The sequence below is a fragment of the Brevibacterium sp. CFH 10365 genome, assembly GCF_009299785.1.
Taxonomy (GTDB): Bacteria; Actinomycetota; Actinomycetes; order Actinomycetales; family Brevibacteriaceae; genus Brevibacterium; species Brevibacterium limosum.
Map to the genome: position 1 here is coordinate 57,672 of NZ_VIGO01000011.1, position 43,048 is coordinate 100,719.

The 43,048-nt window shown below is 61.2% G+C and carries 40 protein-coding genes and 1 pseudogene (1 of these 41 running past the window's edge); 13 read left to right on the forward strand and 28 right to left on the reverse strand.

Annotation, left to right across the window (positions count from 1 at the left end; all coding sequences use genetic code 11):
• The 3 genes from FHG09_RS18155 to FHG09_RS18165 all read right to left on the reverse strand — a co-directional run.
• Positions 1-3, reverse strand: partial view of an acyl-CoA dehydrogenase family protein gene (locus FHG09_RS18155; RefSeq protein ID WP_227492863.1) — the start only. It extends 1,020 nt beyond the left edge of the window; 3 of the gene's 1,023 nt are visible here — the first part of the coding sequence; it begins with the start codon at positions 1-3; the stop codon falls past the left edge of the window.
• A gap of 195 nt (positions 4-198) precedes the next feature.
• The gene (locus FHG09_RS18160) at positions 199-1,287 is read right to left on the reverse strand and encodes a hypothetical protein (protein ID WP_193627437.1); all 1,089 of its coding nucleotides are present in this window, start codon (positions 1,285-1,287) and stop codon (positions 199-201) included.
• 40 nt (positions 1,288-1,327) lie between these two features.
• Positions 1,328-1,990, reverse strand: a complete 663-nt coding sequence (locus FHG09_RS18165; protein WP_152349047.1) for a TetR/AcrR family transcriptional regulator — start codon at positions 1,988-1,990, stop codon at positions 1,328-1,330.
• Between the two features lie 242 nt (positions 1,991-2,232).
• Here FHG09_RS18165 and FHG09_RS18170 point away from each other — a divergent pair, with 242 nt between their 5' ends.
• From FHG09_RS18170 to FHG09_RS18190, 5 genes and pseudogenes are all read left to right on the forward strand, one after another.
• Positions 2,233-2,544, forward strand: coding sequence for a general stress protein (locus FHG09_RS18170; protein ID WP_193627438.1), 312 nt, complete (start codon positions 2,233-2,235; stop codon positions 2,542-2,544).
• A 267-nt stretch (positions 2,545-2,811) separates the two neighbouring features.
• Entirely contained in the window at positions 2,812-4,245 is a 1,434-nt protein-coding gene (locus FHG09_RS18175) for an alpha,alpha-trehalose-phosphate synthase (UDP-forming) (protein WP_152349049.1), read from the forward strand.
• A gap of 202 nt (positions 4,246-4,447) precedes the next feature.
• The gene (locus FHG09_RS18180) at positions 4,448-4,756 is read left to right on the forward strand and encodes a hypothetical protein (RefSeq protein WP_152349050.1); all 309 of its coding nucleotides are present in this window, start codon (positions 4,448-4,450) and stop codon (positions 4,754-4,756) included.
• 186 nt (positions 4,757-4,942) lie between these two features.
• Entirely contained in the window at positions 4,943-5,176 is a 234-nt protein-coding gene (locus FHG09_RS20405; protein ID WP_413773157.1) for a CinA family protein, read from the forward strand.
• Positions 5,177-5,524: 348 nt separating this feature from the next.
• Positions 5,525-6,009 (forward strand): annotated as a pseudogene (locus tag FHG09_RS18190) (recombinase family protein); the annotation flags it as partial.
• A 100-nt stretch (positions 6,010-6,109) separates the two neighbouring features.
• On the opposite strand, the gene FHG09_RS19885 reads toward FHG09_RS18190, so the two are convergent.
• Positions 6,110-6,442, reverse strand: a complete 333-nt coding sequence (locus FHG09_RS19885) for a hypothetical protein (protein ID WP_193627445.1) — start codon at positions 6,440-6,442, stop codon at positions 6,110-6,112.
• A 189-nt stretch (positions 6,443-6,631) separates the two neighbouring features.
• On the opposite strand from FHG09_RS19885, the gene FHG09_RS18195 reads away from it, so the two are divergent.
• The 4 genes from FHG09_RS18195 (at position 6,632) to FHG09_RS18210 (ending at position 12,108) form a co-directional block, all read left to right on the forward strand.
• Positions 6,632-7,927 (forward strand): flavin monoamine oxidase family protein, encoded by a 1,296-nt coding sequence (locus FHG09_RS18195; RefSeq protein ID WP_264674078.1) that lies wholly within the window; start codon positions 6,632-6,634, stop codon positions 7,925-7,927.
• Between the two features lie 91 nt (positions 7,928-8,018).
• The gene (locus tag FHG09_RS18200) at positions 8,019-8,669 is read left to right on the forward strand and encodes a BPL-N domain-containing protein (protein WP_152349051.1); all 651 of its coding nucleotides are present in this window, start codon (positions 8,019-8,021) and stop codon (positions 8,667-8,669) included.
• Between the two features lie 642 nt (positions 8,670-9,311).
• On the forward strand, positions 9,312-10,229 hold the full coding sequence (locus FHG09_RS20290; protein WP_152349052.1) for a YceI family protein: 918 nt from the start codon (positions 9,312-9,314) through the stop codon (positions 10,227-10,229).
• Between the two features lie 190 nt (positions 10,230-10,419).
• On the forward strand, positions 10,420-12,108 hold the full coding sequence (locus tag FHG09_RS18210) for a DUF885 domain-containing protein (RefSeq protein ID WP_152349053.1): 1,689 nt from the start codon (positions 10,420-10,422) through the stop codon (positions 12,106-12,108).
• A gap of 69 nt (positions 12,109-12,177) precedes the next feature.
• Here the strand turns inward: FHG09_RS18210 and FHG09_RS18215 are convergent, their stop codons facing one another.
• From FHG09_RS18215 to FHG09_RS18260, 10 genes are all read right to left on the reverse strand, one after another.
• On the reverse strand, positions 12,178-13,983 hold the full coding sequence (locus FHG09_RS18215; protein ID WP_152349054.1) for an ABC transporter family substrate-binding protein: 1,806 nt from the start codon (positions 13,981-13,983) through the stop codon (positions 12,178-12,180).
• Positions 13,984-14,055: 72 nt separating this feature from the next.
• A complete protein-coding gene (locus FHG09_RS18220; protein ID WP_152349055.1) occupies positions 14,056-14,721 on the reverse strand; it encodes an ABC transporter permease in 666 nt (221 codons plus the stop codon).
• A complete protein-coding gene (locus tag FHG09_RS18225) occupies positions 14,721-15,440 on the reverse strand; it encodes an ABC transporter permease (RefSeq protein WP_152349056.1) in 720 nt (239 codons plus the stop codon). Before FHG09_RS18225 ends, FHG09_RS18220 begins: the two co-directional genes overlap by 1 nt.
• A complete protein-coding gene (locus tag FHG09_RS18230; RefSeq protein WP_152349057.1) occupies positions 15,437-16,447 on the reverse strand; it encodes an ABC transporter ATP-binding protein in 1,011 nt (336 codons plus the stop codon). The genes FHG09_RS18225 and FHG09_RS18230 overlap by 4 nt, the downstream gene beginning before the upstream one ends.
• A gap of 1 nt (position 16,448) precedes the next feature.
• Entirely contained in the window at positions 16,449-17,417 is a 969-nt protein-coding gene (locus FHG09_RS18235; RefSeq protein WP_152349058.1) for a glycine betaine ABC transporter substrate-binding protein, read from the reverse strand.
• Positions 17,418-17,423: 6 nt separating this feature from the next.
• Entirely contained in the window at positions 17,424-19,580 is a 2,157-nt protein-coding gene (locus FHG09_RS18240; protein WP_152349059.1) for a CocE/NonD family hydrolase, read from the reverse strand.
• A 716-nt stretch (positions 19,581-20,296) separates the two neighbouring features.
• Complete coding sequence (locus FHG09_RS18245) at positions 20,297-21,787, reverse strand: tripartite tricarboxylate transporter permease (protein ID WP_227492864.1); 1,491 nt, start codon at positions 21,785-21,787, stop codon at positions 20,297-20,299.
• 20 nt (positions 21,788-21,807) lie between these two features.
• A complete protein-coding gene (locus FHG09_RS18250) occupies positions 21,808-22,425 on the reverse strand; it encodes a tripartite tricarboxylate transporter TctB family protein (RefSeq protein WP_152349061.1) in 618 nt (205 codons plus the stop codon).
• Positions 22,422-23,444, reverse strand: coding sequence for a Bug family tripartite tricarboxylate transporter substrate binding protein (locus FHG09_RS18255; protein ID WP_152349062.1), 1,023 nt, complete (start codon positions 23,442-23,444; stop codon positions 22,422-22,424). The genes FHG09_RS18250 and FHG09_RS18255 overlap by 4 nt, the downstream gene beginning before the upstream one ends.
• Positions 23,441-24,292: a hypothetical protein gene (locus tag FHG09_RS18260; protein ID WP_227492865.1), complete on the reverse strand. Its 852-nt coding sequence runs from the start codon at positions 24,290-24,292 to the stop codon at positions 23,441-23,443. The genes FHG09_RS18255 and FHG09_RS18260 overlap by 4 nt, the downstream gene beginning before the upstream one ends.
• A gap of 156 nt (positions 24,293-24,448) precedes the next feature.
• Between FHG09_RS18260 and FHG09_RS18265 the strand changes: the two genes are divergently transcribed.
• Positions 24,449-25,531, forward strand: coding sequence for an ArsR/SmtB family transcription factor (locus FHG09_RS18265; RefSeq protein ID WP_152349063.1), 1,083 nt, complete (start codon positions 24,449-24,451; stop codon positions 25,529-25,531).
• Positions 25,532-25,541: 10 nt separating this feature from the next.
• On the opposite strand, the gene FHG09_RS18270 is transcribed toward FHG09_RS18265, so the two are convergent.
• The 7 genes from FHG09_RS18270 to FHG09_RS18300 are packed head-to-tail and all read right to left on the reverse strand — an operon-like array spanning position 25,542 to position 32,576.
• Complete coding sequence (locus FHG09_RS18270; RefSeq protein WP_152349064.1) at positions 25,542-26,417, reverse strand: serine hydrolase; 876 nt, start codon at positions 26,415-26,417, stop codon at positions 25,542-25,544.
• Complete coding sequence (locus tag FHG09_RS18275; protein ID WP_193627439.1) at positions 26,414-27,334, reverse strand: serine hydrolase; 921 nt, start codon at positions 27,332-27,334, stop codon at positions 26,414-26,416. Before FHG09_RS18275 ends, FHG09_RS18270 begins: the two co-directional genes overlap by 4 nt.
• A gap of 20 nt (positions 27,335-27,354) precedes the next feature.
• On the reverse strand, positions 27,355-28,188 hold the full coding sequence (locus FHG09_RS18280; protein WP_152349066.1) for an ABC transporter ATP-binding protein: 834 nt from the start codon (positions 28,186-28,188) through the stop codon (positions 27,355-27,357).
• The gene (locus FHG09_RS18285) at positions 28,185-29,150 is read right to left on the reverse strand and encodes an ABC transporter ATP-binding protein (RefSeq protein ID WP_152349067.1); all 966 of its coding nucleotides are present in this window, start codon (positions 29,148-29,150) and stop codon (positions 28,185-28,187) included. Before FHG09_RS18285 ends, FHG09_RS18280 begins: the two co-directional genes overlap by 4 nt.
• The gene (locus FHG09_RS18290) at positions 29,147-30,022 is read right to left on the reverse strand and encodes an ABC transporter permease (RefSeq protein WP_152349068.1); all 876 of its coding nucleotides are present in this window, start codon (positions 30,020-30,022) and stop codon (positions 29,147-29,149) included. Before FHG09_RS18290 ends, FHG09_RS18285 begins: the two co-directional genes overlap by 4 nt.
• Positions 30,023-30,031: 9 nt before the next feature.
• Entirely contained in the window at positions 30,032-30,988 is a 957-nt protein-coding gene (locus FHG09_RS18295) for an ABC transporter permease (protein ID WP_152349069.1), read from the reverse strand.
• A 28-nt stretch (positions 30,989-31,016) separates the two neighbouring features.
• Positions 31,017-32,576 carry an ABC transporter substrate-binding protein gene (locus tag FHG09_RS18300; protein ID WP_193627440.1) on the reverse strand — a complete coding sequence of 520 codons (1,560 nt, stop codon included), beginning with the start codon at positions 32,574-32,576 and terminating at the stop codon, positions 31,017-31,019.
• A 289-nt stretch (positions 32,577-32,865) separates the two neighbouring features.
• Here FHG09_RS18300 and FHG09_RS18305 point away from each other — a divergent pair, with 289 nt between their 5' ends.
• Positions 32,866-33,951, forward strand: coding sequence for an ArsR/SmtB family transcription factor (locus FHG09_RS18305; RefSeq protein ID WP_193627441.1), 1,086 nt, complete (start codon positions 32,866-32,868; stop codon positions 33,949-33,951).
• 27 nt (positions 33,952-33,978) lie between these two features.
• Here FHG09_RS18305 and FHG09_RS18310 read toward each other — a convergent pair whose 3' ends face one another.
• From FHG09_RS18310 to FHG09_RS18340, 7 genes are read right to left on the reverse strand one after another with little or no spacing between them, the layout of a single operon-like run.
• On the reverse strand, positions 33,979-34,983 hold the full coding sequence (locus FHG09_RS18310; protein WP_152349072.1) for a serine hydrolase: 1,005 nt from the start codon (positions 34,981-34,983) through the stop codon (positions 33,979-33,981).
• A gap of 44 nt (positions 34,984-35,027) precedes the next feature.
• A complete protein-coding gene (locus tag FHG09_RS18315; RefSeq protein WP_152349073.1) occupies positions 35,028-36,539 on the reverse strand; it encodes a class I adenylate-forming enzyme family protein in 1,512 nt (503 codons plus the stop codon).
• On the reverse strand, positions 36,536-37,297 hold the full coding sequence (locus FHG09_RS18320) for a CoA-transferase subunit beta (RefSeq protein WP_227492866.1): 762 nt from the start codon (positions 37,295-37,297) through the stop codon (positions 36,536-36,538). The genes FHG09_RS18315 and FHG09_RS18320 overlap by 4 nt, the downstream gene beginning before the upstream one ends.
• A complete protein-coding gene (locus FHG09_RS18325; protein WP_152349074.1) occupies positions 37,290-38,126 on the reverse strand; it encodes a CoA transferase subunit A in 837 nt (278 codons plus the stop codon). The genes FHG09_RS18320 and FHG09_RS18325 overlap by 8 nt, the downstream gene beginning before the upstream one ends.
• Positions 38,123-38,863 (reverse strand): enoyl-CoA hydratase/isomerase family protein, encoded by a 741-nt coding sequence (locus tag FHG09_RS18330; protein ID WP_152349075.1) that lies wholly within the window; start codon positions 38,861-38,863, stop codon positions 38,123-38,125. The genes FHG09_RS18325 and FHG09_RS18330 overlap by 4 nt, the downstream gene beginning before the upstream one ends.
• Complete coding sequence (locus FHG09_RS18335) at positions 38,860-40,035, reverse strand: CaiB/BaiF CoA transferase family protein (protein WP_152349076.1); 1,176 nt, start codon at positions 40,033-40,035, stop codon at positions 38,860-38,862. Before FHG09_RS18335 ends, FHG09_RS18330 begins: the two co-directional genes overlap by 4 nt.
• Positions 40,032-40,808: an IclR family transcriptional regulator gene (locus tag FHG09_RS18340; RefSeq protein WP_193627443.1), complete on the reverse strand. Its 777-nt coding sequence runs from the start codon at positions 40,806-40,808 to the stop codon at positions 40,032-40,034. The genes FHG09_RS18335 and FHG09_RS18340 overlap by 4 nt, the downstream gene beginning before the upstream one ends.
• Positions 40,809-40,995: 187 nt before the next feature.
• Here FHG09_RS18340 and FHG09_RS18345 point away from each other — a divergent pair, with 187 nt between their 5' ends.
• Both FHG09_RS18345 and FHG09_RS18350 read left to right on the forward strand, forming a co-directional pair.
• Positions 40,996-42,333: an MFS transporter gene (locus FHG09_RS18345; RefSeq protein ID WP_152349078.1), complete on the forward strand. Its 1,338-nt coding sequence runs from the start codon at positions 40,996-40,998 to the stop codon at positions 42,331-42,333.
• Positions 42,334-42,524: 191 nt separating this feature from the next.
• The coding region (locus tag FHG09_RS18350; protein WP_193627444.1) for a transposase at positions 42,525-43,048 on the forward strand (524 nt) is incomplete at its 3' end.

Below are 43,048 nucleotides of genomic sequence, written 5' to 3' on the forward strand. Positions count from 1 at the left end.
CATCCCAGTGACCTGTAAGCGATGCTGTATGTTCATGTCATATCTTCCTGAAATTGCTGGACGAAGCTCTTGTGAACCTCCGAGAACATCCGGGTGACTCGGAGTGAGGCTGTGCGAGCGGTCACGACTTCCGGTATTCTCCGAATGAAGTCACTCCGCGGGCCGATGGGCGCCTCTGGGGCAGGTCCTCATCAGCCGTCAAGAGCTCTGGCCTACATCATCGGTTTCCGGCTCGTTGTCGGTGTAGACCCGTTGACGCATGCGCTGTCCGTGAGTCAGGCGCTTCACATCTAGGTCGGAATCGAAGCTTGCGCCGATACCGCCGGCGACGACGCCCATCGCTGCGCTGAGCCACGCAATATCGAGGTAATTGGCCACTGTCGCTTTCTGCTGGATCTGGGCACCCATGAATTCGGGGTCGATGACGATGAGTCCGCCCAGCAGAATGAGGCCGACCAGCCCCGCATAGAGCGCGAGCACGGTGATCAGCAGGGTCAGGACGGTCGAAAGGTTGTAGTACATCACCACCGTTGCCAGGCTGTCTCTCCGCGGTTCGTCCCAGAGTTTGTGATTGACGATCAGCCAGGTGACCATGACCAGGATGGCAGCCGCGCCGATTGAAAGCAGCCGCGCGGTGGACAGATAGGTCGACATCTGCCAGATGGAACTGTAGAAGATGCCGAAAGCGCCCGTGGCCGACGCCGCGGCGAGGGCTCCAGAGAGCTTCGGGACAGTGCGCCACGGGTCGTTGGCCATCGTCATTCCCATCACCAACCGTGGGCCTCCCGTGATGGTGTGGGCATGCAGCGACTGGTGCTGTGCGTCTTCGTTGTCTGACCAGTCAGACCAGCGCAGCAGAAATCGTCGGGTCGTATCTTCGGGATCCCACGGCACCAACTTGTTGACCGAACTCATCAGCACTTTGATGATGCGGCGCTTGGTTGACCACGCACCCAGAGTGGGGCAGGACACGATCGCCAGATTGCTGTCGGAATGCACCTCGGCGATCAATGGATCGCCCTGAGTGTGGCGCGGGATCTCGGTGAGGATCAGAACGATGTTGACATCCGGATAGTCGGACCGAAGGTCTTCGACGGCAGCGAGGTCGAGTTCGCTTTCCGGTGTCAATCGAATGGTGTCAGTGAGCGTGTGCAAGGTCGTCGTGACCCCATAAGCGTCTTGCAGAAGCCTTTCGAGTCGTTGATGGATAGCGGCCGCTCGGCGGCTGGGCAGGCCCGGATCGGCCACGAGAAGGACCTGGAGGGCCTCTGAAGAGGTATCGAGCATATTGATCCTTCTCAGCTCAGTGAGCTGTTTGAGGGTGTGTCTAATTGGTCGGTGAGAGGCGGATGCGTTCGATGAGCTCGTCGAGGGCATCGTCGAACTGGCGTCGGCGATGATCTTCGCTGAGCAGGTCACTCAGTGCGTTCACGGTGGGATACTCCGATAAGTCGGAGCCGTCGTCGGACCTCTCGTGATCGTCTTCGTCGGTGATGTCGAAACTAGTGGAATGGACTTGCAGGAGCAGATCCCCGATGAGGAAGCTGGTGAACGATTTGTAGGCGCCGACAGCCCCCGCATCGGAGAATCCGAACTGGTGCAGCGTGGAGAGGAACTCCTCGACCCAGCGCAGGCTGCGCAATGGAGGGCGCAGCCATGGGGCTTGGGCTGGTTGCGTGGCGATCAGCGGAAAGATTCCGGGATGATCGTAGGCAAGATCTCTGGTCGTGTTGGCCACCCGTTGGAGATAGTCCTCCCACGAGGACGGAGTCTGCCTCATCAGCTCATTTTCGAACAGGCTGTCGATGAGAGCTTCGACCATCGCTTCGAGAAGGTCTTCGCGTCCCGAGACATGCCGATACAACGCCATGGCTTCCACCCCGAGGTAGTGCCCGAGGCGTCGCATTGTCAGCGCATCGAGTCCGTGGGCATCGACGAAGGTGATCGCCGCTCGTACGATGTCGTTTCTGGTCAGACGGTTCTGGGCCATGGGATCCTCCCTGCCCGAATTGACAAACGTTGAACCTGCTCGCTCATCTTGCGTGTCACACAGGCGAACACATCCTCTTAATTCCCCGAAGCGATTAGCGTGTAAACATCTTTGCATTGCAACTTCCAGGCTACATCGACTCCGCGACACCGAGAACCCCCTCGAAAATTCAGCTCCGTCCCCTCGCTCAGACGCGCGGCATCTGTTAGCGTGATTACGTCGTAAACATGAAAGGAGTCGACATGAGACCCGCAGTCAAAGAATTCCAAGACGATACCGAGCTGATGGATGAAGTGAAACGCCAGGCGGCAGCGGGCATCGCCAAGGATGACCTCTTCGTCATCTCACATGACGATGACCGCACCGACCGCGTCGCAGGCAGCGTCAACGCCAACGAGCCCGACGATCTCAGCAATCTCGTGGGTACGCGGTATGACAAGAAGGGCGATGAGTTGCGCGCGACCTTCGAAGAGTTCGGGTTCACGTCGGACGAGTCCGACGACCTCGAAGAGAAGCTTGACCACGGCAAGATCCTGTTGCTGATCAACAGCTGACGTCCAGGCAGCCGAACACTCCTCACAGGGAAGCCACTGCAGACAAGGCTTGGAAGCCCGCCCGGGTCCAGGCCGAGAGCAAGAAGGCCACTGAAGAGATCCAGGACTCGGCTCGTGGAGTCGCGGAGTCTCTCAGAAACGGGTCCCAAAACTGACACTGCCCAATGGCAGAGGTGAGGGCTACGTCTTCATCCCTGCCCGGCCCGAGTGCAGGAAAAGAGTTAGACGAGGGGCCAGCGGCAGACGAGTCAGAAGAGCGAGAAGAACATGGCAGAAACCAAAACTGAGCACTCGTTCATCGTGATGGCCAACCGCTTACCCGTCGACTGGTGCGAAGGCGCCTGGCAGGCCGCGCCTGGAGGCCTCGTCTCGGCACTGGCGCCAATGGTCAAAGCCGAACGCGGGGCGTGGCTCGGGTGGGCTGGAGGCTTTGACGAAACGGTCGCACCATTCGAATTCGACCAGATGTCACTTGTGCCGGTCCCATTGACTCAAGCAGAACATCGGGCATACTACGAGGGCTTCTCCAATGGCGTACTGTGGCCACTCTACCACGACCTCATCGTCGCTCCTCAGTACCATCGCACGTGGTGGCGCGCATACGAGGCGATCAATTCCCGGTTCGCGCAGGCAACCCTCCGATCGGCCGCCTACGGAGCCACGATCTGGGTACATGACTATCATCTTCAACTGGTTCCGCATATGGTCAGGCTGCTCCGTCCCGACGTGCGGATCGGTTTCTTCAACCACATTCCCTTTCCCCCCGTCGAGCTGTTCGGGCAGATGCCATGGCGCAGGGAGGTCGTCACCGGTCTGCTCGGAGCCGACGTCATCGGCTTCCAGCGCAGCACGGATGCCGAGAACTTCCGTGAGGCGGTGCGGACGTTTGCCGCCGATGCTGACTCCCCGCCTCCCCTGATCGATGCTTTTCCCATCTCCGTCGATACCGATGCGATCCGCAAGGCCGCTGAGTCGGAGACGGTCGCTCGAAAGGCGTCCCAGATTCGCTGCGATCTCGGCGATCCGGACATTCTGATGCTGGGCATCGATCGTCTCGACTACACCAAGGGCATCCCCCACCGCCTCCGGGCGTTCGATGAACTCCTCGCCGACGACCTGCTCTCACCGAAGACAACGAGCTTTCTGCAGGTGGCTGTGCCCTCTCGCGAGGGCATAGCGGCTTATCAGGACCTGCGCGACGAGGTGGAGCGACTGGTAGGACGGATCAATGGTCGTTTCGCGACGCTGGGTCGAGGCATCGTCCAGTACTCACACCATTCGTACTCGTTCGAAGACACTGTTGCCCTGTACCTCGCCGCCGATGTGCTCGTGGTGTCGTCCCTTCGCGATGGAATGAATCTCGTTGCCAAGGAATTCGTCACCGCCCGCAAGAATCAGGGCGGAGCACTTGTGCTGTCGGAGTTCGCAGACGCAGCCGATGAACTCGAGCAAGCCATCATCGTCAACCCGCACGACATCTCAGGCCTGAAGAACGGCATGCACCAGGCTGCAAGCCTCGATGTTGCCCGGGCACGAGAGCGAATCGCGTCGATGGCGACAACGGTCGAAGACCGTGATGTGCACCATTGGGCCCAAAAATTCCTCGCAGCTTTGCAACCGGCTTCGCCGCTCGGCCCCGCATCGGGAACGACAGCGACCGAACATCGTGACCGAACTCCACAGAAAGTGACATCTTTTTGAGTGACGACACAATCGACTCACCCTGCGGCGTCCCGATCACGAACTCATCCGGAGCGTCTTCGCTCTCATCGGCTATGACGAGAACCGGACCCGGGCTTGAATGACAATCGCCCGAGATCCTCTCACGGCGAGGGCCTCATTCTGCCAGAGAGCATCCGACAACTGGCACACCTCATATCGGCATACTTCACGAAGAGAGAAAATGAATACCTACGTCCTACTCAACAACCGCGAAGCCTCCAAATACGACCTCTACCTGCCAGGCCAGCTTGTTGCGGCACTCCACTACAATCTTGACCCCACCAACCACACGATGATGTTCGTCTACTGCGAAGCCATCGAGAAGACAGACGCGAACAGACACTGCCGAGAGCTGATGAAACAAGCGACTGAGCAGATCAGGAACCGCCGTCTGGAACTGACCATCACCTGTCCCATCGCGCGCAAAGCACTTCACGAAGCTTTAGCCGAGGCCACGAGCACCGATGGTCTCGTCCCCGCCGAACGGTGAAACGCCTTTCGGCGAAAGACGAAACTGTGCAGAGGACGATGAGGTTCACCGTGTCTCCGACGAACCGGATCCCGTGTACTGGGAAGGGCCCCGGAGAACATTCCGCAGCCATTTCACTGCCCGAACGAACAAGAGGGTGACATCGCCATCAGCAACGCCGATGAAACCGAAGATCGCACCGCCCATATCGCTTCCGAGCTGGGCGAACTGTGCGAGACTCACCAGATAGTCGTTGGTGTCGCGGAGTCACTGACATGTAGCAAGAACGCCAGCCAGCTCGCCGCTGCCCCGGGTTCTGGCAATTGGTTGGGCGGTGCTGTCGTCGCCTATTTCAGCGATGTCAAACATCAGCTGCTGAAAGTCCCACGGGGACCAGTGATCTCGCAGACGGCTGCCGAAAGTATGGCGAGTTCTGCGTGAACCCTTCTGGGCTCCGATGCCGCCTCTGGCGCCGGGGCCCTTCGGGTCAGGAGGGGCAGGAGCCAGGCACGACATGGCTTGCTGTCGCTGTCGGCTCGGAAGTGCATTCCGAACCAAAGACCTTCTCCGGTGAAGCAATCGGCATCCTCGCTCAGACCCAGGGACGGGCGCTGGCACTGTTGCTGGAAGCCTTGCGCGAGACACTCTGAACTGGCACCCGATCGTCGCGATCGGCTTCCTGGGAGGAAACACCACCCAGCCGAGAGTCCGCTTCACTTACCGATTGCCCTGGTGAGAGTACCGATCAATCGAAAAGTTCTGGGGAGGGTGGTGCAGGTGAAGTCCCTGGTGGCGAAACAGATCGGCTACGCTCGCGTACCGACTCGTGACCAGTCCACCGACGGGCCACTAGGCGATCTGCTTGCCGCTGGCGTCCGACGCGACGACCTCTATATCGACCGCGGAATCTCCGGGGCACGGGCATCACGGCCCGAGTTCGATCGTGCGCTTCAGGCACTCATTGCCGCTGACACTCTCGTCGTCATCACCTTCGACAGTTTGCGACGGCCAACCAGAAATTTCTCGTCCTCGAGGAACTTCGCTCCTGTGGGGCTGGATTGCGGGTTCTCGACCTTGGCGATGGTGGTGTCGATACAGCCACGCCGATGGGATCGATGTTGTTCACCATCAAGGCTGCGCTAGCTCAGGTGGAACACGAGATCAAACGAGAGCGAGTGACCGATGTCGAAAGTGGTGAACCGGCCACGCAAGTGGCCCGCGACTTTGAGATGTCCAGAGCCACGCTTTATCGGCGAATCCGACTACTCAGCGAGTGGCGCTGTCTTCGCATCTGCAGCTCTGTGCTTGCCGGATCCCGTCGTTGGCGTCTCCACACCCCTCGTACAACTGCAGAGACTGACGACTACTCGGGACTCAGGCCAGACCCGAGGCGATGTAGTCGTCAAGTTTTCCCGCGTCCCGGGCCGCTGCGACAGCCAGTGCTTCGTTGGGGTCTTCGAGATGGATCACCATAGCTGCGTCATCGTAGGCTCGGCCCGCGCAGATCGTCTCGCCATCTTCCTCACCGCCGCCGGTGATCCAGACTTTCAAATCCTGCTCTTCGAGCGCATCCCAGACATCCGCTGCTTGCTTCTCGTAAGCGGAAGAAAACCGCTCGAAGACCTTTTCGACCTCATCACCTGCCGGCGCCTGTACCTGCCCAGGTCGGGGAAAGTCGGGTCGCGTCGTTATCTTTTCAGTGCTCATGGTCACAACCTAGCACGCCCCCGGTTCCGCGACTGCCCATCAAGTCGGACCAGTTCCATGCGAGCAAATAGGCCGCGCGATCCTCGCCGCGTTCAGCACCGACAGACACCACGATCGCTGGTTGCTGGTATTCGATGCTCCGCGGTGGCGGGACGCTTATGCTGGTGTGGAACCGAGAAAAGGAGAATCGTGGACGCCGACGTCGTAGTCGTGGGAGCAGGTCTCGCAGGTCTTCAATGTGCCAGACGGTTGCAGCGCAACGGCTTGACTGTTCAGATCTTCGAATCGAGTGATGGGGTGGGCGGTCGCGTGCGCACCGATCGGATCGACGGTTTCCTCTGTGACCGCGGGTTTCAGCTGCTCAATCCCGCGTACCCCGCAGTGCGCTCCTTCATTGACGTCCCCTCACTGGATCTGCAAGCATTCGGCGCAGGAGTGATGGTTCGTAAAGGCCAGCGTCTGACCACGTTGCGCGCATCCTTGAACCAGCTTGGCACCGAGGTATCGGCGTTGAGTTCCGGAATGCTCAGACCGAAGGAGATCCGTGGACTTCTGCGGTGGCTCGGACCGACGCTGCTCAGACCATCGTCAGCGTCGCGCGCGACGCGGGACTCAACTCTCGCGGATTCTTTGGACGCGGCACGAGTCACGGGAGCGTTGCGCCGTGACGTCATCGATACGTTCCTCGCCGGCGTGCTTGCCGACAGTACTGGCGCCAGCTCGGCAAACTATGCTCGCCTGCTGATGAGGTCATTCGTGGGTGCGATTCCCGGTTTGCCCCGAAATGGCATGGCGGCTCTGCCCGAGCAGATGGCGGCTTCTCTCGAATCGCAGGTGCATCTGAACACCGCAGTGCGAGACCTTCGCGAGACAGACAATAGTGTGGAAGTCGACACCGGCAAGGGGCGGATACGGGCGCGCTTCGCTGTCACCGCGGTCGGTGCTGAGGATCTCGAGGAGTTAACCGGCGAGAAGACTCCCTCCACACGCGGGCTGACGACCTGGTGGTTCCAGGCCCCGGAGCCTCCACTCGAAGATCCGCTGTTGGTGTTGGACGCCTCCGCTCCCCGCGGAGGCCCAGATGGGCCTGTCTGGCATACAGCAGTGGTCTCAAATGCAGCACCGAGCTACGCACCTGTGGGGTCGGCGCTCATTCAGGCGACGACTCTGCTCGATCGGCCCGACGGTCTGGCCGACGAGCGGGAGGTCCGGCAGCATCTCGAACGCATCTACGCCACGTCGACGCGCCAGTGGCAGGTCTTGATCAATCATCAGCTCCCGCATGCTCTGCCAGCCTCAGCTCCGCCTCTGATCGACCGATCCGTGCAGCGGATCTCCGAGAGGATGTTCGTCTGCGGTGACCATCGTGACACCGGCTCGATCCAAGGCGCGCTGGTCTCTGGTGATCGAGCCGCGCAAGGGGTTGCCGGAATACTCGCTCCTGCCCCCCGCCGTTCCAACAACGAACCAATCGTGAAGCGGTGATCGCGATCTGCGGGACTCCCCCGTCTTTGTCTGAGGGGTCCGGGTATGTCCCGGGCACAGCAACATGACCACCTATGCTCGGCGGGCCCTCGTGGCCCTCTTGATCGATCTCTTCACCGCGGCCTCCTCCGTGTCCTGTGCTGCCGCAGGCAGTTCCGGCTCCGACTCCCCGGTAGTGGCCGTGTACCTCGGTGAGGCCGCGTGCGACGGGTGCCCCGAGACGATCGCACAACGTCTGAGAGCCTCGTTTGCCGACGCCGAGGTGGTCTTCATCGGTCGCGGTGAACGTCTCCCACTGCGAGCCGATTCCCTTGCAGACGTGGACCTGTACGTCCAACCCGGTGGTGGGGACGACATAGACGCGGCTGCCGAAGCGCCGCCAGCTCGTTTCGCTGTGGGCCTCGAACAATATGTCACGCGCGGCGGTCGTTACCTCGGTCTGTGTATGGGCTCCTACCTGGCGGGGCCGGTCGCCTTCGACCTCGTCGAAACGGAGCTCGACGGTGTGGTCAGCCGTCTCGACTTCGCAGTCACTGACAGCGGCGAGACCGTGGTCGACGCCGCCTGGGACGGTCATCATCGCCAGACGTTCTTCCAAGAGGGCCCAGTCCTTCCCCCACCCGATGATCCCGCCGACGTGTTCGCGCGGTACGGCAATGGCGATATCGCCGCAGCACGCTACGACCACGGTGACGGTAGGGCGGGTCTCATCGGCCCGCATGCCGAGGCCGACCAGACCTGACTGGACGAAGCGGGAATCTCAGATGCGGACGGTGACGACTGGGATTACGCCGTTCCCTTCGTCGAAGCGCTGTTGGACTGACTTCTACACGTTATCGAAAACCGAGCCTGCGACGGATCATTTCTGACTCGTCCGGACAGGGGACCTGCAGTTGGCACGGTGGGAAAACTGACAGTGGCTCTTCATAGATAGGATGGTCGGAAGACCTGCAACCGGGGCGTAAGACAGCGGAACCTTGGGTGCAATGAAGTAAGTGTTCAAGACTCCATCACGACCCAAAACCCGATGTCTTCGCCGGCTGCAAGAAAGCCGCTACCGAATTGGTGCCTGACGCCACTACGGTCTCGGCCCCCTCACCGTCTTCGCGGGACTGGGCCTATGCTGGCGCAGGCTTCACTCGCGCTCGCGTCAAAGTCGTTCCAAACACCGGACGCATCGATTATGACCTCGCTGGAATTACCCGCGAGCAGGTTCGCGACCTCGCCGAGTCGACGTCAGTGCTGCCTCGCACCACGAACCACCACCGAGGTGGCACACACCCGACCGCGCGTGTCAGACTACGTAGGCGATTGTGGTTTCAATGATCACACCGACTACGACAGCCTCCCCAGAGGAGCGCGGAGGAACCGAAGGAGCTACCCCATGACAGAAACTCCTGGGATCACAGGTCATTGGGACATCGATCCCTCACATTCTCGACTGGGATTCTCCACTCGCCACGCCATGGTCTCGCGTGTGCGCGGAGCGTTCAATGATGTGTCCGGCTCGGCCGACATCGCCGACGATCTCGCCGACTCGAACGCCGAGATCGTCATCCAGACCGCGAGCGTCGACACCCGCAGCGCGGACCGGGATGCCCACCTGCGCTCGGCGGACTTCTTCGACGTGGAGGCCTACCCGGAGATCCGATTCGTCTCCTCGGCCATCGACGAGGTCGACGAAGGCTCGTACATCGTCACCGGTGAGCTGACGATCCGTGACATGACGAAGACCGTGTCGGTTCCGCTCGAGCTCATCGGCGTCGAGACCGATCCCTTCGGAAACCTGCGTGCCGGTCTCGAGGGCTCGCGCCGCATCGACCGCAAGGACTGGGGAGTGGCCTGGAATACGAAGCTCGATTCCGGCGGCGTGCTCGTCAGCGACAAGATCACGCTCGAATTCGAGCTCTCCCTGATCAAGAACCTCGCCGAGGCGGCCCCCGCCGATTCGTCCGAGGCCGCCGCCCAGGACAAGGCCTCCCCCGAGGAACCGAACCCCGTCGCCGAGGCGACCCCTGCACCAGAAGCCGACACCGCAGCCCCGCAGACAGCAGCACCGACCCCTGAAGCCCCGGAGTCGGTGACCCCGACCCCAGTGGCCGACGAGACTGCCCCTCCCGAGCAGAAGGCTCCGGAGGCAGCCCCGACCGCAGAGCCCGCCGGCAAGGACTTCCCTCCCCCGCCGCCGGTCAAGCCCGTTGAAACTCCCACTGACAAGCCTGCCGAGAAGGCCCCCGAGTCTAAGCAGTCGGATGCTCAGCCGTCCGGAAGCACTTTCGGCAAGCTCTTCGGCCTCCGCTGACTATCAGCTGAGATGCGGTCAGAACAAACACCACACCTCTCACCATGACGCGTTGGAAGAGACCTCCCAGCACTTTGCCGGAGACCACGTGGATCCCGAGTACACAGTCTTGACTTAGCCTCTCTCCGGTCCCCCATGTCGGACTGCGGTCAACACGGCGAGCGCTTCACTTCGTGGATAGAGTCTCCTCATGACTTCCCGCAGAAATCCTTCGGCTATCGATGGGATCGCCGATGCCTACTTCGACGAACTGTGCGTCCTCTCCCCGTCGATCTCGCTGTTCCTCGGCACCGCCAACCCTCACGGCTTCGATGACTACTCCCCCGAGGGACTGAAAGCCGCCAACGACCTGCGCACTCGCACCCTGGCCAAGGTCGATGCCGCAGAGGCCGACGGGCTTACGACGAACAGCCTCGATGAGACCGATCTCGTCACTATTGACGCGATGCGCGAACGGTTAGGCACCGCCATGGACCTCTTTGAAGCGGGCCTGCAGCACACTGTCCTCAACGTCATCGAATCGCCGGTGCAGCAGATGCGAGACATCTTCGATCTGCTGCCCACCGACACCGCTGCGGGGTGGGAGACCGTCTCTGCGACCATGGCCGCCTTGCCGCGCTCGATCGAGGGTTACCGAGAATCACTTCGATATGCACGAGACCAGCTCGACCGGGTGCCCGCGCGCCTGCAGATTGAGCGGGTCGCCGACCAGGCAGACGCGCTCAGTCAGACAGACAGCCGTTTCACCACGATCGCGGCAGAGGCCACCAGCGCCACCGCCGAAACCCTCGCCCGCGAACTGACCGTCCACGGTGAATCCGCCAGAGAGGCCTTCGGCGGCCTCGCTCGATTCCTCCGCACCGAATTGGCCGAGCATGCGCCAGAGAACGAAGCCTCCGGCCGGGAAGACTACGCCTTGCTCTCACGCGAGTTCCTCGGCGCCGAGGTCGATCTGGAAGAGACCTACGGCTGGGCCCTCGACGAACTCGACTCGATCGATGCGGAGCAGAGACGAGTCGCGAACAGCATCCACCCCGGTGCCGAACTCTTCGATGTCATGCGGATGCTCGACAGCGATCCGCAACGCGCTCTCCACGGCACGCAGGCTCTGCAGGAGTGGATGCAGACGGTCGCCGACGAAGCGATCACCGAACTCGGCAAGACCCACTTCGACATCCCGGAACCGCTGCGGACCATCGAGTGCATGATCGCACCCTCGGCCACCGGAGCGGTCTACTATTCTCAGCCCAGCGAAGACTTCACCCGTCCGGGCCGGATGTGGTGGTCGGTGCCCGATGGTGTGGCCGAATTTGCGACGTGGCAGGAGAAGACCACTGTCTACCACGAAGGCATTCCGGGCCATCATCTGCAGATGGGGCAGGCGTCCTATCTCGCCGATTCGCTGAACAAGTGGCGCCGCCACGTCTGCTGGGTCTCCGGCCACGGTGAGGGTTGGGCCCTCTACGCCGAACGTCTCATGGCCGAACTCGGCTTCCTCGACGAACCCGGCGACTATCTGGGCATGCTCGACTCCCAGCGACTGCGCACCTCACGGGTGATCGTCGACATCGGCTTCCACCTCGGCCTCAAAGCTCCGCACCGCCTCGGCGGAGGAGTTTGGGACCGCGCCAAAGCGTGGGAATTCCTCACGCAGAACGTCGCCATGGACCGAACCTTCCTCGCGTTCGAACTCGATCGGTATCTCGGTTGGCCCGGGCAGGCCCCGAGCTACAAGATCGGTCAGCGGCTGTGGGAGGACATCAGAGACGAATCCCGCACCGCGGCGGGCGCGGGATTCGATCTCAAAGAATTCCACAGTCGTGCACTGAACCTCGGGTCGATCGGACTCGATCCGCTGCGCAGGGCACTGCTGCGCTGAGCATGGTCCGCCTCCGCATGGGGGGGTGCCCCTCTACGGCAGTGCCCCGCCCGGCGGCCCGATGCGAACTTAGTTGGTCTCCCACTCCCAGTAGTTCCAGAACATCGACGGATCGAGCGTCGTCGTCGATACGTTCGAGACCTTGTCCCCGTGGATCGTCAGAGACGGGTGCTGGAAGAGCGGCAGCCCGAAAGCATCATCGACGAGCTGCTTCTCGACGTCTTCAGCCAAGGAAGCCTGCTTGTCCGGGTCGATGGTCACCAGCATCTCGTCGAGCGTCTTCGTCAGATCCTTGTTGTCGTACCCGCTGTAGTTGTTCAGCGCGCCCTTGCGGTAGTACGAGTCCGACTCCGTGACCGCTGTCGTGCTCAGCGCCCATCCGAACAGCGAGGCGTCATAGGTCCCATCGCCGAGGCGGGTCCCCCAGTTGACGTCACCGGCGTCTTCGACCTTGAAGCCGGCTTTCTCTGCTGATTCCTTGATCAGCGCGAACAGTTGGGATCGTCGGGCGTTCGTGTTGTCGTAGAGGAAGCGCACGCTCGGTGCCTCGGCACCGGCTTCGTCCAGCAGCTTCTTTGCTCCGTCGATGTCGACCTCGTCGTATTCCGAGATTCCGGACTCGGCGACGATATCGTCGTACAGCGGCGAGTCAGGAGCCTGGTTGAACGAATCCCGAACCTCGGCCTCCTTGTTGAGAGGTTTGATGAGCCGGTCGATGATCTCCTGGCGTGGCAGTGTTTTGAGGAATGCCTGACGGACCTTGAGCGCAGCGTCTTCGTCCCCGCCATAGCTGGCCGGGTCGAAGGGGCCGTTGTTGTCGAATGTGAGGTCGACGTGTTCGAACGTAGCGTCCTCGCCCGGCAGGATCGACACATCCTGGAGCTTCTCCGCAGCTGAAAGGACATCGGCCGTCGACTGCGGCTGGGTCAGGTCGACCTCGCCGTTCTCGATCGCCTGGACCATGGCCATCGGGTCGCCGTTGTAGCGGATCGTCACAGTGTCGATCTTGGGTTCAACCGGTCCGGTGTAGTCCTCGTCACGAGACAGTGTCAGGTACTGCCCCTCTTCGAAGTCGGTGATCTCATAGGGCCCGTTGTGGACGAGAAGGTCTTTGTTCTCCGGCATCGAGGTGAAGTCGAATCCGGTGTTCCAGAAGTTGGAGATCTTCGACAGAGCAGTCTTGTCGTTGGATTCGATCGCGTCGAGGATCGCTTCCTTGCCCTCCTGCGGGTCTGTGGTGCCAAGCGCATTCTTGGCCACGATATGTGCAGGCACTCCCGAGCCGTAGGCTCCGAGCCCGAATTCGGTCTCCCAGTCGGCGAAGGGCTTCGAGTACGTGAACGTCAGGGATTTGCCGTCCTCGCTGATCTCGGGGAAGTCGTCGATCAGTGGAGCGCCCACCGCCGAGGAGTCGAAGAAGACCGTGCCGTCGGGGTTGTCCTGCAGGGTGCCGTCGTCGTCTCGGTTGTCATCGACGGTGTTGAAGTGCTGGGACCGTGCCGCCCAGGTCAGAGCGAGGTCTGCGGCGTCGACCGGAGTTCCGTCAGACCAGTTCGCGTCTTCGCCGAACGTGTACTTGACCTTCAGCGGGTCCTCGGAGACCTTCTCCACTTCGCCGAGGGCACCATCGTGCAGTTCGAGTTCGTCATCGTAGTACTTGAAATTGTCATTGCTCATATAGGCGACGATGGTGTTGGCCACGGCGTTGCCGTCCATCGTCATGTCGTTCATCGACCGGAAGGCTTCGTTCCATCCGATATTGAGCACAGATCCGTCGCTGCCTGATTTGTCATCAGTGCCTCCCGGAGGAGTGCATCCGGTGACGACGATCGCCGTCGCAGCGGCGAGACTTCCAGCGATGAAATGCTTCTTCACATTGTCCTCTGTTTCCTAGTGATCTTCTGTGGGTGGAGCAGATCTGCTGTGCCGCAGTCTCTGCGGCTGTCCTCACACGGCGTTCGCGCTCTGGAGCTGTCTCACTCCAGCCGGAGCACTGACGCGCAGAAGGAGCGCGAATGCCTGGTCGACGAGGATGGCGAGTACGGCTACCCAGATGGCACCGGCGACGACTCCCTCCATCCCGTAGGCGACCTGATTGAGGATGACATCGCCCAGACCGCCGCTGCCGGCGATCGTGGCGATGGTCGCCGAGCTCACCGTCAACACTGCGGATGTGCGGATGCCCGCGATGATCATCGGCAGCCCCAGGGGCAGTTCGACCTTGAGCAGCACCTGACCGGGTGACATGCCCATGCCGCGAGCGGCGCGAGTGAGGTCACGGTCGATCGAGTCGACGGCCTGGAAGGCGTAGCTGAGGATCGGCGGAAAGGCGAGCAGGAACAAGGCGATCATCGCGTTGAGCATGCCGATGCCCACGAATCCGATGAGGATCGCGATGAGCGCGAGGCTCGGCAGCGCACGACCGATGTTCGTCACGCTCACAGCGAGGAACTCGCCGCGGTGGGCATGGCCGAGCCAGACGCCGATGGGCACACCGAGGACGATGGCCGCAAGCAGCGGGATGAGGCTGATGACCAGATGGTCACCGGTCTTGGTCAGCAGCAACCCGACGTTGTCGATCATGAAGGGGAAAGCCCCGAAGATGACGTCCATCAGCTCCTCGCTTTCGTCCAGGGGGTGAGCCCTCTGCCCAGCAGCACGAGCAAACCGTCGAGCGCGAATGCCAGCAGCACGGCAAGGGCTCCGGCTCCGACGAACTGCGTATTGAAAGGTGAGGACACTGCTTTGATGATCGGCGAGCCCAGACCGTCGTCGACGACGAAGGCAGCAATCGTGGCGATGCTCACCGTGAGCACGGTGGCGATGCGCACCCCGGAGATGATCGACGGCAGCGCCAGAGGCAGTTCGACCTTGAACAGCAGTTGGTTGCGGTCAAGCCCCATACCGGTCGCGGCCCTGCGCACGTCGTCGGGGACTCCGGAGAGTCCGACGAGGACTGCTTGGAAGATGATGACGAGGGTGAAGCACACGAGTGCGATCTCGACTGTCAGCAGGCTCAGCCCTGTGAAGGGCACGAGCAGCTGGAACAGGGCCAGCGGCGGCAGGGTGTAGAGGAAGGTCGCGGCCATGCCGATCGGTCCGGCCAGCCACTTCTTCCGGTAGGCCAACAGTCCGGCGAAGAAAGCGATGACGAAACCGATCGATACGGCGATGGCGACCATGACGATATGGCTGAGCAGCGGGGGCCAGAAGACCGTCGACCATTGGCTGATGAACCACTCGGTGCAGAACGCTCCATTGTTGATCACACAGTCAGAGGCCTGCCCGTAGTCGGGGATGACGGGATCACCGGCGGGGGCGAAATCGCTCATGTTCTCACGCCCTCCCGGTCCTCTCCGGCAGCCGGCGGTGCGATGAGATCGTGCAGGCTCACCTCGCCGAGGCGGTTGCCGCCGCTGTGGACGATGGCCCCTTCCGCCCGAGCGGCGGAGACGACGGACAGGGCCTCGCGCAGAGTCATCGTGGCCTCGACGTCGGGCCACTGAGCTGTCTCAGCACCTGCTCGGTCGCTGCTGCCGGTGACGATCTCGCCGACGGTCGTCAGCGCCAGGCGTTTGAGTCCACGTTCGGCTCCGAGGAACTCGGCGACGAAGTCATCGGCCGGGTTCGACAGCACCTCGGCGGGTGCGCCGAACTGAGCGAGCTTGCCGCCGGGTTTGAGGATGGCGATCCGGTCGGCCATCTTGATCGCCTCGTCGATGTCATGGGTGACGAACAGCGTCGTCTTGCCTACAGCACGGTGGATGGCGAGGAACTCGTCCTGCACTGCGACTCTGGTGATCGGGTCGAGGGCACCGAAGGGTTCGTCCATGAGCATCACCGGCGGGTCGGCGGCGAGCGCCCGGGCGATCCCGACACGTTGCTGCTGCCCGCCGGAGAGTTGAGCCGGGTAGCGCGGCAGCCAGGTCTCGACTGGGCTGAGCCCGACCAGTTCGAGCAGTTCGGCCGTGCGGGCGCGGATCCGTTTCTTCTCCCAACCGAGGATGGCAGGGACTGTGGCGATGTTGTCGGCGACCGTGTAATGCGGGAAGAGACCCGACTGCTGGATCGCGTAGCCGATGGTCCGCCGCAGTTCGATGGCCGACTGGTCGGTGATCGAGTGATCGCCGATGCGGATGTCGCCGCTGGTGAGGTCGACGAGCCGGTTGACCAGCTGCAGGGCTGTGGTCTTACCTCCGCCGGAAGGTCCGACGAGGCAGACGAGTTCGCCGGCCTCGACCTCGAGGTCGAGTGCGTCGAGGGCAGGCGCGGCCGCGCCCGGGTAGGTCTTCGTGGCTCGGTCGAAGGTGATCGAGGTGCCTGTGGAGTGCTGGGTCATTTCACATCAATCCGTTCTCGTCGAGGAACATCTTCGCCACCTGTGCCGGATCGAGCCGGTTGATGGCGGAGGCCTCATTCATCGCCTGGATCGCTTCCAGGGTGAACAGTGACTGCAGTTCGTCGAGGAATTCAGAGGCATCGTCATCGAGCTCGGCGAAAGTATCGTCCCGGATGAGAGGGACGACGTTCTGAAATCCGAAGATCTTCCTATCGTCGTCGAGGACGACCAGATCGCTGCGCAGAAGCTGCGGGTCGGTTGTGAAGACGTCTGCGGCGTCGATCTCCCCTCGCTCGATAGCTTGGTAGTTGAGCCCGATGCTCAGCGTTTTGAGCTTCATGTTCTCCAGCCCGTAGGTGTCCACGATGCCTTCGTAACCTTGGCCGCCAGTGACATTGTCGGGGTAGGTCGAGTAGGTGAAGTCCCCGATCCCTTTGAGATCGGACACGGTCTTCAGATCATGCTGATCGGCGAAGTCTCGGCGAACAGCGACCGCGTTCTTGTTCTCGAACGGTGTCGCTTGGAGCATCGTCACCTGATTGTCTTCTGCCCACGTCCGTGCGAGATCGTACGTCTGCTCGGCGGAGTCCATGAGCTTCTCCTCGCCCATGAAGCTGACGACCATGACTCCGGTGTACTCGGGATAGAGGTCGATCTGGCCCGAGAGCAGAGCCATGCTGATGATGTCGCTGGAGCCGACGTTCGTCTTGAGATCCACGGTGTAGCCGAGGTTCCTCAGCCCCTGAGCGTAGAGCTCGCCCATGATCCAGCTCTCGGCGAATCCCTTCGACCCCACGGTGATCGGCCTTGTGCTCTTCTTCGCCCCCGACTGATCATTCGCCAGGCTGCTGGTGCATCCGCTCAGTGACGCGGCTGTCGCTCCGAGTGCGCCCAGACCCAGCAGCCCTCTGCCGAGTCCGGAGAGTGCCTGTCGTCTGTTGAGATGTTCTTGTTGTCCGAATATGTCCATTCCGCCTCAGTTCAGGTGGCGAGGAATGCTCGCCGAGGTGGTTCGAGTGTGGAACGGTTCTCCGTCGAGGTAGGCGACGAGTTCGTTGGTGACGAGGAAGTTCCCCTCGTCACCGCGCATCGTCGATCTAGTGCGCAGTTCGACTTCCCATCCCGAGTCGGCAGATGCGGTCGCGGCGGCCTGCGCGTGATTCGCGCCGACCTCCAGGGCCGGGCGTCGGTAGATGATCGTCCTTTCACACGTCGCCACAGGAGACAGTGCGTCGGTCTCACTGCGTGAGTAGGAGTCGCGTTCATTGGTGTAGTAGAAGAGACCGTCGCTGAGGTCGGTCTGCCAGTCCTCGGTCACGGTCGTCACCGTGGCGCTGCGATCGACGAGGTCGCAGCTGAGCTCACGTGTCATCGGTGCGCCGTCGGACTCGATGACCGACACCGGAGGGGTCGGCGCAGTGCCCAGCTGTGCGGTCACCTCGGCGGAGATGCGGGCGTCGTCGTCCTCGGAAGTGACAGTGCGGATTGGCAGTGTCAGCTCGGGGGCCGACTTCACTGTAATGAGGGTGGTCTCCGGCGAGGGCCAGAGGTTGGGCCAGAAGCTCGCAGAGATGCTCAAGCGCAGCGTATGCCCGGGAGCGAAACGGTGTGCTGTGGCCAGCAGCGGGACGTCGATGGTGACCGGAGTTCCCGGCGTGAGCGACTCGGGGTGTTCGTGGCTCGAATGATGGGTGAGGTTGAACAGTCCGAGCGTCACCAGGCGTGAGCTGCCGTCAGGGGCGACATCGCATAGTCGTGCTGCGATGACTCCGCGGTCACGGTCGGAGGTGAGCGTTGCTCGCACGGTCGGTGTGCCGACGATCTCCAGACCGTTTTCGAGAGCCCAGTCGCAGGTGTAGGACCGGGCATCGTCGGCGGCCTGGTCTCCGGCCATCCCGGCGGCTTCGCCGAACTGCAGCCAGCTTCCTCCCTGGAAGCCCAGCAGCGCAGTGGAATCGAGCGGGGCCCGGTCGGAGATGTGCGCCTCATTGGCGGGCATCACCGTATCCGTGATCTGCGGGGTCGGCCACGTCGCCTCGGCGATCCATCGTCCCGGGCGGTGCTCACGGTCGGAGTAGATGGGGGTGCTGTCGGGAACATAGGCGCGCAGCTGCGGCTGTTCGTCAACACCGTTGTCGATCCCACTCATCCACTTGTCCCACCACCGGACGGCTTCAGAGATGAAGTCGATGCCGGGGCCAGGAGCGGCCTGGTGGGGATAGTTATGGGCCCAGGGCCCGAGCAGCGCATGAACCGCCGGGGATTCGGGGTCGGTGCTCCGGCGACGATTCGCGTTGTCCATGAGGCGGAAGAGAGTGGTCCGGTATTCGTCGAGCAGTCCGCCGACGGCCAGCACCGGAACCTCGATGGCGTCCGGTGTCTCGCACACCGAAGCTTGTTTCCAGTAGTCGTCGCGCCGCTGGTGTCCGAGCCAGTCCTCGATGTTCACCGGGGCTTCGTCGATGCGTCTCTTCCAATCGTCTTTCCACCCTTCGCCCATGATCGCGGGGTCCTGCGGACGGGCGTTATAGGCCCACATCGTCGAAGCCCAGGAAAGCATCTGGTCACCGACGATGGTTCCTCCGTTGTAGTGGACGTCGTCGGCATAGCGGTCGTCGGTGGAGCAGATGGTGATGACGGCGGCGAGTTCCGGTGGCTGCAGTGCGGCTAGCTGCAGGCCGTTGAATCCGCCCCACGACTTGCCGATGACACCGACCTTGCCGTTGCACCAGTCCTGCGCCGAGATCCACTTGAGTACCTGCAGCCCGTCGTCGAGTTCTGTCGCTGAGTACTCATCGGTCATGACCCCGGTCGAGTCACCGCAGCCGCGCAGATCGACACGGACGCTGGCGTAACCGGCACGGGCGAACTCGGGGTGGATCGTGTCATCGCGACCGGCGGTCATGTCGTTCTTGCGGTAGGGAATGTACTCAAGAACAGCGGGAACAGCTTCGTCACCGAGATCTTCCGGCAACCAGACTCGAGCCGCGAGTTCGACCCCATCACTCAGCGCGATGCGTGTGTGTTTGATGATTCGAACCGGTCGAGGATCTTCGCGGTAACGGTCGGCCGGGACGAGCGATCCAGTTTGAGTGTCGTCGGGAAGTGCAGAGTTCTCAGTATTCGATGACATAGCATGCCAGTCTAGGGGCGCTCCTGCATCGCCGTTCAGCTCATTCAGAGTCTGAGATTCTGCTGTACGGACCGGAAGGAGGAAAGCATGGGCACCAGGTGAGGAGCACCCCTTCGATCAGTTCATCATTACGCGACACCAGCCTCCCCAGCACCTATGGATCCAGAGAGCCCCGCCCCGCCTCTACCCGGCAAGTCGCGTCAGAAATCACCGCGCTGCAGGTGGGGAGGGGACATCAGCACACTCACCCTCGATGGCATCCCAGGCAGTCCAGGCGTGAGACGAACTCGGAAACGCCGCCCGCGCGCTCGACTCGGCGCCGTCATCGAAACCCTCGGGCACGCATCTGGCATTGCGAATATCGGCCTCTCGACAAACCTCGGTACGGTCAAACACATCGGTACGGTAGACCACAGTTGGAGCATTGTCAGCGGCTCTTTCCTCGCCACCGGGCGAAGGCGAAGCAGGTCCAGTGCATGTAAAGTTCGATGACATATGCGCCACGACACCGCCATTAGTCGACTGCTTTTCGAGATACGGGCTCTCGACAGTGTGCTGAATCAGATCGAAAGTAGCCTCGGAGACTGACCGACGCCGGGCCTTGCGTCTTGCGGACTACTGATCGTCGAGGGGAGCACGTTGCAAAGTGCGCCCCTCGACGATCAGTAGTCCTGCTGGGGGCCTAGCGGGCCAGGTGACATCAACCGCCTCATGCCTCACTCCGAAGCGATTGCCTTGGTCTTCGAGAGCCGTCTGAAGACCGCCGGCGCAACAAGAGCCGCGACCGCCAACAGAAGGATCACCGCGGACACCGGTCGTGTGAGAAAAATCGTCCAATCACCTTGGCTGAATGACATCGCCCTCCGGAACTGCTCCTCCAACAAGGGTCCCAGAAGCGCGCCGATGATGATCGGTGCGATCGGATACCCGGACCGACGCAGGAAGAAGCCGACGAGTCCCGCACCGTAGGCCAGGCAGACATCGACAATGCTGTTCGATGAGGACCACACACCCAAGGTGGAAAAGACGAGGATTCCGGCAACCATGAGCGGCTCCGGGATGGAGAGCAGCTTGACCCAGATCTTCACCATCGGAAGATTGAGCACGAGCAGCATCACATTGCCGATGAGCATACTCGCTAGCAGAGTCCACACCAGCGGGGACTCAGACTCGAAGAGCAGTGGCCCGGGCTGTATGTTGTACATCTGAAAGGCGAGCAAAAGCATCCCCGCCGTCGCCGAGGTGGGAATCCCCAGGGTGAGCAGCGGAATGAGGGTTCCTGAGAAGGCCGCGTTGTTCGCTGCTTCGGGTCCGGCCACACCCTCGATGGCTCCCTTGCCCCATTCGGACTTCCGTCGGGAGAGCCGCCGTTCGATCGTGTAGCTGAGGAACGTGGGGATCTCGGCGCCGCCGGCTGGAAGCGCACCGATGGGGAAACCGAGCCCAGCCCCGCGCAGCCACGGCTTCCACGAACGCTTCCACTCCTGCTTGTTCATCCACACCGGGCCGTCGAGGCCGATGATCGGCGTACTTCCTTCGGGCCCCCGGGATGCCAGAGAGAACGCCTCACTGATGGCGAAGAGCCCGACGGCCAGCGAGACGAGCGAGACACCGTCGTTCAGGGTCGCCACTCCGAATGCATAGCGCATCTGCCCGGTGAGAGAGTCAATACCGACCAGTCCGATGCCCAGCCCGATCGCCAGACTCGCCAGCCCCTTGACCACTGAGTCTCCGACAAGCGAGGTCACCGTAACGAAGGCGAAGACCATGATCGCGAAGTACTCTGCCGGTTGCAACGCCTTGCCGACTTCGGACATCAGCGGCGAAAGGAAGACCACGCCGATCATTGCCAGGGTGCCGGCGACGAAGGACCCGATCGCGGCGGTGGCCAACGCCGCGCCGCCCCTGCCTCGGCGAGCCATCGGGTAGCCCTCGAGTGTCGTCGGCACGGACGAGGTCTCTCCCGGGATATTCATGAGGATCGCGGTGGTCGACCCACCGTACATGCTCCCGTAGTAGATGCCGGCGAAGAGGACCAGCGCGCTGACCGGCTCGAAGACGAGGGTGAGAGGCAGCAGCAGGGCAAGGGTCGTCGCCGGACCGAGCCCTGGCAACACGCCCACCAAAGTGCCGATTGTGACACCGACGAGAGCGAAGAGCAGATTCTGCAGGGCGAACGCCGTCGAGAAGCCCTCGAAGAGGTGCATCAGTGAATCCATCACTCAACTCACCCCGCAATCCTGAAGTATCCGTCGGGCAGGCCAACACCGAGGACGCGGTCGAATAGGAAGTAGACCGCGAGCGCCAGCACGTAGCCGATGAGGAGGTTGCGCACGAATCGCTTACCTCCGAAGATCTTCGTCGAAAGGGTGAAGACGAGCCCGGTCAACTGCCAGAACCCGACCGGAACGAGCAGAACCGCATAGCCGATGAGCAGGCCCGCGAGCAGGGCGACCCTGCGCCAGCCGATCGGTTCCCGTGCTCCACCCGGCTCATCGCTGCCGGCGATTGGCTGCCCTGCAGGCCCCTCGTGTTCGCCGCGGCTTCCCTCACCGGGGCCATCATCGCGAGTGCCCCCGCGAATGCGACCCACAAGCAGCTGAGCACGTGTCACAGTGAGGACTGCTCCGCAGACGAGTCCGAGAACACCCACGATCATCGGGAACACTCCCGGTCCGACCACCTGGTACCCGGCCCCACCGTCGAAGCCCAGCGCCCCCACCACCATGACAAGACCGAAGGCGAAAACCGCTACCGCGATGATGAGTTCTTCGACCGCAGCCCCCGCACCTGCGCGGGGGTGCTTCGCCGAGGCAGTCGTGCCCCCAGACGAATCAGCACTCATTCCTTGAGCTCCAGCTCGTCGAGGATCTCTTCGACCTTGGCCTTGTCTTCCGCGATGGTCGTGGCGAACTCCTCACGACTGGACAGCGCATCTTCCCAGGCGTTCTTCTCCAGTGCTTCAGTCCAGCAGCTCGTCCCGTGCAGCTTCTCGACCATCGCCGTCACAGCATCCGCATCCTCGCTCGAGACCTCCGGCGGAGCAAGGATGCCACCGGTCGAGGCTGAATCGATGTCGCCGAGGTCGAGCTCCTCGAGCGTCGGTGCGTCGAGACCCTTCTTGCGTTCAGTCCCGGTCACGGCAAGCGGCCGGATGTCGCCGGCGTCGATCTGCGAAGCCAGTTCAGTGTAGGTCGACACGGCGACCTTGGCGCTGCCGCTGAGCAGGAGGCTGACGACTTCACCGCCTCCTCCGGTGGCGACGTAGTTGAGGTCAGAGATGTCCACCCCATCGTGCTTGGCCAGCAGTGCCGCCATAAGGTGATCGGGTCCGCCGAGCGATCCGCCCGCCCAGGACAGCGCCTTGGGATCGTCTTTGAAGGCCTTGCGCAGATCGGCCATTGACTTCAACGGAGAGTCAGCGGGAACAACCACTGCGGTGCGTGCGACGGTGAGACCGGCGATCGGAGTGAGTTCGGAGAGGTCATAGTGGGAATCGTTGCGGACGATGCCCCCGAGCATTGTCACCGTGTCCATGACCATGAGGTTGTAGGGGTCGGCTGTGTGGTCAACGAACTCGGAGAGGCCGATGGTGCCGCCGGCGCCCGGGACATTGGTCACGGAGACGGATTGGTCGGTGACGTCGCATTCGCCCAACCCAGCTTGGATGGCGCGGGCCCGCGTGTCCCATCCCCCTCCTGTGGACCCGGGGGCCAGGATGTTGATCTTCTTCGTCGGGTACTCGACCGCACCCGCCGAGGTGTTCGTCCCCGAGCCGTCACCGACTTCGCAACCGGTGAGCAGAAGTGCGGAGCCGATTGCACAGGCGCCGAGGAATTTCGCGGTCAGTTTTGTCTGTTTCATTGAGAATCGTCCTTGTTGAGAATTGTTGAGAAGAAGTCCTTGACACGTCCGAGAACCTTCATCGGCTCATGGGCCACATCCGGGACGAGGTCGAAGCGCACGGAGATTCCGTGTTCCTCGAAGTTGCGGCGAAGTGTGTGGAGACGTTCTACGCGGGTGGCGCCGGCTTTCTCGGCACCGTCCATCCAGTTGCTCTCTCCGGGGTTGTTGATCTCCCAGGTCTCCACGTCGCGGTCCCCGACAACCATCTGGACAGGCACCGAGGGAAGCAGCTCCGGCTTCGGCCTCATACCAAGGGCATCGTCCATGCCCTTCCACCCCAGCCACCAGTCCTGTGTCTCGTCGATGAGCGTCAGACGTCCAGGGGCCCCGATGGAAACTGCTCGCAGCCGGTCGGGATGGAGATAGAAGAAGCGGTGGGAGAACTGTCCGCCCCCGGAAAAGCCGTGGAGCAGGAAACGCTCGGATTCGATCTCCAACTTCTCGGCCACTTCGTCGACCATCGAGAGCAGGATCAGGTCGAATCGGATGTCGTGGTATTTGATGAACTTGAAGTTGTGGAGATCCTCCGGGTCCTCAATCGCGGCTGGGAAGAGCGGAGCGAGCACGACCGCATTGTGGGCTTCGGCGAAATCAGCGAAGTTGTCCCGGTATTGCGGTCCCCGGCGTCCGGTCCCGTGCTGGAGGACGACGAGCGGCAACGGAGCGGTGCGAGCAGCATAGCCGGAGGGAACGTACATGCAGTACGAGAACCGCTGGTCAGCGCGGCAAGCGAACTGGGTCGACTCCCCACTGTAGTAGTACCCCGTCGAATCTCTGGGGTTCGGCTCTTGGGCGGCAATGGTCAAGGTCTGTCTCCTTCTAGATGCTCATCTCGCAACGCCTCGAGCACGTTCTGGTCCGAGGTCGTCTCAGCGAGTTCTCATCAGTGTCGAGGAGTGAGAGCTGGGGGCACAATATGATTAACACTATTGAGTTAATCAGGACCGAAAGGGCGGAACCCGATGCCCGTCACGCTCGTGATCGATGACCGTTTCGACGGAAAAGTGGAGACCCGACTCTCACCCCTGACGGAGCTCGGATGCGCACTGCATGCCTCGCTTCATCCGGATCACCACCCGTTGTCGAGGCAGTGGGTCGACGAATTCGCCGAAGCGGAGGGCGGTCGGCTACGCGCGAGTCTCGATGCCTGGAAGCCCATCCTCGGCGCCTTCAAGGCGCGGTTCTTCACTCCACTGTCCGTCGAGTCTGCCTCGGACATCCACGCCGAGATCGAATCCATCCGCACTCTCGAAACCGAGGAGTTTCGCGCCCTCACGACGCAGGCGATGGTCGGGCAGAATGCGTTCCAAATGAGCGGCCCGAACCGCAACGTCAGCTGGGAAACGGAACGGTTCGTCCAGCGGATGAGTCGTTACAGCCAGGAGCACGTCACATTGGCGCGACGCCTCGGCGCAGAGCCAAACGCGGTCCAGCAACAGTTGACCTCGTTCCTGCACACCGTTGGCGCAGGTCCTTTCGCCGTAGAATGGGACCGCATCTCCGGCTCACTCGAACGTTTCAGGACACTGCTTCTGCGGACCGTGCGCCGTGATCCGTGGGAGGTGTTCGAACGACTTCCGGTCACGCAGGTCGACCGCGACGAATCCGAGGTGGTCTTCACGAAGCTCTACAGTGCCAGAGCGCTGCTGTCGAACTCCCACGTCGTCTTTGTGCCGAGTATGCATTCGGCCCCACACATCCCGATCAAACATTATCCGGGGTATCCGATCGTCATCAGCGTTCCGGTGCGTGATCGCAATGCGGAGTTCGACGACGATTTGGCCTCAGTCACAGCCCGCCTAGCTGCGCTGAACAATCCGGGACGTCTGCGGCTGTGCCGCGACCTGCTGCGCGCACCCGCTTCGACGACGGAGCTCGCCCAGCGCGAGTTCAAATCGGCACCGCAGATCTCCCGCGACCTGCGCCGGCTCCGGGAGGTGGGTCTCATCACCGCGCATCGTCACGGTGCCGAGGTACGCTACCACCTTGATTTGAATACCCTGCGCCGTCTGGGCACCGATGTCATCAGCATGCTTCGAGTCTGAGTGGGCAGACTCAGTTTCGTCCCGTGCTCTGCAGCCAGGCGGCTCTGGAGACATTCATGAGGAAGTCCTCTGCGATGGCGATTCCGGGCACCGCACCCTGCCAGAGCGGAATCTCCGAGACACTGGCGCTGACGATCACTCGGGGGCTGCCGTTGTCGAAGAATATTGCGGCGTCGTTGCGGACCGTAGCTGAGTTTCCGTTGCCTCCGCGGGCAACATGGGCGACCTTGGTTCTGAACGGACCGTAGCCCGGCAGACCACGACCCAACCCACCCGCCTTGAGAACCGAGCCGAGCACGGTCAGACTGCGTTGCGCCCGGCCGCTGTGCTCACCGGAGCCGGCGCCGGCCTGTTCCACGAGTTGGCGCAGGAGATCGACCTGTTCGTTCGTCGTCGTCGACCCGATCGCCACACCCGACCTCCCGGCGGCCGAGAGCTGGGGCCGGCCGCCGAGACCACCCGCACCCTGCAGCCGCAGAAAGCGATCGACGATGGCCGCGGATGAGGCACCTTGGGCACCGACGGCCTCTGCTACCGCCGCGAAGGCGGCGGGGTCCCCGGTGATGACGGTCTGAGAGAGGAAATCACCGAGAGTCAGTTCGAGTCCGTCGGACATGCATCCGATGACGCCTCTGTTCCCATCGGACCGGTATCGCTGTTCGAGGGTGCAGGCCGCCGACAGATCGATCTCACCGCGCGAATGCGCATCGCTCAGCGCCAGATACCAGACGAGAGAGTCGAGGTCGCCGACGGGCACCGGATCGCCTCCACGCACCTGCTCCCTGTTGCCGGTGGACAGATCGAGCACCGTCCAGGCCGTGTGCGCATCGACAGTCGCTGCGTACCCTGCAATCGTCTCTTCAAACCGATTAGCGGTGATGGTCATGCGGTCACTGGCCTTCCATACTCGAGAATGTCTGCGGGAATGTCGGAATCGTTGACGATCAGCTCCCACGCGCCCCGACCAAATGCGGAGATGAGGTCGATCGCCAGTTCATTTCCGGGACGGCCGTCCCGCAGACGAGTCTGGACCCAATCGGTGTAGACCGCGATCGCACACGCCGGTTGCCCGTCACGGCCATAGATCACCCCGATCTCCGACCGACCGCGAACCCCGCGTCCGCCCTTCTGCGCCACTCGCACGTCGTCGGGGAGGAAACGGGCGAATTCGAACGAGTCCCAGCCTTGAGTCATGAGTTCCAGTGCGTAGCGGCACAATTCCTGGCTCACCGCGAGCCGCGGGGACCCCTCGGCACAGAGGCTGCCATCGGCGATCGCCCGCAGCATGAGAATCTGGTCAGCAGGTGTCGTCGTCGTCATCGGCGCGTCAGTGTGGTACCAGGGGATCCGGCTGGTGTCCGGGAAGACGTGCCGGTGGATCGTGTGATGCAGCCCGGAGTTCTGGCAGAAGTCGTTGACGACTCGCAGCTGTTCGCGTTCATCCGCGCCCAAAGAGTCGAAGACCAGCCGAGTGCAGATGTTGTCGCTGGAGACGATCATCTGTGCCAATGCGTCCCGCAGCGGGAAGGAGAACCCGGGTGTCATGTATCGAAACGTGCCCGACTGCACTCCCTCGGCCAGGTCAGGGGTATATTCGACCTGCTGGTCGAGATCGATTCGCCCCGCGGTGACCTCGTGCAGGAGGCACATCATCACCGAGACCTTGCGCGTGCTCGCGGTCCACTGAGATTCGTCGACGCGCTCGCCGTAGAATCGACCGCTGCGGAGGTCGTGGAGCGCCCACCGGGTCGTGAAGGGCTGGTCCCCCATCAGTGTCGACAGCTGTTCCTGGATTCGGGTCATGGTTCCTTCCTCGGTGACGCTCATGCGTCGGTGAATCTGTATGAATGAGGCAGCGCGGGAACGGCTGCCAGAAGCGAACGCGTGTAATCGGACTGCGGATCGGTGAAGATCTCGTCCGCAGGACCCTGTTCGACGATGAGCCCCTTGCGCATCACTGCGATGTCGTCGGAGATGTACCGGGCGACACCCATGTCGTGAGTGATGAAGATCAGGCTCAGACCCCGATCGGACTTGAGGTCATTGAGCAGATTGAGCACCTGCGCCTGGCTGGAGACATCGAGACCGGACACTGCCTCATCGCAGATGAGAACACGTGGTTGTGAGATGAGGGCGAGCGCAATGACGATCCGCTGCTGTTGCCCTCCGGAGAGTTGATGTGGGAATCGCTCAAGATGCGCGTGCGGAAGGCCGACCTCATCGAGAGCGTTCCTGATGATCTCGTTGCGGTGCCCATACTCCCTCCGGCGGTGGATCTTCACTCGCTCCGTGAGCAGGTGCCCGATGCGAAGCTTCGGGTTGAGCGCCGAGGACGGGTCTTGGAAGACCATCTGCATCTCCCGCGCCACCGCACGGCGGCGGGCCCCGCGCAGAGCTCTCAGGTCGGTGCCGTCGTAGGAGATTGTTCCGCTCGAGGCCTCTTCCAGACCGAGAATGGCTCGCGCCGTCGTCGATTTCCCGCTGCCAGATTCTCCGACGATCCCGAATGTTCGACCGGCCGCGACGTCGAAGCTGACATCGATGACGGCCCTGATCGGTGAGGTTCCGAGCAGCCGTGCGATCATTCCCGGGCTGAAGTCCACACAGACATCGCGTACGGACAGCAGCGCAGTCGAGGTACTGGTTCGAATGGTCATAGTTTCGCTGCCCCTTCGGTTCCGGGTGCGGCCGGAACCGCACGGGCGAAGTGTGTGTCGCTAATCCGTTCGAAGCGGACGGAACCGTCCTCCCAGCTGACGGTCTGGCCATCATCGCGCCCGCGTTCGATCGTCGCCATTGGGCGGCTCTTGTCCGTCTCCAGGCTCGGCACCGCCGAGAGGAGTCCGCGCGTGTACGGATGCGTGGGTTGATCGAAGATGTCGGTGACGGTGCCGTGTTCGACGACGATTCCGAAATACATCACCGCTACCCGGTCGCACAGCTGCCAGACGACGGCCAGGTCGTGGGTCACGAAGATGAGGGCCATTCCGAGATCGATGCAGAGCTGCCGGAGCAACGCGAGGATCTGTTTCTGCGTCGTCACGTCGAGGGCAGTGGTCGGCTCGTCCGCGACGAGCACCTTAGGTTTCTGCGCGAGGGCAATCGCGATGACCACTCTTTGCCGTTGCCCACCCGAGAGCTGATGCGGATACTGCTGCAGGCGGCGTTCCGGTTCGTCGAGCCCGACCTGTTCGAGCAGCGACGTGGATTCCTCGTGGATTGCCCGCTGATCGGTGATTCCGCCGAGTCGGACCGCGTTTTTCAGCTGGGTCCCGACGGTGAAGACGGGGTTGAGCGACCGCAGCGGATCCTGGAAGATCATCGCGATCTCAGATCCGCGCAGCGACGGCAGTGCCTCATCGCTGAGTTCGAGCACCTCGGTGCCGTCGATGTGGATGCTACCCCGATACGTCGTGGCGGCCTCATCGTTGAGTCGCAGGAGCGACCGTCCCAGCGTACTCTTGCCGCAGCCCGATTCTCCGACGAGGCCGAGGATCTCACCGGGGGCGACATCGAGAGTGATGCCCCGCAGCGCGGCGAAGGAGCCCTCATCGGTGTCGTATTCGACGCTGAGGTTGTCGATGCGCAGGATCGGTGCGCGCGTGTCGTGTTCACTCATCGAAGTTTCCTTGCATTCTTGGGGTCGAGCATGTCGCGCAGACCATCCCCGGCGAGATTGAGGCCGATCACCGCTGTGACCAGGCCGAGGGCGGGGAAGACCGCGACCCACCAGGCCGAGAACAGGAGTGTCTTGCCATCGGAGAGCATGTTTCCCCAGCTCGCATCGGGTGGTGGCACGCCGGCTCCGAGGAAGCTCAACGTCGCCTCGGCGATGACGGCGTCGGCGAAGACAAAGGTCGCCTGCACCACGACGGTGGTGAGAATGTTGGGCACGATGTGCAGGCACACGAGACGGAAGAAGTTGGGACGCTGCAGCCTGATCGCTTCGATGTAGGTCTCCTCCTTCACGGAGATCACCCGCGACCGGACCAACCGGGCCATGGTCGGAGTCGAGACGACCGCCATGGCGATGATCACGTTGCCGACCTCCGGGCCCAGGGACGCCATGAGTCCGATTCCGAGCAGCACCCCGGGGATCGCAAGGAGTCCGTCGGCGATGCGCATGAGGACCTGATCGAGCCATCGCACATAGCCGGCGAGGATCCCGATGATGAGCCCGAGTACGGTGGCAGCCGCCGCCGAGGAGAACCCGACGAGCAGCGAGATCCGCCCGCCATGGAAGAAACGCGCCAGCACGTCCCTGCCGTACTGGTCGGTTCCGAGTAGATGCTCCGGCGACATCCCCTCGAGTCTGCGGTTCGCGTCAACCGCGTTCGGATCCGTCGACGACAGCCACGGAAACACGAAGCAGGCGAGAGCGAGGACGATGACGATGACGCAACCGAGCGCGAGACTCGGGTTCTTCCTCGCCCAGGTCAGCGGCCTGGGGCGGCTCTTGCTGACGGGTGTGGTGATGCTCGATACAGCCATGATGTGCACTCAGACCTTTCCCGCTGTGAGGCGAACCCGCGGATCCAGGATTCCGTAGAGAAGGTCGATGAGCAGGTTGAGCCCCACGTACAAGACGGCGCCGAGGAGAACGACTCCCTGGATCACCGGATAGTCCCGCCGGTCGATGGAATCGACGACGAGCTGCCCGATGCCCGGAATGTTAAAGACCGTTTCAGTCACGACGGCACCGGTGATGAGGCTGCCGAACGTCGTTCCGAGCACCGTGATGATTGGCAGTGAGGCATTGCGCAGCACCTCTCGGTAGACGATGCGGGTCTCGCCCATGCCGATCGACCGCGCCAGTTGCACAAAGTTCTCCGAAAGCACATCCATCATGGACCCGCGAGTCATTCTCGCCACCAGAGCGGAGAGGATGACGGCCAAGGCGATGGCGGGGAGTACCAGATGGCTGAGATACTCGCCAAGGCCATCGGAGATTTCGACCCATCCTGCCGTGGGCAGCACCTGGAGGATCACGCCGAAGACGAGCACGAGGAAGATCGCGAGGACGAAGCTGGGGATCCCCATTCCCACGAGCGCGACCACCATGACCGAACGATCCATGAACCCACCAGGCCGCCTGGCCGCCGCGATTCCGAGGGGAACGGCCACGACGACGATGATGAGTTCGGCTGCAATCGCCAGGGAAGCCGTGGGACCGATGCGTTCAGCAAGCACCTCGGTCACCGGCTGCTGCATGAAGATCGACGTACCCAGATCTCCCTGGACCGCGTGGATGAGCCAGTCCCAGTATTGGAGGAGGATCGGCTGGTTGAGCCCCATGTCCTCACGCAGAGCCGCAACCTGATCCACCGGTGCTTCCGCCCCGAGGATCACGCGCGCCGGATCACCCGGAGTGAGGTGGACGAGCATGAAGACGACGACCGAAACCACAAGCAGCACCGGGATCGTTGCCACGACACGGCGAACGACGAATATCAGCATCAGAGACCTTTCTGCCCGAGTCCTGGGATCATCGTGCTGTCGCCGACCAGAGGATCAGGCTGCCGCCGAACGCCTGCACTCCCTCGATGCCGTCCCTGACGGCGTAGAGGTCAGCAGCGCTGCCGAGGTTGACCACCGGAATGTAGGAGGTGAACCACTCCTGCATCTGTTCGGCGTAGACTTTCTGCTGGTCGTCGACCGTCTCCGCCGACTGGTAGTCGTCGACGATTGGATCCAATTCCTTCTGTTCTGTCCAGCCCGGATTGTCCTCGGGAATGTAGAACTGCTGCAACGGTTCGATCTTCGCGATGTTGTTGATGACGATGAGCTCCCAGGCGTCCGGTTCGGTCCGTTTGGAGTTCAGTGTGGCGTAGTCGAAGTTCTCCAGTTCGGCGTCGATGCCCAGACCTTTGAGCTGCTGCTGCAGCACCGTTGACGCCTGGTAGGCACGGCCGGCGTCACGGGAGGTGATGATCCGAACCTTCTCGCCGTCGTATCCGGCTTCACCGAGAAGTTCTTCGGCCTTCGCGGTATCGGCGGGTCCAGGCTGCTCACCCTCAGCGCAGGGCCATTGGTTCGACAGTGCCGAGGGCATCATGCAGCCGTTGGCAGATTCATAGAATTTCGCATCGGAGTACGCGGATTTGAGGATGGCCTCCCGGTCGAGCCCGACGGCCACCGCCTCCCTGGCTTTGACGTCGGCGAAGAGGCCCTCCTTCTTGTTGAAGTAGAGGTTGGGCATCGAGACCTTGTCGGTGAGGTCGAGCGAAAGGTTAGAATCGGCCTCCAGCTGGTCAAAATTGTCATAGGGCAGGACCTCGGCCACATCGTATTTGCCGGACTGCAGCCCTGCGACCTCGGTGGAGGGGTCCGGTGTGAACTCGTAGGTGAGCTTCTCGAAGTTGGCAGTCCGGTCCCCGGCCAATCCGCTGGGTTCACCCTCGGCCGGGGTGTAGTCGTCGAAGCGGCTCAGCTGCAGGTTCTGTCCCTTGTTCCATGCGGTGAATGTGAAAGGTCCGGTGCCGAGGTTCTCCGTCATCGGTGCGGACCCGGCGGCCTCCGCGTTCTCCGCGGTGGTGATGAGCGGAATACTCGACTCGCCGTAGGCGAGGACCAGCGCAGCGGCACTGTTCGGCGTCTTGAGCTTCATCGTGACTTCGTTATCGTCGGTCTTCTCGAACGTTGCACCCTTGAAGCTGTACTGGGCTGCCGCGGAGTGCTCCAACCAGCGGTTCATCGAGGCCACCACGTCGTCGGCGTCCATGATGCTCCCGTCGTGGAATTTCACGTCCTGTCGCAGAACGAAGGTGAGTGTTCGGTTGTCCGTCGACTGGGTGAACGACTCCGCCAACATCGGCGTCGGCTCGCCCTTGTCGTTCTGCGTCAAGAGGGTCTCGAAGACATTGCGGATGAGGTCGGTGGCGGGGACCTCCGTCGAGATCACCGGGTCGAAGTTCGATGCCTCCTGCGGGTAGGCCACGGTGAGCTCATCGAGAGAGCCTGATGTCTCGCCCGAACCCCCGCACGCAGACACCGCCATGGTCACTGCGCAGGCACCTGCCACTGCTGCCAATCGGTTCCACTTCATCCTCATCTGCTCCTCATCTCTCGTCTTCTCCGTCGATCGGGTTGCGCACGCCTCAGGACTTCATGCAGACATCGGTGGCCGACGGGAGTATGCAGGGAAACGCAGTTGCAATCAGTGGGCGAATCCCTTTCACACCGTGTCCCATGAGGCTATACGCTCGAGTCAGGGGTAGTGCTACGTTTAACAGGAAGTGCCCAATCGTTGTGAAATGGCACACACCACGACATGCCCTCGCGCTCGCACCGCCCCAGGGTCGCGCGTGCACGACCGACCACTGAGGAGACGCACTGTGACCATCGTGTTCAAGCTTCAGAGCTTTTCGAGCTCGCAACTGCACGTCGTCGTCTCTCCGCTGGCGGAAATGATGGCGGTTCTCCATTCCATGGCGGAACCGGACCATCATCTCGAGGCACGCTCCATGCTCAATGAGATCTCGGAATCGGTCGATGATGCCTACCTACGGGAGTTCAACTTCCTGTCCCCGCTGTGGGCACGATTTCGGTGCCGCCTGTTCTTTCCCTTCGCACCGAAGTCGCAGGGGCTGACGGCAGAGCTCGAGGCCATTGCGGCCCTGCCCGATCATGCATTCATCGAACTGTGCGCCGAAGGGGTTCAAGGCATGCGCGGCCCGATTCCGGCTGTCGACACACTCCTGGCCGACACGCCTGAACGCGCGGGCTTCCTCGACTACTGCCTCTCGCGGTCGAACGCCAGACATGATCTGGCCATTGCCCTGCTGGAGGGCCCGGCGAAGCTCAGAGCGCGTCTGCTTCGATTCCTCGTGGAGACGAATACCCGGTTCTTCGCACGTGAGTGGATGCGTGTGCGCGAGGAGATCAGCACCGCCGCCGCTTTCCACCACCACCAGATTCGGACGCTCTCCAACGGTGAATCCCTCTCCAGCCTCCACCACAGCGCCCACCATGAACCCGCCTTCGACGAGATCCGCATCGACAAACTACAGAACTATTCCGTTGCCCTGAAGAATCGTGAGGTCATCGCCGTTCCTTCCGTGCGGATCGGCTCCCACCTCACGGTCAAATGGGAGAGCGCGCAGCCCGTCATCATTCATTTCCCTGTGAGGACTTCGACGACTGAGCCCATGGGCATCGAGAGGATGAGACAACGCCTGGCAGCGCTCAACTCGGATTTCCGAATCGAGCTCTTCCGCCACCTCGTCGGCGAACCCATCACCACGTCCGAGCTTGCTGCCCGCATGAATCAGACGGCGGCGCAGACATCTCGCGAACTCCGAGTACTCCGTGAAGCGAACCTGCTCGTCTCCGAACGACGCGGCAAGCGCATCTTCCACCGTGTCGATGTCGATAAGATCATTCAGCTCGGACCCGACCTGCTCTCGACGGTGCTGCGCTGAGGTCGGGTCAGCGGCAGCCGCCGCGGATCACCGGCTGCGGACGTAGGACGTCGTGATCGATGAGGCATCGGTGCTGTTGACGTTCGCGGAACGGGTGAGGGTGAGCCCACCGTCGGTGGCTGCGGCGAGGGTGAGGGTGTCAACGAACGGTGCCGAGAGGTAGTCGATGGTCACTGTCAGTTCGGACCGACCGGTCTGCTCGACGCGCGCCGCGATCGGCACTTCGTCGTCGACGTAGGAATGATGCAGACGAGGCCCCGACATCGGAGACGAGCCGGTGTCTGCGTCGACATGCCTCACCGTCAGCGATGAGGCCCCGTCCGTGCTCATGTACTCACCGGCGACCCCCGAGCAGAGCTCACTCGGCTCCGCGGCAATCGGCATCCGTCGGCCGGCGCAGGAGACTCGACCAGCCTGCTGCGCCCCCTCCCGCGCTAACTCGATGAGGTCGCCGACGAGTTCGCGCGCCTGGGATCGTTCGAGCGCAGCGTTGACGGCGATCACCCTTTCGGCATCCGGAACGACCACGCAGACCTGGCCGAACATACCGGATGCGTAGTAGGCCCCATCCTGCAGCCAGATCTGATATCCGTAGCCCTCATCACCGTCGCCGGCGGCGGCGCTGTATCCGCTGCCATTCCATGTCGAATGACTGGCAGCGACGTGCCAGGTTGTCGATTCCTCCACCCACGAGGCTGGAAGCAGCTGAGTGCCGTTCCACTCACCTCCGCGCAGGTGGAGGACTCCCCATTTGAGCAGATCGACAGTGCGCAGACTCAGGCCGTTGCCGCCGCTGTTGAATCCCTCCGGATCGGTCGACCAGGTGTGGCCGATGAAGCCGAGCGGGTTGAAGAGCCGCGGACGCAGATACTCATCGAGACGCTCCCCCACCGCCTGCTGCACGCACACGGCGAGCATGTGCGAGGTCCCACTCGAATAGATGAAATCGGTCCCCGGCTCGGTGACCATCTCCTCGCCCAGGTACGGATCTCTAAATCCAAAGGTATCCAAATCGGATGCAGACTGAAACATTCTGAGCTCGCACCACAGACTGGCAACATTCGGTCCTGTCTCGCTCACGTCGCGCGACGGACAGTATCTGCCTCACGTCTGTCGAGCTCGGCCAAGGACTTCCGATCGATCTTGCCCACTGGAGTGACAGGTAGCTGATCGAGAATCTGGATCTGTTCAGGGACGAACGGACGGCTCAAAGAGCGCTTCACCCAAGCTTCCAACTCTAAGGTCGAGGTCCCATCCGTGGTATCTGTGACGCTTACGTACGCCACTGGCACCTCACCAAGATCATGATGCTCACGTCCGACCACGCATACATCGTTAACACTGGGATGCTTAATAAGCACTTGCTCGATCGTCGCTGGAGAAATGTTCTCGCCTCCACGCACAATTGTGTCTTTCAATCGGCCAGAGATCGTAAGGTATCCGTCAGAATCGACATGTCCGAGATCGCCGGTGTGAAGCCAGCCGTCTTCCACCGGGTTGGTACCTTCCGCACCCAGGTATCCCTTCATCAGAGTTTGCCCTCCTATGAGGATTTCTCCGTCTTCGTTTCCAGGCAGAGGATCTGTGCTTCCCGGCTTGGCAATCCTCACAGACTGTCCTGCAAGCGCAGTGCCGACCGAACCTACTTTTCGGCGGTCTGGCGGGTTCATTGTGGAAGTACATGTTGCTTCGGACATGCCGTACGAGAGCACGACCGGAACACCGAACGCAGCCTCGATCTCTTCAACTTGTTCAGGTTTGATGGGAGCCGACCCACATCGGACCATACGAAGGCTTGGATATGAGGCGTCTGGCGCAATGTGCGGAAGCATTCGGAGCAGCATCGTGGGCACACCGGTGACAATCGTAGGACCAGCCGAAGCTAGTGATTCAAGGGCGGTCTTCGGTTGGAACCTCTCTTCAAGGACGACCTTTGCACCAGCAAGCAGCGGTGCGATGATCTGATTGTTGACCCCGTTGGTATGAAAGATCGGCATTAAATGGAGCAGCACGTCATCCGACGACAGTTCAGTACGTTCAATGACTCCTGCCGCATGCGCCACCACAGCACGGTGACTGAGAACGACGCCCTTCGGGCGGCCAGTGCTGCCGGAGGTGAACAGCAGCAATGCTTCGTCATCGGTTTCGATACCCCGCACGAGCAGGTCGCAACTTGGTGCGCTAGTAAGATTGCTCGTCGACGCAACGTTGTCTGAAATTTCTAATAGCTCTTCATATCGAGCTGCCTCGCAGACGAACGCTGACAACTCTGTGACTTCACGTTGTTCTCTGAGCAGGCTCAAGGGAGTGCGGGGATCGATAACAGCTGGGCATGCACCCAGAAGGATCAACCCGACGAAGGCGGCCAATGATTCGACGGTCTTGTCGACTACAAGTCCAACCCGAGTCCCGCGCGTCACTTCGAGATCTAGCAGATTGCTCTGCGCTTTCGCGACCTGCTCCCTGAATTGAGCGTAGGTTACGATACCGGACTTCGTAACATAGGCTGTTCTATCGTTGCTCGCATGAAGGTCAAGACTGCTACTAATCCATTGAGATAAGGTGATGTCTTCTGCCGCTGATGTCATTGCACACTCACTTCGTTGTCTGCTGCAATCGCTCCCTCTGGATCGAGTGAACGCAGTGCTTCGAGTTCTCGAGATGTTGGCGGAGGGGTCGGCTCTACCCCACTAGTTGAAATAGTGAATCCAGTTCGTTCGCGAATCGCGTCGAGAGAAGATGCAGGATTGAACGACTTGAGCGTCAGTGCCCCGTCGATGAGCTCGAACACCGCAAGCGGTGTTACTAGACCATTCATGCCGCCGTCAGCCGTGACGAAGTCCAAGTCGTCGACGAGAGTACGTTTGCTGTGCTCGGTCCGCCATGTGACGCAGCGTTTTGCGGTCGGCAGCATCACAGCTGCTCCGCCGCCGCCTGGAAGTCGCACCTTTGGGTGCGTCCAGGGACCAATTGCTGAATTGTTGGTCCTCCCTCTCCCATCGACCTGAGCCGCTCCGAGGAAACTCAGGTCCATTCCGCCCCGACAGCTCAGATCATAGAAGTCCTCGTTGTCGAAAATTGATGCGGTGCCGGTGGTCAGAATGGGGTCAGAACTCGAAATGGGAACGCTCGCGGGTTCTGGGTCAACACCTCCAGCGACGTTGATATAGGTGAAGGGAAAGTCGTAGGCACGTTTAGCGAGCAAACACGCCAGCATGGGAAAGGTCGAGTTCACGCCGCTGAATGTGATTTCGTTGGGTCGGATAAACCGCGCCAAGTTGATGACCATGTATTCAAAGGCGGATGCCTCGTGGCTTATTTCCTCGGTCCGTGATGTCTCAAGCATGCTGTGCCTCCAACAGCTCCGGAGCAGCGCTAAGGTGCGCGCCGAAAGCGTCGTCGCCCGGCTCCAAATATCGTTCTACTGCTGGATAATCGACCTCATAATCTGGCCAGCAGGAGCCCGGCCATGCAGTGCCTGGAGCCACAGAGTACGCGTCGACGAGGAAATGAGGGACCAAGGTGAGGTTGGGCTCCTTTTGGAACTCGGCTGCATCGACCTTGTGCTCGGCGACGATGAAAACCTTCTTCGCCGCCCTGCTCATCACCCGGTCCCAATGAGATGTGCCGAATACTCGAGCATCGCCTTCGTCCGTGACTTCATTGACATGAAGAATGGCAAAATCCGGCCGGATAGCCGGAATCGCCCATCCGTGACGACCGGAGCCGTAGGGGTCATCGATCTTCACCCAGCGATTGAGTTCGGCGAGGTCCGAGCCATCTATACCAGCACACAGTTGAAAAGGAATTCCGAACACTGATGCCCGGAGCCCCGCCGTGAGCGTTGCGCACGAGTGCTCTTCGAGCTTGAGCGCGCCTGATTCCACTGCCTTGCGATAGTGCGGAGCCAGACCAAAGTTGCCCTCGATCGCAACGATCCCAGTTCGTGCCCGGTCGACTACGCCAGCTCTGCATAGCAGATCGATGTCGTAGCCCGGCGACTGCTTGATGATTTCTATGTTTCGTTTATCTTGTCGCACGAGTTCTCGCGCAACGCCGTTGGGAGAACGATGGAGGAAGCTTCCACCAAAGGCGATTGTCGATCCATCCGGAATGAGCTCCACTAGGCTCGCCAACGAGGCTTCCTTGCCACGTTGCTGTACTTGTTCCGTCATTTGCGACTACCTTCCACATATTCGACAACCCGCGATTGCAGCCCAGGTACAGCCACACTGCGAGCGAGTTCGGCAAAATCTACGTCAGGCTCCCCGACCACCAGTACAGAATTCAGCGAGGCAGTCCCCTCATCAGACAGCAGCCGAGTTCGTTCGAGCGCTGCATCAATAACAGACGACCATTCGTTCCGATCAGAGATGCCGGTGGCCAAGCCTGCACGAAGTGCTTCTTGAGCGGAGAGTGTTCGACCTTCAGCAAGCACCGACCGAGCGAGTCCGACTCCGATGCGGTCCCTGAGTCGTCGCGTTCCGAGAACCACGTCGAACTTCAATCCAGGAAATCGGAATGTAGTATCAGGGTCGACGATGCGTTCGTCGCAGGCTGTGAACAGATCAGCTCCCGCGCCGAATGTCGGTCCGTGAGCCAGCGCAAGTGTCGAGACCGGGGACGAAGCAACCAGCTGCAGAAGGGTTTCGACTCGTAGAAATCGGAATGCAAGGGAAGCGTCCGTTTGGTTCGATAGGTCAGTGAAGTCGAAACCAGCGCTGAAACTCCTGCCTTCACCTTCGAAGACAATGAGTTGAACGCTCTCACGATGAGCCTCCTGAACGGCGGCGATCAACGCTTCGACAATGTCAGAGTTGAAACTGTTGCGCTTCTCCGGACGGTTGAGTCGAATTCGAGACACGACTCCGTCGTTATCGATTCTCGCTGGTAACGAGGTCTGCTTGATCATGTGATGGGCTCCTTTGCCTCTTCGAGACGAGCGAGTTCGGCGATGATTTCATCACGGTGCTCGTCGAGCAGCGGTGGCTGTTTGATTGCACTGCTCGGCCGTCCATTGACGTGGACGGGAGACCCGAACGTTTGGGTCTCAGTGCCGTTGGGCAGTGTCAGGTTCTGCACCCACCCCATAGCGTCGACCTGTGGGTCAGCAATCGCCTCCGAATAGCGGTTGATCGGAGCACAAGGCACTCCAGCTTCGTTCAAAGCGGTAAGCACCTCAGCGGCGCGCCGTTCCGCCAAAAGCTCCTTCTCGATGATTGCTTTGAGGACAGCTTGGTGCGAAGCCCGTTTACCTGTGCTTGCGAAACGCGGATCTTCCAGTAGATCCGGACGGTCGAAAGCGATGCAGAACGCTTTGAACAGGGAATTGTTGCCGGCAGCGATCGCCACATTGCCGTCGGCGCAACGAAATATCTCGTAGGGGGCATTCCGCGGGTGTGCTCCGCCGAGCGCGACTGGATCATCGCCGCTGCCAAACAGCTGACTGGTTTGCAGAGCAGAGATTCCGAGGCTTGAACCCAGCATGGAAATGTCCAAGTGTGAGCCTACTCCGCTGGACTGCACATGCAGGAGTGCTGACGATATCGAGTACGCGGCATAGAGCCCTGTTGCGAAGTCCGCGACCGGTACCCCGCATTTGACCGGCGGCCCGCCCGGTTCTCCAGTCACACTCATGATCCCGCTCATGGCTTGAATGGTGAGATCGAACCCTGCTTCACGACTCCGCGGCCCTCGTTGCCCATACGCTGAAATCGAGCAGTACACAATTCCAGGATTGGAGACGCTCACGGAATCGTATCCAAACCCCAACCGATCCATCACACCTGGACGGTTGTTCTCTACGACCACGTCCGCGGCATCCATCAGATCGGCAGCGACGCATCGGTCTTCTTCGCCCTTCAGATCGAGAGCAATCGAGCGCTTGTTCCTGTTGAGAGAAGCAAAATTTTCACTGTAGCCGTCACTGATTGGCGGCCAGCTGCGCATCGTATCGCCGATCTTCGGCCGTTCTATCTTGATGACGTCAGCGCCCATATCCGCCAGCAACATCCCGCAGTAGGGTCCGGACGCTACCGTGCATACTTCAACCACCCGGACTCCCTTGAGAAGTTGATTACTCATTCTCGTCCTTCCCAACGAGCGATAGTCCGCTCATAGTCTTGGCAACCTAGTGCTCGAGAAATGTCACGAGCTGCGATGAGAACCTTCTCCCGATTGGAGTCGAGGTTGGCTCGAATCCGGTCAATCGGCCCAGACACTCCGACCGCAGCAGCCGGTTGATCATTATGGTCAAAGACGACTGCCCCGACTCCCCCGACCTCTTCTCGCCATTCGCCGCCGTTGACAGCAACCCGATCACCACGAACCTCCTTCAGCTCTCTGCTGAGGTCGGACTTTGTCGTCAGCGTCTTCGGCGTATACGTCGTCAGCTCGTCAGGAAAGTCATCCAGATAATCCCCGCTCTGGTAGGCCAGAAGAGCCTTTCCGGAAGCAACACAATAGGCAGGCGCTCGTCCGCCGACTCGCGAATATGCCCTGATCGGTTCCGAACTTTCGATCTTATGCAGGTACACAACATCGGCACCGTCGATCACTGCAAGATGAACGGCTTCGCGCGTAACCTCTGCCAATCGTTCCATGGCCGCTTCCGATTTGGACCGAACGTCGATCCTGCTAGTGATTAGACTCCCGAGTTCAAACAACTTCAACGTGCACTCATACCTGCCAGCCGCGTCCTGCTGAACGAAACCTGCCTCGACGAGGGCACCAAGAGTGCGATGAACGTTGCTCTTAGGCAGTTCAAACTCACCAACAAGTTCACTGATCGATCGGCTCTTCTCACTTCGAGCGAGCACTTCCAGCATTTTCAGTCCTTTGAGCAGTGTCGTATTCATGCGTTCCATTATATAGGACGCCGTTCTGTTTTCCAGTCTACACATCCAGAACTCCCTGACAACCACCGATCTGGTCATTCCCGCCAGTCCGCTCCGGGGCAACTCTTGACATTTCCGGCTACCCGGAGCAACGATGGTTACACCATTTGAAACTAAGTTCTATATATCAGAACGGAATGAGACAAAGATGTCGCAACCTACTCAACGCAAGAGACTGGCCGGAGACGTCTTCCGGGCCACTGGCGGTAATTTTCTTGAGATGTATGACTTCATGGTTTACGGCTTCTATGCCGGAGCCATCGCGGCGACCATGTTCCCGTCAGGCAATGAGTATCTTTCGCTGATGTTGTCATTCGTCACCTTCGGCGTCGGCTTCATCATGAGGCCGCTCGGAGCAATCGTGCTCGGCTCCTACATCGATCACAAGGGACGCAGAAAGGGCCTCATACTGAGTCTCTCGATCATGGCGGCGGGTGTCCTCCTCATTGCGTTCACACCGACATATGGCGCAATCGGAGTGACTGCTCCGATCCTCATTCTCATCGGCCGGCTGCTACAGGGCTTTTCGGCCGGTGCCGAGTCAGGAGGTGTGTCTACCTATCTCGCCGAGATCGCACCGAAAGGGCGTCGCGGTTTCTTCGTGTCCTGGCAGTCGGCTAGCCAACAAGTATCCGTGATGGCCGCCGCGATCATCGGCGTCACCCTCTACCTCAGTCTTTCCGCTGAGCAAGTGCAGTCATGGGGTTGGCGTATTCCATTCATCTTCGGATCGTTGTTGGTGCCGTTCCTCTTCTATATCCGTCGCACATTGCAAGAGACCGAGGAATTCGCCAGCCGAGAGAAGAAGAAACAGACGCCCGGCGTCAAGGCAATTCTCGCTACCCTGGGGCAAAACTGGAAGATCGTCGGCATTGCGATCCTCCTTGTCGTGCTGACTAGCTCCATGTTCTATCTGATCACCACCTACACCCCAACTTTCGGGGAACGAGAGCTGCATCTGTCCGCCATTGACAGCTACATTGTGTCTTTCGCCGTCGGACTCTCGAATCTCATTTGGATACCCATCATGGGTGCACTCTCCGATAAGATCGGACGGGGTAAGTTGCTACTTGCATCGTCGACAGTCATCGCCATCACTGCATACCCGGTGATGATGTGGCTAGTCGCCGCACCATCCTTTGGTCGCCTGCTGACTGCGCTGCTGTGGTTCTCATTCCTCTACGGCAGCTATCAAGGTGTCATGGTCGTGACACTCACCGAGATGATGCCGGCAAAAGTTCGAGCGACTGGATTCTCAGTTGCCTACAGCCTCGCGCAGGCAATCGTCGGCGGCTTCACCCCTGCGATCGCAACGGGCATGATCCACCAGTTCGACAATACCGCCGCACCGGGAATCTGGCTGGCAGTGACTGCTGTCGTTAGTCTCATCGGCGCAATCATCGCAATTCGCACCGGAGTAGTCTCCTTGGGTCCGCGCCGAGAACCGACGGCAGAACCGGTCGAACATCAACCAAGCAACACTTGAGTTGAACACACCACGACGGCAAAGAGTGGCTGGGCAACCTTGCTCGACCACTCTTTGCCGTGCTTCTAGCCTCGAGATTTCATGATTAGGGCCGGCCGGATGGTGGACGGGTAAGAGAAAAGTGCCCCTGACCAGGGATAATGGTGTTTGCGAAGACAACCAGAACCCGTTGGAAAAGGAGCACTCTCAGAGTGAAGCCTACCCGCACCTACCCCCGCTTGCACATCGATACCGCTCCCAGCAATGCAGTGGGCCAAGCCGGAGGAATGCTGCTGACCGAAACCGTGCACACCAGCAGCCTCGGCCTCCACCTGAAGCAGGCGTTGGCGGCGTGGAAGAAACCCTTCGCCATCCATGACCCGGGAAAGATCCTCACCGACATCGCAATCACGCTGGCTCTCGGCGGTGACGCCCTGTCCGACAGCTCCGGCCTCCGCGACGAACCCGACCTCTACGGGTCAGTGGCATCGAACCCGACGATCACACGCCTCATCCGCACCCTCGCTCATGATGCCGACCACGCCTTGGCCGCGATCAACACCGCTCGAGCCGCTGCTCGTGCCCGCGTGTGGGAACTATCCGGGGCTCAGGCACCCAACCACGAGGCAGATGCGCAGACTCCGCTGATCGTCGATATCGATGCCACCCTCGTGACCGCCCACAGTGAGAAAGAAGACGCGAAGCCCACCGACAAGAAAGGGTTCGGGTTCCACCC

Bases quoted from the DNA above. Each gene is read 5' to 3' on its own strand.
- FHG09_RS18300 (WP_193627440.1), bottom strand. From the start codon at position 32,576: ATGAAGTGGAACCGATTGGCAGCAGTGGCAGGTGCCTGCGCAGTGACC.
- FHG09_RS18345 (WP_152349078.1), top strand. From the start codon at position 40,996: ATGTCGCAACCTACTCAACGCAAGAGACTGGCCGGAGACGTCTTCCGG.
- FHG09_RS18290 (WP_152349068.1), bottom strand. From the start codon at position 30,022: ATGGCTGTATCGAGCATCACCACACCCGTCAGCAAGAGCCGCCCCAGG.
- FHG09_RS18325 (WP_152349074.1), bottom strand. From the start codon at position 38,126: ATGACGGAACAAGTACAGCAACGTGGCAAGGAAGCCTCGTTGGCGAGC.
- FHG09_RS18315 (WP_152349073.1), bottom strand. From the start codon at position 36,539: ATGACATCAGCGGCAGAAGACATCACCTTATCTCAATGGATTAGTAGC.
- FHG09_RS18280 (WP_152349066.1), bottom strand. From the start codon at position 28,188: ATGACCATTCGAACCAGTACCTCGACTGCGCTGCTGTCCGTACGCGAT.
- FHG09_RS18295 (WP_152349069.1), bottom strand. From the start codon at position 30,988: ATGCTGATATTCGTCGTTCGCCGTGTCGTGGCAACGATCCCGGTGCTG.
- FHG09_RS18275 (WP_193627439.1), bottom strand. From the start codon at position 27,334: ATGACCCGAATCCAGGAACAGCTGTCGACACTGATGGGGGACCAGCCC.
- FHG09_RS18225 (WP_152349056.1), bottom strand. From the start codon at position 15,440: ATGAGCGATTTCGCCCCCGCCGGTGATCCCGTCATCCCCGACTACGGG.
- FHG09_RS18175 (WP_152349049.1), top strand. From the start codon at position 2,812: ATGGCAGAAACCAAAACTGAGCACTCGTTCATCGTGATGGCCAACCGC.
- FHG09_RS18180 (WP_152349050.1), top strand. From the start codon at position 4,448: ATGAATACCTACGTCCTACTCAACAACCGCGAAGCCTCCAAATACGAC.
- FHG09_RS18240 (WP_152349059.1), bottom strand. From the start codon at position 19,580: ATGTCATCGAATACTGAGAACTCTGCACTTCCCGACGACACTCAAACT.
- FHG09_RS18165 (WP_152349047.1), bottom strand. From the start codon at position 1,990: ATGGCCCAGAACCGTCTGACCAGAAACGACATCGTACGAGCGGCGATC.
- FHG09_RS18335 (WP_152349076.1), bottom strand. From the start codon at position 40,035: ATGAGTAATCAACTTCTCAAGGGAGTCCGGGTGGTTGAAGTATGCACG.
- FHG09_RS18340 (WP_193627443.1), bottom strand. From the start codon at position 40,808: ATGAATACGACACTGCTCAAAGGACTGAAAATGCTGGAAGTGCTCGCT.
- FHG09_RS20290 (WP_152349052.1), top strand. From the start codon at position 9,312: ATGACAGAAACTCCTGGGATCACAGGTCATTGGGACATCGATCCCTCA.
- FHG09_RS18265 (WP_152349063.1), top strand. From the start codon at position 24,449: ATGCCCGTCACGCTCGTGATCGATGACCGTTTCGACGGAAAAGTGGAG.
- FHG09_RS18285 (WP_152349067.1), bottom strand. From the start codon at position 29,150: ATGAGTGAACACGACACGCGCGCACCGATCCTGCGCATCGACAACCTC.
- FHG09_RS19885 (WP_193627445.1), bottom strand. From the start codon at position 6,442: ATGAGCACTGAAAAGATAACGACGCGACCCGACTTTCCCCGACCTGGG.
- FHG09_RS18245 (WP_227492864.1), bottom strand. From the start codon at position 21,787: ATGCACCTCTTCGAGGGCTTCTCGACGGCGTTCGCCCTGCAGAATCTG.
- FHG09_RS18220 (WP_152349055.1), bottom strand. From the start codon at position 14,721: ATGGACGTCATCTTCGGGGCTTTCCCCTTCATGATCGACAACGTCGGG.
- FHG09_RS18160 (WP_193627437.1), bottom strand. From the start codon at position 1,287: ATGCTCGATACCTCTTCAGAGGCCCTCCAGGTCCTTCTCGTGGCCGAT.
- FHG09_RS18210 (WP_152349053.1), top strand. From the start codon at position 10,420: ATGACTTCCCGCAGAAATCCTTCGGCTATCGATGGGATCGCCGATGCC.
- FHG09_RS18310 (WP_152349072.1), bottom strand. From the start codon at position 34,983: ATGTTTCAGTCTGCATCCGATTTGGATACCTTTGGATTTAGAGATCCG.
- FHG09_RS18170 (WP_193627438.1), top strand. From the start codon at position 2,233: ATGAGACCCGCAGTCAAAGAATTCCAAGACGATACCGAGCTGATGGAT.
- FHG09_RS18235 (WP_152349058.1), bottom strand. From the start codon at position 17,417: ATGGACATATTCGGACAACAAGAACATCTCAACAGACGACAGGCACTC.
- FHG09_RS18320 (WP_227492866.1), bottom strand. From the start codon at position 37,297: ATGCTTGAGACATCACGGACCGAGGAAATAAGCCACGAGGCATCCGCC.
- FHG09_RS18230 (WP_152349057.1), bottom strand. From the start codon at position 16,447: ATGACCCAGCACTCCACAGGCACCTCGATCACCTTCGACCGAGCCACG.
- FHG09_RS18330 (WP_152349075.1), bottom strand. From the start codon at position 38,863: ATGATCAAGCAGACCTCGTTACCAGCGAGAATCGATAACGACGGAGTC.
- FHG09_RS18255 (WP_152349062.1), bottom strand. From the start codon at position 23,444: ATGAAACAGACAAAACTGACCGCGAAATTCCTCGGCGCCTGTGCAATC.
- FHG09_RS18250 (WP_152349061.1), bottom strand. From the start codon at position 22,425: ATGAGTGCTGATTCGTCTGGGGGCACGACTGCCTCGGCGAAGCACCCC.
- FHG09_RS18270 (WP_152349064.1), bottom strand. From the start codon at position 26,417: ATGACCATCACCGCTAATCGGTTTGAAGAGACGATTGCAGGGTACGCA.